The following is a 45386-nucleotide window of genomic DNA, read 5'->3' as shown; positions in this document are numbered from 1 at the left end:
GCTCCTCCCCCACCACGCCCAGCGCCCCGTAACTGGCGTCCACCAGATCGGTCGCCGTCTCCACGATCCGGCGCAGCATCGTCTCCAGATCCAGGCCACTGCCCACCGACACCACCGCGTCCAGCAACGCGTGCACCCGGTCACGGGTGGCCAGCACGGCGTTCAACCGGACCTGGAGCTCCTCCAGCAGCTCGTCGAGCCGCATGTGTGGCAGCAGCGGGTTGGACACACCTGGAAGTTTTCCACCGGGACGGCAAACCGCCCACCACGGATGGGTGGGCGTTTCTTGGACTATTTGAGGTACGGCCTGGTGACGAGCCTGCCGAGACCGAGCGTGTCCCCCGCCCTGACCACGGCGAGCAGGGCCAGCCCGACGGCGTAGACGATGTACTCGTGGGCGAACGGCCGGCCGGACAGCGGCAGCGCGGCCGTCCACATGAGGGCCAGCGTGATCCCGCCCGCCGTGGCCACCGCCCGGGTGGCGACGCCGAGCACGAGACAGAGACCGAATCCGAGCAGCCCGAACATGAACAGCCCGTCCACCCACGGCTGCCCGGCCGGCGCCGGCAGACCGCCGTGCCGGAAGGCCGAGGTCGGGCTGCCGCCGTACATCCACGCCTGATGGACGGGCGTGACCAGGCCGAACGCCCGGTCCACGTAGGCCCACAGGAACAGCGAGCCGGCGGCGATGCGGGCCACGCCCCAGACGTAGTCGAGCGGCCTGACCGGATCCTCTGCCGGCTCCTCCGCGGAATCGGCTTCGGTGAGAGAGCGGTGCATTGTTCCTTCCCAGTGCCGAGTGCCGACACCAGCACACCATCCGGACCCGTCCGCCGGGCAGGGCCGAAAGTCCTTTTCTGCTGCCTACCGAGGTCCCGGCGACGCGATGTCCGACGGCCGTGGCGGGCCGCCGGAGGCGTCCGTAGCGTCGGGGCGTACCGGACGACGAGGAGGAGCCCCACGATGACCAGCGATCTGGGCCGCAGGGTCCGTCACCACCGCGAACGCCTCGGCCTCACCACCGAAGAGGCGGCCGAGCGGGCGCGGCTGTCCCCCGGCTACCTGCGGCACCTGGAGGCGCAGGCGGCCACGCCCGGCATGGAGACGTTGCAGCGGCTGGCCGACGCCCTGGACACCACGACCGGGGATCTGCTCGGCGACGTCCCTGACCGGCCGCAGGGCGGCGCTCCGGCGCTGGCCGCCCCCCGGCTGGAGCCGCTCGCGGCCGAGGAGTGCCTGCGGCTGATCGCGCCTGGCGGGGTGGGCCGCGTGGCGTTCGACGGGCTGCGCGGGCCGACGGTGCTGCCCGTCAACTACCGCCTCGACGAGGGGGCGATCGTCTTCCGCACCGCGTACGGCGGGCCGATGGACGAGGACCTGCGGACGGGTCTCGAAGGGGTCGAACGGATGGTCGGCTTCGAGGTCGACAGGATCGACGACGCGATGCGGACGGGCTGGAGCGTGCTGGTCCAGGGTCCGGCGCGGCACGAGGCGACCGGGCCGGAGGTGACCCCGTGGGCGGGCGGCGACCGGACGCTCTACGTCAGGATCACGCCCACCCGGATCACCGGCCGCCGCATCGTCGCCGCGTGACCTGCCCGGCACCGCACCGGCACCGCACCTGTGCGGGGCCTGCCCAGCACCTACACCGCGTGGATCCGCCCTACGGGCACGCCGCCGCCCAGCACCGGGACCGTGGTGAAGGCGCCGGCGTCCGAGACGTCGCAGCCCATCCGGCGCAGCACCGCAAGCGCGATCGCCGTCGTGGCCCTGGGGCTGCCGTCGATGACCTTGACGGCGACGGCGTGGCCCGAGCCGAGCGCCGCGACCAGCACGCCCTCTGCGCCGCCCTTCACCACCGCGCCGGGCAGGGCGCGCATGAGCTCGGTGTTCTGGTGTCCGGTGCCGCCGACGTACTCGGGGTGTTCCCGCATGGCGTCGGCGACCTGGCGGGGCGCGCTGCCCGGCGCGGCCAGCACCAGCGCCCGCACCGCCCCGGCCAGGCCGGCCAGAGACAGCCCGAACAGGGGCGCGCCGCATCCGTCGACGGCCACCGCGGCGGCCCTCTCCCCTGACAGCTCCTCCACGGCCGTCCTCACCCGGCGCTGGAGCGGGTGGTCCTGGTCGAGGTAGGAGGCCACGTCCCAGCCGTTGGCGACGCAGGCGGCCAGCATCGCGGCGTGCTTGCCCGAGCAGTTCATCCGCTCGCGCGTCCTGCCGTGGCCGTCACGGATCAGCCGGTGGCGGGTGGCCTCGTCCTCCGGCCAGTCCTCGGGGCAGCGCAGGTGACCGAGGCCGAGGCCGTACTCCTCGAGGAGTTCGGCGACCAGCCGTACGTGGAAGTCCTCGCCGGTGTGGCTGCCGGCCGCGATCGCCAGGCGCGGGCCCGGCAGGACCGCGCCCGCGGTCAGGCAGGCCAGCGCCTGGAACGGCTTGGCCGACGAGCGAGGCAGGACAGGGGCGTCCACGCAGCCGAGGGCGACCTCGACCCGGCCGTCGGGGCCGAGGCCGACGGCGCTGCCGTAGTGGACGCTCTCGACGAAGCCCGAGCGGACCACCTCGGCGAGGACGGCGGGTTCAGGCACGGGCTTTGCTCCTTCGCTCCAGGACCCTGGCCAGCTTGGACAGCGAGGCGTTGACCACGAGGTAGATCAGCGCCAGCACCACGTAGGTCTGGATGAGCAGGCCGTTGTAGGCGGCCAGGACCTTGCCCGAGTACAGCAGTTCGCCGTAGCTGACCACGAAACCGAGCGAGGTGTCCTTGAGCAGGCCGACGGACTGGCTGACGATCGACGGCAGCACCCGGCGGGCGGCCTGCGGCAGCACGATCATCCGCATGGTCTGCAGGCGGGTCAGCCCGACGGCCAGGCCCGCCTCGGTCTGCCCGCGCTCGACCGACAGGATGCCGGCGCGGAAGATCTCGGCGAAGGCGGCCGCGTTCGAGACGGTCAGCGGCACCACGAGCTTCCAGAACAGCGGCAGGTCGAGGCCGTATCTGGGCAGCGCGAACAGCACCACGTACACCAGCAGCAGTGCCGGGATGACCCGCACCACCTCGACGTAGCCGGCCGACGGCCCGCGCACCCAGCGCCGCTCGGACAGCCTGCCGAGGGCCAGCAGCAGGCCCAGGGCCATGGACAGCGCCGCCGACACCACGGCGGCCAGCGCCGTCGACCACAGGCCGTTGAGCAGGTAGCGCCACATGGGCCAGGTGGCGTACGGCTGCCAGCGCTCGTAGGCCAGCTGCCCGTTGGCGGCGAACTGGCGGATCGCGAGCGCGGCGAGCGCGAGCGCGACCAGGACGCCCAGGACGGTGGCGACCCGGATCCTGCGCCTGGCGCGCGGCCCCGGCTCGTCGAACAGGACACTGCTCATCGGATCATCACCAGCCGTCGCTCGAGCCGTCCCGTCGTGAAGCCGATGACGGCGGCGATGAGCGCGTACATCAGGCCCGCACCGACGAAGATCGGGATGGGCTGGGCCTCCATCAGGTTCACCCTGTTGGCCGCGGCGGTCAGGTCGACCACGCTGATCGCGCCGGCCAGCGCGGTGTTCATGGTGAGCGCGATGAGGATGTTGCCGAGCGGCTGGACGACCGTGCGCAGTGCCTGGGGCAGGATGACGTACCACAGGGACTGCCGGAACGTCAGCCCGAGCGCCCTGGCCGCCTCACCCTGGCCCTGGCCGACCGCGTTGACGCCCGAACGCAGCGCCTCGGCCACGTAGGCGGCCTCGTAGACCGAGATCACCACGATCGCGGTCACCATCGGCCCCGCCTTGATCCCGATCTCTGGCAGGCCGAACCAGGCCAGCAGGAGCAGGACCAGCAGCGGCAGGTTCTGGAACGCCTCCACGTAGGCGGTGCCCATGGCGCGCAGCACGCCGACCGGGCTCACCCGCATCGCGGTGACCAGCACCCCGAGCACCGCCGCGCCGACGAAGGACGCGACGGTGAGCTGGAGCGTCACGACCAGGCCCTGCCAGAGTTCGGGCAGGTGGTCCAGGAGGACGGACATCAGGAACCCGGCACCGAGCCGATCTGCGGCGGGGCGGGCGCCTCGCCCTGGACGACGGTGCCGATGGAGTTCTTCCAGGCCTGCTGCCAGACGCCGGTGCTCTGCGTCTTCTTCAGCCAGTCGTTGACGAACGACTTGAACTGGTCGTCGCCGTGCTTGAGGCCAATGCCGTACGGATCCTGGGTGAAGGGGTTGCCGACCACCTGGATGGAGGGGTCCTTCTGCGCGTTGGCGATCAGGAGCGTCTCGTCCTGCACGTAGGCCACGCCCCGGTCCTGCTTGAGCGCCTGCATGCACTCGGGGTCGCTGCCGAAGGTGATGATCTCCGCCTGCGGCGCCAGCTTCTTGATCGCGGGGATGGCCGGGGTGTTGGCGCCCGCGATGACCTTCTTGCCGTTGAGGTCCTCGGGCTTGGCGATGCCCGTGGCGCCCTTCTTGACGGCGATCGTCAGGCCGGAGGTGTAGTACGGCCCGGCGAAGGCGACCTGCTTGGCCCGCTCGGGGGTGATCGTGTACGTCTGGAAGACGACGTCGACGGTCCCGTTGCTGAGCAGCGCCTCACGCGTCTCCGAGGCCGAGTTGACGATCTTCACCTTCGGCTCGCCGATGATGTACTTGGCCAGGGCCTTGCCCATGTCGGCGTCGAAGCCCTCGACCTCGCCGCTGACCGGGTTCTGCTGTGACAGCAGCGGGGCGTCGAGCGAGCCGCCGACGAGGAGCTCGCCGCGCTTCTTGATCTTCTCCATCGTCGAGCCGGGCAGGATCGCGGCGGCGTCGGCGACGGGGGCCTTGGCGAGCAGGTCGTTGGCGGCGGGCTTCGCCTCTCCTGGCACGGCGGGGCTGCCGGTGGACTCCGTGCTCGAGCAGGCGGCGAGGCCGAGCAGCGACACGGCGACGACAGCGACCATCTTCTTCATGGGCACCATCCCTTGCGTTCAGTGAGTGAGTACCTTGGCCAGGAAGTCCCTGGCCCGGTCCGTCTGGGGGGCGTCGAAGAAGGCCGCGGGAGCGCCCTCCTCGACGATCTGGCCGTCGGCCATGAACACCACGCGGTCGGCCGCCCTGCGCGCGAAACCCATCTCGTGGGTGACGACGACCATGGTCATGCCGTCGGCGGCCAGGCCGGTCATGACGTCCAGCACCTCGCCGACCATCTCGGGGTCGAGGGCGGAGGTCGGCTCGTCGAAGAGCATGACCTTGGGCCGCATGGCCAGGGCGCGGGCGATGGCGGCGCGCTGCTGCTGCCCGCCGGACAGCTGTCCCGGCAGCTTGCCCGCCTGCGCGCCGATGCCGACGCGGTCGAGCAGGTCGCGAGCGGTCTTCTCGGCCTCGTCACGGCCGACGCCGCGCACCTTCATCGGGGCGAGCGTGATGTTCTCCAGCACGGTCTTGTGCTGGAAGAGGTTGAACGACTGGAAGACCATGCCGACGTCGGCGCGCAGCCTGGCCAGCTCGCGGCCCTCCAGCGGGGCGGGCGCGCCGTCGATGGCGATCTCGCCCTTCTGGGCCGTCTCCAGCCGGTTGAGGCAGCGGCACAGCGTGGACTTGCCCGAACCCGACGGGCCGATCACCACCACGACCTCGCCGCGCGCGACGTCGAGGTCGATGTCGCGCAGCACGTGGTGCCGGCCGAACCACTTGTTCAGCCCTCGTACCCGAATCATCCAGTCCTCCCACGGTCACGGAACCCTCTTTGCCAGGTATCCCGCGACACTTCCTTCGATATCGAAGATATGGCGGACCGTAATGGATGATTTCGCGCTAAGTCAACACATTGTCGTACGAAGGTAAAGCGTGGTATTCATCTGCTCATGTCTGGCAAAGAGCGGCTGCCCGTGACGGGGGCGCAGGGGGAACTGCTGCGGCTCGTCGCCACCGGCCAGGCCGAGTCACGCGCCGATCTGGCGCGGCTTTCCGGCCTGGCCGCCTCCAGCGTGTCGCTGCGGGTCGAAGAGCTGCTCGAAGCCGGGCTGCTGGTCGAGGAGGGCTCAGGCACCTCGCGCGGCGGACGCAGGCCCCGCCGGCTGCGGCTGGCCCCCAGCGCGGGCCTGCTGGCGGTCGCCGACCTCGGCTCCCATCACGTACGGCTCGGCCTGCTCGATCTGAGCGGGACACCGCTCGCCGTACAGGAACGGGCCTGTGACATCGCGGCCGGCCCCGAGGCGGTGCTCGACTGGATGGCCGACGCCTTCGACGACCTGCTGCGCACGCGCGCCCCCTCCGGGATGCCGCTGCGCGGCGTCGGCACCGGGATCCCAGGGCCGGTCGACCCGGCCTCCGGGCGTGTCGTCGGCCCCTCCCGCATGCCGGGGTGGAACAACTACCCGGTGGCCGAGCACCTGGGCGCCCGCTACGACCTGCCGGTGCTCGTCGAGAACGACGCCAACCTCATGGCCGTCGGCGAGGCCCGCTCGTGGCCCGGCTCGGACAACCTCATGGTGCTCAAGACCGGCACCGGCATAGGGTGCGGCGTGATCGTCAACGGCCACCTGCACAGAGGCAGGGGCGCGGCGGGCGACATCAGCCACGTCAGGGTCCGCACCGACCCCTCGGTGATGTGCTCGTGCGGCCACCCCGACTGCCTGGAGGCCTACGCCAGCGGCGCCGCGCTGATGGCCGCGCTGGCCGAGGCTGGCATCGTGGTCGACCGGCCCGCCGACATCATCGGCCTGGTCAGCGACGCGGTGCCCGAGGCGACCAGCCTGGTGCGCGGCGCCGGACGGCTGATCGGCGAGGTCCTCACCGTGCTCGTCAACTTCTTCAACCCCGACGTGATCGCCGTCGGCGGCAGCCTGTCGGCGGCCGAGCCGCTGATCGCGGCGATCAGGGCGGCGGTGTACGAGCGCTGCCTGCCGCTGGCCACCCGCGACCTGGAGATCGCGCCGGCGCGGGCGGGCAAGGACGTCGCGCTGCTCGGCGCGGGCGCTCTCCTCCTCGACGCCGTCCTCTGACACCCGGGCCGGACGCGGCCCGGCGGTACGGGAAACGGTTCCTAGAGTCGTTCGACGCGCTCGCCCTCGGTGAGCACCCCTCTGGTGTCGAGGACGAGCCTGCCCTGATCTTCGATGATCTCCAGGTCGAAGGTGGCGTGCTGCTGCAGGAGCACCGTCAGGTCCGCTCCGGCGACCGCCGTCGCGAGGTCTTCCGCGCGTGGCACCGCGCTGCCGTTCACCTGCCACTCCTTGACGTACGGGTCGATGTAGACCAGATCGGCGCCGAACTCCAGCAGCGCCCGCGCGACGGGCAGGGCCGGGCTCTCGCGTTCGTCGGCGATGTCGGCTTTGTAGGTGACGCCGAGCAACAGCACCGTGGAACCGTTGAGGGCTTTGCGACACCGGTTGAGCAGCCGCTGCGCGCGGGCCACCACGTAGGACGGCATGCGCTCGTTGATCTCCTGAGCCAGTTCCACGAACCGGAACGGGTAGCCCAGCTTTCGTACGGCGTACGACAGGTACGACGGGTCGACGGGAATGCAGTGCCCGCCGACGCCGGGCCCGGGAAGGAACTTCTGGAAGCCGAACGGCTTGGTGCCCGCGGCCTCGATGGCCTCCCACAGGTCGATGCCGAGTTCGTCGCAGAAGATCGCCATCTCGTTGACGAGCGCGATGTTGACGTGCCGGTAGGTGTTCTCCAGGAGCTTGGCCATCTCCGCCTCGCGGGTGCCGCTGACCGGCACGATCTGCTGGACGAACCGCGCGTAGAACGCCGAGGCCACCTCCAGGCAGGTGTCGGTGTGGCCGCCGACGACCTTGGGGGTGTTGCGCAGGCCGTACTTGGGATTGCCCGGGTCGATGCGCTCAGGAGAGAAGGCGAGGTGGAAATCCGTCCCCGCCAGGAGGCCGGAGGTCTCCAGGATCGGGCGGGCGACCTTGTCGGTCGTGCCGGGCCAGGTGGTGGACTCCAGGACGACCAGCGTGCCGGCGCTCAGGTTCCTGGCGATGGTCACAGCGGCGCTTTCCACCGCGGAGAGGTCGGGGCGATGGTCGTCGTCGAGCGGGGTGGGCACGCAGATGACGATCGTCCGGCTGCGGGCCAGCACGCTCTCGTCGGTTGTCGCGCGGAAGCCGCCGGCCTGCCCCATGTGCTCGAGGTCGGCGTCGGTCACGTCGTCGACGTACGACCGGCCGGCGTTGAGGGCGTCCACCTTTCGCGGGTCGGCTTCGAAGCCGACGACGCGGAGCCCCGCTGCCACGGCCTCCTTCGCCAGAGGCATTCCGACGTAGCCCAGTCCGACCACCGCGAGGTCGTAGCCGGTGCCGGAGGGGTCGCGTGCCATCAACGATCCGTGGAGTCGAGGCGCCGCAGGGCGGTGGCCAGCCGGCCGGCGCTGAGTCCTGTGGTTATCGGCGGCACCCGGTCGCCGAACCGGAGCCGGAAGCGCGCGGTCAGGTCGGCAGGTCCGAAGAACTGCCCCGTCCAGGCGGGAACGGTGGTCCTCAGGTCGCTGTCCTCGCCCAGCGACGTGGTGAAGAGCTCGACGACCGCGCGCTGCACGGCGGTCGCCGGGCTGCCCGTGGCCTTCCCGCTCGTGTGAGCGGCCGCACGGGGCGGCGGGAGCGCGGCCCGGTCAAGCTTGCCGTTGCCGGTCCGCGGCATCCGGTCGAGCACCGTCCAGGTCGCGGGCACCATGGAGGCAGGCAGGAACCGGCCGGTGTGCGCGCTGAGTTCCGGCCGGCTGAGCGCGGCCGCGCCGGTGGCGACGACGTAGGCGTCGAGCCGATGGTGATCACCGGCGCGCGCCGCGACGACGGCCACCTCTCGCACCTGAGGGTGCCTCGAGATGACCTGCTCGATCTCCGCGGGCTCCACACGGAGGCCGCGCATGTTGATCTGTTCGTCGATGCGGCCGAGAAACTCCAGATCGCCGTCCGGTCGCCAGCGGACCAGGTCCCCGGTCCGGTAGACGACGCCGGCGGCGAAGGGGTTGGCGACGAAGCGCGAAGCGGTGAGATCAGGCCGCCCCACGTAGCCGCGGGCGACTCCCGCGCCGCCGATGCACAGTTCACCGGGGACTCCGATCGGAACCGGCGCCAGCCGTTCGTCGAGGACGTAGGCGAGGGCACCCGGCATCGGCCGCCCGATCGGCACCGACCTCGCGGGCGGCTTCCCGCGGTCGCAGGTGTACGAGGTGGCCCAGACGGTCGTCTCCGTCGGGCCGTATTCGTTGATGAGAACGGCTTCACGCGTCACCTCGTTGTGGCGCGTCACGAGAGCGGGAGGGCACACCTCACCGCCGACCACCGCACAGCGCAGCCCGGCGACGGAGTCAGGAGCGGCGTCCAGCAGCGCGGCGTACTGTCCTGGAACCCCGTCGACGTGTGTCACACGCTCGCGCGTGATGAGCTCGCCCAGCAGCCAGGGGTCGCCGACCTCGTCGTCCGTGGGCAGGACCAGCGTGCCTGCCCTTGTCAGGGTCAGGTAGACGCCGGCGCCGAGGGCGTCGAAAGCCGGCCCGGCCAAGGCCAGGTAGGAGTCGATCGGACCGGGGAAGACGGGGTAACGGGCGAGGGTGGACGCGACGATCTGCCGGTGCTCGACCTGAACCCCCTTGGGGCGACCGCTGGATCCGGAGGTATAGATCACGTAGGCGAGCCGGTCGGGCCCCGCCTCCGCCTGCCGCCTCCCATGAGGAGCGGCCGGCACGCCGCCGGATCGAAGGGCGTCCAGCATCTCGCCGTCGATCACGATCTCGGCGCGCGCGTCGGCCGTCATGAAGGCCAGGCGATCGGCGGGATGGCCCGGATCGAGCGGGAGGTAGGCGGCACCGGCCTTGAGCACTCCCAGGAAGGCGACGATGAGGTCGACCGAGCGCGGCAACCGTACCCCGACGACGTCCTCGCCGCGCACGCCGAGATCGCGCAGTCGCCGGGCGAGCAGAGCGGACCGGCGATCGAGCTGTCCGTAGGTGATCCGCTCGGTTCCGCACACCACGGCCACGGCGTCGTCGGGCCCGGCTATGAGCTCGTGAAGCACGTGGCGGCTCGCGGCCGGCTCCGCCGTACGGCTGAAGCGTCCGACCACCGTCGTCCGCTCGGCCTCCCCCATGAGCGAGATCGCGGAGAGGGTGTCACGGGGGTCGGCCGCCAGCAACCGCTCCACCTGGTGGAGCAGCCGCTCGGCGGTCGCCTCGTCGATGTCCCTGGCGTCGAAGCACGTGTCGTCCATGCCGATGGTGAGGCTCGATCCGACCGCCCCGTGCGGCGGCACCCTGGGGATCAGCGTCAGCGGCCCGGCGTCGACGAACCTCGGCGGAGCAGCTGCGTCAGCGAAGTGAACCGCGGGCAGGTGCCGGATCCCGGCATCCTCCATGACCTGATACGCGCCGTCCCGGAAGGCGCCCGCGTGACGGAGTCCTCTCCCCCGGCGTTCCCTCACCTGGTCCGCCAGGTCGCTGAGGGATGCCGTGTCGTCGATGTCGATCCGGACGAAACCTTCGGGAACGCCGATCAGCAGATCTCGTGATCGAGTCCAGCGTCCCAGTACCGCCGCCAGCGCGGCGAGCACGGATTCCGGTGCCGCGTCCTCGAACCCGTGCCTGATCACGCCGGGACCCGCGCCCGGGCTGCCTTCCACCGGTATCCGCGACACGGGAGGATCGGTGATCACGTCCCGCCAGTGGGCGCGGGCCCGCGCGGTCGGCTCGTCGCCGCCGGCCGCCGCCCGGCCCGCGTAGGCGTCCGCGACCGCCTGGACGAACTCCCCGGGAGTCGCGGTCTGCGCGGGAAGCGTCACCACCACACGGCGGTCGCGCACCAGAAAGCTCGGCGTCAGCCGTACGGGAACCGGAACCTCGAGGCAGGGGAACGCGGCGAGCGCCCCTTCGAGCCGGGTCCGATCGACGGCTCCCACGAGGTCGATCGTGAACGTGACGGTGTGCCAGGGGCCGTCGGGATCGAGAACCCACTGCTCCCAGAGCCGCCGTCGTCGTGCGGTCATCGTGGCTCCTCGACTGCTCGGACGATCGCGTCGCACAGGGCCGCGGCGACATCCGCCGGTACGGCCTCGCACCGATGACTGACCCGCAGCACCGATCCGGGCAGGAACTCGATGACGAGGTCGACGTCGAGCCGGGTGGTGTCGGCCCAGACGAAGCGCGTCGCCGCCGGCAGGTCGAGCCGCGGCTCGGGAGCGTCCTGCACGGCCAGGACGGTGGTGTAGAGCGGACGCCGGCGGGCCAGTCTGGCCACCTCGTAGGCGGGCACGTCCTGGTGGCTCAGGGCGTCCACCAACCCTGCCTTCGCGGCCGCGACCCCGGCTCCGCGCAGCCGTACGCACACCATGTCGATCAGGCAGGTCACCGACCTGGCGAGGACGTCGTCGTTGCGCCGGGCCACGGGCACGCCCACGGCGAGGTCGGACCCGCCCGTCAGGGCTTCCACGGCTCGCGCGTACGCGGCCAGCAGGACGACCGTGCTGGTGGTGCGATGCCGCAGGGCGCTCTCGTCGAGCCGCGTGACGGCCAGCGGCCGGCTCACCGAGGCGAGTCTGCCCGGCTCGACGCCGTCACGCCGGCCGGGGTCCGGCAGGCCGGTGAGGGCGTGCCTCCAGTAGGCCCGCTGGGCGTCGAGGTCCGTCACGTCGGCCTGGCGATGGTAGGCGCGGGCGACCTCGCCGAGACCGGGAGCCGGACCGCCGAAGCGAGGGGCGCGACCGTCGAGCCGGGCCCGGTACGCCACTGACAGGTCGTGGGCGAGCAGGCCGGCGGCCCAGCCGTCGATGGCGATGTGGTGCACCACGATGCCGAACCGGCCGGGGGCCAGGGCGGAGCGCCACACCTGTCCGGATTCCAGGTCGAGCGGCCGGATCAGCGCCGCCGGCAGATCGTGGGGATCTTCCACCAGCCGGAGTTCGACAGGGTACGGTTCGGCCGCGATCTTCGCCACCGGCCCGTCCTGCAGGAAATAGCGACTGCGCAGAGCCTCGTGCCGGATCGCCACGTCGGTGAGCGCGGCCTGCAGTGCCGCCCGTTCCAGCGTCCCCTCGTACTCCCAGACCAGCGGGCACATGCCGGAGACGTCCTCGGGTCGCATCTGGGCCGCGAGGAAGAATCCGAGCTGGGAGGGCAGGAGGGGGACGGCCGTGGCCGCCGTCGGCGTGCCGGGCTCTCCACGATCCTCGCCGGCCCCCCGCGTGCGCAGCCACGCGGCCAGCCGCGCGGCGGTCGGATGGCGCATCACGGCCGAGACGGGAACCGTGACACCGAGGCGGGCCCCCAGCCTGACGCACAGCCTGCCCGCGGCCAACGATGTGCCGCCGAGCGCGAAGAAGTTCTCGGTGACCTGTACTTCCGGCAGTCCGACCACGTGAGCGAACGCCTCGGCCACGACCTTGGTCACGGGATCGGCAGTCACGGGATCGGCAGTCACGGGATCGGCGAGCAGGGGATCGGGATCGACGGAGGTCTCGCCGGTGGCGGCGGGCCTCGCGGGACCGGCGAGCAGGGTGGCGGTGAGCGCCTCGTGGTCGGTCTTGCCGTTGGCGGTCAGCGGAAAGCCGTCCACCCGCGTGATCCGCGCCGGCACGAGATAGCCCGGTAGCCGGGCCCGCAGCTCGCCCTCCACTCCAGGGGCCGGGCGTTCTCCCTGGTAGAAGAGCGCCAGACCGGTCGTCGTGCCGTCCGAGCCGGTGAGCGGCACCGCCGCGCTCCGCACCACCCCGTCGAGGGCGTCCGCGGCCGTCTCGATCTCCGCTGGTTCGACCCGGTGGCCGCGGATCTTGACCTGCCGGTCGAGTCGGCCGCGGTAGCGCAGCAGGCCGTCCTGCCCGCGTTCGCCACGGTCGCCGGTGCGGTACGTACGGGTCCGGTCCCCGTCGACGACGATCTCGACGAACCTCTCAGCGGTACCCGCGGCGTCGCCGAGGTACCCGCGGGCGAGGCCGTCGCCGCCGGTGAACATCTCCCCGTCGATGAGGTGTATCCGTGTGTCCGGCGCGGGCAACCCGATCGGGACGTCGCGCCGCGCGCAGTCCTCGGCGGTGACACGGTGAGTGGTGACCAGGATGCCGCATTCGGCGGGCCCGTAGCAGTTCACCAGGGCGATGTCGGGATGCCGGTTCACGAACCTGCCCGCATGGAATGCGGAGATCCGCTCGCCGCCCGTCATGACCTGGCGCAGACCGGTGAACGCGTCGAGGTCCTCGTCGACGTACAGGTTGAGGAGCGAGGCCGGGAGGAAGAGCGTGTCCAGCCCGCCGCGGCCGACCAGCTCACGGACCCTCTGCGGGAGCGGGTACGGCTCGGTGACGACGACGGCGGTGCCGCCCGAGCACAGCGCGCCCCACAGTTCGAGGGCGAAGCCGTCCCAGGACACCGCCGTGGACAGCGAGACGATCGGACGGCCGGTGAGGTCGGCGGCACCGCAGCGCGGGAACAGCCGGGCGATCGCCCGGTGGGGGGAGAGCACGCCCTTGGGGCGGCCCGAGGTGCCCGAGGTGAAGACCACGGTGGCGATGTCGTCGCCATCGACGTCCTCGTCGACGCGCGCGCCCCTGGCGGACGCCACGGCGGGGTAGGCGCCGGCGTCGATCACGGCGGCCGGTTCGAGCCGGCGGCTCAGCTCCTCGACGCGTACGGCGGGCCAGCCGGGATCCAGAGCCGAGTACGAGGCTCCGCACTTGAGCGTCCCGAGGATCGCCGTGACGAGGCCGATGGATCGGGGCAGCAGCAGCGCCACCCGCTCGCCGGGGCCGACCCCTCTGGCGCGCAGCCCGGCGGCCATCCGGTCGGAGGCGGCGTCCAGTTCGGCGTACGTCAGCACGCGCGTGCCCTCGACCAGGGCAGGGTGGTCTCCTTGGCGCTGCGCGTGGCCGCGGAAGACCTGGTGGAGCACCCTGGTCACGGTCAGCTCACCGCCGCGACCAGATCGCGCAGGACGGGATTGTCCACGAGGTCCTTCACCGCGATGTGGAGCCCGGCCCTGCGCGCCCTGCTGACCATGGTGACCGCGAGCAGGCTGTCTCCGCCCAGCTCGAAGAAGTGGTCGTCCTGGGTGATGCCCTCGATGTCGAGAACCTCCTCCCAGATGCCGGAGAGGGTGATGGCGACCTCGGATGGTGACATATCAGGACTCCTTTGCGGAATGTGGCAGGCAGCGCCCAGCCAGATGGGCGACGTTGAGCACCCTGTTGGTGAGCCGAACCGACGGTGTCGCTCCGGGGACGGACTGTGTCGCACGATGCAGGGCCGCGGGCACGGAGAGAGGTTTGTCGTGATGGCGCCCGGCGCCGAACGCGGTGCGGACCGCCTGGGAGAACCCTTTGCCGTTGCGGTGCACGACCACCAGTGAGGGCACGAAATGAACGGAGAGCCCGAGCCGTTCGAGCTCCGCGACCAGTTTGTTGTCGCCGCCGGGCCCCGCGGATGTCATGCCGCCGGCCTGGAGGAAGGCCTCGCGCCAGACCGCGCTGTTCCCGCCGGCGAAGAAATCGACCGATTCGCCATGCGACAGGCCTCGGTAGCGTTCCATGTACCTGGCCTGGCGTGCCTTGGAGACCAGGCCGGCGTCGAAGGGCAGGACACGGCCGGTGATCCCGCCACGGCCCGGTGTGAGCTCCTCGGCGATCCGGTTCAGCCAGTCCGCGCGCGGCAACGCGTCGTCGTCGAGGAAGGCGAGCATCGGTGAGCTCGCCCGCCCGGCGCCGAGGGAGCGAGCGCGCATCGCCCCCTGCGGGCGGGCGTTGCGGATCACCCGCACCGGCAGGCCGGGCACCGACGCGTCGCCGATGCGCGGCTGCGAGCCGTCGTCGATCACGAGCACTTCGTGCAGCAACGTGGTGTCGCAGTCGACGAGCGCCAGCAGGCAGCGGCGCAGGTCGCGATACCTGTCCCTGCTGGGCACGATCACAGTGACGGGCGCGTCCATTGGTCTCTCCATTCACGGCACAGGGCCGGCCATAGCCGGTGGTGTCCCACTGGCAGGTAGGTACGGCGGATCGCGTGCGGCGCCGCGAGCCAGGGCAGCGGAGCGGCTTTGACCGTGCCGAAAGCGAGGGTTCGGGACGGCACGACCGGCACGCTGGGCACGAGCCCGTAGGGATAGGCCAGCGGGGGCGAGGCCACGGCGAGCCGGTCGCGGATCACCGCGAGCGATTCGGTGATCTCGTGGCGCTGTTCGTCGGCGCCCAGCTCGGGCAACCTGCGGTGGGTCACGGTGTGCGCGCCGATCAGATGCCCGGCCGTGCGCAGTCCGCCCAGTTCCGCCCAGCTCAGCAAGCCGTGGTGGTAGTACGGCTCCGCGCCGGCCGGACCGGTGATGACGAAGAACACCGCCTTGACGCCGAACCGGTCGAGGATCGGCAGCGCGTACTCCAGCGTGTCCCGGTGACCGTCGTCGAAAGTGATCAGGAAGCGCGGTTCCGCGGGCAACGCCCGCAGGTCGCTCAGCGCGCCGGGATCCAGTGGCCTGCCGTACTCGTCCAGCAGCGTCTCCAGGGCATGGGCGAACGCCTGCGGGGTGACCGACGTGTAGTGCTCAAGAGCGGGATGCACGTGGTGGAAGTACAGGACGAGTGGCCAGCCGGGCGCTGAGCCGGCCATGGCGAGCTCCACCTCCGCGGGCAGCGGGCCACGGATCATCGGTCACCTCCACCCGAGGGCGTCGGCCACGGCGCGCGGCACGCGCAGCCCTTCGGCGCGGCTGTGCGAGGTATGGGCGGCCTCGAGCTGGTCGGGGAAATGCGGCTCGGGGGCGCCCCCGGCGTAACCCGCTGTCACGGCAGCACGCAAGGCTTCGATCAACGTGTCGATCTCGTCGAGCCCGAAGGCGGCGGGCGAGAGTCCGATGAACAGCTGGCTGCAGTTCATCGGCCGGCCGGGGCGCTTGCGCTGCTTGCCGACGAGCGGACTGATGGTGTGGCCGCCGAGCATGCCGGCCAGCACCTCGGCGATGACGGTCACGCAGAGCCCCTTGTAGCCGCCGAACAGCGGCACTGATCCGCCCTGCTCCAGGTCCGCCGGATCGGTGGTCGTCCGTCCTTCGCCGTCCAGCAGCCATCCCGGAGGGACGGGCGCGCCACGATGCCCGGCGTCGCGGATCTTCCCGATCGCCACGACCCCGGTGGCGAAGTCGACGACGAAGGGTTCGTCGCGGCCGGTGGGGGTGACGAGGCAGACGGCGTTGCTGCCGAGCGTCGGCCGGACCGCTCCCGGAGCCGCCAGGCTGGGGCCGGAGACGTTGTACAGCAGCCCGACGGTCCTGTGCCGCTGGAACGGCCACCGGTAGGCGGCCATCATACCGACGTGGTTGTTGTGGTGGACGGCGACCGCGGAGACGCCGGTTCTGACCGCGGTCAGCGCGCACCATTCAGCGGCTCGTGCGGCGGCGACCTGGCCGAATCCGGCGCGGGCGTCGACGCGGGCGGTCGCGCCCCGTGCCGAGAGGACGGGCCTGGCCGTGGGATCGATGCCACCCGCGCTGACCCGCTCCAGGTAGGTGGGCAGGAGCCCCACTCCGTGGGAGGGGTGCCCCCTCACATCGGCCTCGACGAGGACGTCGGCGACGATGCCGGCGGTCTTCTCCGTGGCGCCCACCCCGCGCAGGGCCGCCACGGTGAGGTCGCGCACCTTCCCGGCGGGCAGGCGGAGGTCAGGGCCAGGATCCGGCGCGCAGCTCTCCGGGATGAGAGTCCCCTTGGCGAGAGTGAACACGCGGTCGGGCATCACCCGCTCGCCCTGGACGGCGTCGGTGGCCAGCAGGACGGTGGTCTTTCCGCTCGCCTTCCGCTCTCGGACCAGTGCGGCGAGGTGGTCGACGGGCAGCCGGTCGGCGTCGTCGACGACCAGGACCTGTCCGCTGATCTGTCCGAATCGTGGGCGCAGCTCGCCCTTGAGCACCGCGCCGAGCACGCTCTTGCCTGAGCCCCGCGCGCCGCGGACCAGGACCGTCTGGCCGGCGGAGATGTCGAGGTCGAGTCCGCGCAGGAGGACCGCCTCCTCGCCGGGCGCGCCGACGACGACGACAAGATCGCGCACGGTCAGCATGTGAGCTCCTCCGCCGCCGCGCGCACCCTGACGACCGCCTCTTCGAGCAGCTCACGAACGGTGCCGGGATGGTAGTGCCCGGTGCTGTACTTGATGTGCAGCTCCAGCCGCCTGTCGACGACGTCGCCTTCGAGCATGAGCGTGTAACGCTCGGTCTGGGCCTGCGAGCGCAGTGGCCCGAGGGGCTCGTCGGCGGATCGGAGCAGCGCACCGGCGCGCTCGTCGAGCCGTCCCAGCTGGCCGCGGAAGTTGTAGCGCAGCGTGGTCTTGGGGAGGTCGGCGAGCTCGTCGGTGAAGTGGCGCAGGGCGTCGAAGCCGAACAGGCGCTCGGGGACGGCCCGCAGGTCCGCCGGGTCGAAACCGTCCCGGGCCGTGAACACGATCGGGAACGTGTTCTGCAGATAGCCGACGGTGTCGACCACGTCGATGTTCAGTGGCGTCAGGTGCCGGCCGACGTGATAGGTGTCGACCCCGACTGCCGGAAGGCCCCAGCGCGCCATGATCGCCTGAGCGGCCGCGTCCAGCACGACATCGCTCACGCGTAGTCCCCGAGCCCTGGACGCCCTGGCGAGCACCGCGGTTTCCGCGGCGGACAGCCGGATGCCGGCCAGTCGCATCGTGGACAGCGACGCCGGCTCGTCGCGGTCGGTGGGAGGCATCCGTACCGCGTCGAAGGGCCGTGCCCGCCAGCGTCGCGCGTCGGCCGCCGCCTCCTCCGTACGCACCCACTGCTCGACGGCGGCGACGTAGTCGGCCGGCGTGGCGGGACGACGCGGTCCTTCGAGTTCGCCGCGCAGCGCGCTTTCGAGCTCGTCGGCGACGATGCCCATGGAGAATCCGTCGAGCGTCAGATGATGGATGATCACCAGTAGCCGCCCCGGCTCGTCGCCGAAGGGGAAGTGCACCACGTGAAGGACCTGGCCGTCCGCCGGTCGCATCCTGGTCTGCGCCCTGGCGATCTCCTCGGCCAGGGCCGCTGCCTCGCCACGGTAGTCAGCCAGTTCGGCCCGGCCCATGACCGTGCCGGCCTGCGGGCTCAGCACCTGTGACCGCCATCCGTGCGGAGTCACGCGGTAAGCGGTGCGCAATGCCGGGTTGCGCTCGAGGAGGCGTTCCACGGCCCGGACGAGGATCTCGCCGGTCAGCTCGGCAGGTACGGTGAACAGCCAGCCGAGGTTGAAGTGGTGCCAGTCGGCGTCCGGCCGGTTGCCGACCCACCGCCGCTGGGCGGGAAGCAGGCACGTCATGCGGTCACCTCCGCGGACCGCTCGGCGCGTTGCCGGCGGGTGCGGGGATGCCGGACCGCCACTTCGGCGCTGATCAGGCAGGCGCCGCTGACCAGAGCGAGCAGCACGACCCAGCCGAGCGATGTCAGGCCGCTGATGAGCAGGGCGACGACCACGGGCCCGATCGCCTTCTGCGCCGAGTCGCCGAGCGCGAAAACCGCGAGGTAGCGGCCCCGCAGGCGTTCCTTGGCGAGCCCGATGGAGACCGTCCACTCGGCGGCGGAGGCCGACAGCTCGCCGATCGAGTGCATCACGACCGCGACGGCCATGACGGCGATGGTGAGCGTCACCCCGGTGTACTGGGCCGTCACGTAGCCGGCCGCCGCGAACGCGAAGGCGATCGCGGCCCGCGCGTACGCGGGACGGACGTCCGCCGGTCCGCTGAGATTCCTGGTCGCCCGTACCTGGAAAAGCACGATCATGATCGTGTTCGCGGTGAACAGCACGCCGACGAGCGCCTGCGGGGCGTTGGTGTGCTGGACCACCCAGAGCGGAACGCCGACGATGAAGGCGTTCGCCTCCAGGAGCACCAGGACGTTCAGCGCGGCGAGCGTCACGTAGCGCCAGTCCGCCAGCACCGCGCGATAGCCGCCGGGGGCTGGGGCCCGCTCTGCTTCGGCGACCGCTCGGAAGGCCCGCTCGGGCGGCCTGATGGACACGACGAGAACGGCCGCGACGACGAACGACAGGACATCGAGGCCGATGGCCAGGAGGTATCCCTCGCGGGTTCCGACGGCCAGCACGATCGCGGCAAGCAGTCCGCCGATTCCGTATCCGGCGTTGCGGATCGAGCGGTTGAAGGCCAGCAGCCGGTTCCTGGTCTCGCCTTCGGCGATCTCGGCGATGAAGGCGTGCTTGGCCGGCCGGCCGGAGGCGTCGGCCGTCTGCGCGAGAAGCACCGCGACCACCAGCGGAGCGAAGGCGTCGGCGAGCAGGTAGGCGGCGGTCCCGAGTGCGGCCAGGCCGAATGCCGCGATCACCACCGGTTTGGGGCCGTAACGGTCGACGAGGGCGCCCCCGACGGGCACCAGCGCGATGCCGGCGATGCCCGCGATGCTCATGGCCAGGCCGACCGTCACCGGCTCGAGGCCGATCTGCCGGGTGAAGTAGATGATGACCAGCGGCATCAGCAGACCGCTGCCCAGAGCGTCCACGATCGCCACCCAGGACCAGCGGCGTACCGCGGGAATGTCAGGCAGGCCGACCAGCCTGCCCACGAGGCCGGTCATGTCATCGCTCCGGAGGCTGGTCAGGAAGCCGCTGGAGGAACTCCAGACGGTTGCCCAGATTGTCATGGACGTAGAAGCGCCGGTGGCAGGGGAGGTCGCCGTCCCACGTGACCTCGACGCCGCGATCGGCGAGACGGCGGGCCAGGTTGTCGAGATCGGCCGACCTGATGCCGGGATGGGCCTTACGGGCCGGGCGGAAGTCCTCTTCCACGCCGAGATGGATCTCCAGTGCGTCGGCCCGCACCCACAGACCTCCGCGGGCGGCGAGCGCCGGCGGCTTCGGGATCTCGACCATGCCCAGGACACCCACGTAGAAGGAGCGGCACTCGTCCTCGCTGCCGGGAGCGATGGCCAGTTGGACGTGATGCAGGCCGAAGCCGAACGGCGACCGATGGTCATGGTCATGTCGCCCGGCGTGGGGCGGGTTGTCACTCACAGCTGTTCTCCCTTTCACGAAGACGCCCCCACACGGCGGTGACGTGGGCATCCAGGTCTGCCGGCAGATCGGGTTCGGGGCAGGTGCTGCGCCTGGCGCGCAGCCCGCCGAGATAGGGGGCGAGATCCAGACCGACGAAGGTGCTGAGCCGCCGCGTGGCCCTGCCGTCGCACAGCGCGCGATATCCGACCACCATCTGGCGCGCCGGGTCGAGCGCCGGCGCGAGTGCGAGCCAGCCGCGGTGCCAGGCCGCCCACTTGGCGCACGCGCCGACATCGGTAGCCGGTTTCCACGGCCGCTCTCCCGCCCATTCGTGCGTGGAGGCGGCGACCTCGTACGGGTGCCGCACGAGAAGCAGCAGGCGAGCCGACGGCACCGCCTCCAGCACGGTGGGCAGGTCGAGCAGGTACTCGTTGTACTTGTCCCCCCAGAAGGGCCAGGCCGCGTAGGACTCGGCGAGGATCTCCCGGACCAGCGCCGAGGGGTCGTCACGCCGGCCCTCCGCCACCTTGGAGGCGGCGGCGCGCAGGGCGGTGCCGACGCGGACGCGCCAGTGCGCGACTCCCTGTCCTGCCGCCGGCTTGCGGCCGAGAGCATGCCAGATCTCGTCGGCCCGGAAATGCCGGCCCGCGAGATCGCTCCGCGTGCACCAGCGGGGCAGGAGGTAGGGCAGCTTGCCGTTGACGGTGAACAAGCCTCCGCTGTCGGCGTAGGCACGGCTGAGCGCGTGCGCGAAGGCAGTCGTTCCCGACCGCTGAGCGCCGAGGAGCAGGAGCGGGCCGTTCACGTGGTCACCAGCCTCTTCAGCCACCGCATGCATTCGACGCTCGCCGCGTGGCCTCCTTCGGTGAAGGCCTCGCCCCATGGCCGGTCGCGTTCCTCCCGCGTCAGGACGCGCCCGTGCCGCCAGTGCGTCTCCAGCGACAGCCAGCCCTCGTAGCCGTCGGCGGCCAGGGCGGCGACGATCTCCGCCCAGGGCAGATCGCCCTCGCCGAGGCGGACATAGCCGGTCGTGCCCGCCGGGTCCTTGACGTGCACGTGGCGGATGAGTGCTGACCCGATCCGGTACTCCTCGGGAAAGGGAGCCCGATGCCGGCCGCTGAAGACGCTGTTGCCGGGGTCCCAGAGAATCCCGACGTCGCTGTGACCCAGCACGTCCAGGAAGGTCATGATCAGGGCGATCGTCGGGGTGTTGGTCCGCGTGCCGGTCTCCACCAGAAGCTGGACGCCGGACATGGAGACCCCGTGCAGCACCTCCCTGGCGACCTGGGCGGCGCTGACCGGATCCGGTGCGCCGTCCCGGTAGAAGGTGAAGGCGCGCACGTGGGGGGCGCCGAGGAGACGAGCCTGCTCGACGGCGCGGATCAGCAGGGCCCGGACCCGGCCGACGTCCTCGTCCGTGCGCGGCAGGTCGCACTTCATGGCCGGCGGGCAGAACCCCGCCACCTCCAACCCGTGCTCGGACACCGTCCTGCGCGCCTGCGCCAGCTGCTCGTCACCGAGCCGATGGGGCGGCGTGTTCGCGAGGGACCGTATCTCGATGCCCGAGAACCCGCAGGAGCGCGCGGTCCTCGCGACGACGCGCAGATCCTGGTGGACTTCGTCGTTGATCACGGCGAGTCGCATGCGACCCCCTTCCACGCATGGCGGAGGACGCTCAGGTCCTGCTCGGGCACGCCCGCGTGCGACTCCACCGTCAGGTCGGTGACGTCGTCGCCGGCCAGGCGGAGCCAGCGGAGGTCATCGCCGGTCAGCGGGCGGTGCCGGTGCCGGTCGCCGCAGCCGAAGCCCTTGACCTGAACGGCACGAGCCAGCGGGGCCAGCCGGGTCAGATCCGCCTCGAAGTCTCGCGAGATCCCGTGCAGGCCAAGGTTGTCGATCAGCAGGCGGCAGCCGTACCGGTCGCACAGGCGCATCAGCTCATCGGGGCCCGCATGCCCTCGATGGGTCTCGATGAGGACGTCTCGCGGCGGACGATGGCGGGTGAGTCGGTCGATCTGCTCCGACGTGCACGGGGCCTCGAGCGCGCCCACCGCCGCGAAGATCTTGACGGGGTGATCGGGGAAGTGCTCCGCCGGCATCACGTCGCGGTCGTCCCGGCCGAGCACGACCGACAGGCCGACGAACGCCACGGGGAGTCCAGCCAGCCCGGCGATGCCGTCCCGCTCCCACCGGTGGCCCCTGCCGGCGCGCAGGTCGACCACCGTACCCCCGGCACGACGGGTGAGCGCGGCCAGATCGGAAGCGCTCAGCTCCGGCGCCGACGCCGACGAGAGGCCGCACCGTGCGATCATCGGCCGCCGGCCTTCCGCACCTCGTCGAGCACGGTCACGACGGCCCTGGCCCGGGCCAGCCGGCAGCGATCGGGGCCGGCGGCGAACTCCTGGTAGACCCGTGTCCGGAGGGCCGGGGTGGGCTCGGGTGGGATCTCGGTCACCTGGTCGCCGACCGCGATCCGGACCATGCCATCGGTGATCTCGAATCGCCTGGCGTCGCCGCCCACGATGACGAGGTGTTCCGCGCGCGTGCCGCCATCGGCCGACACGGTGAAGGCCAGCGTCGCCCCCGAGGCGAAGAAGATCGTCCCGGCGCTCCTGATGTCGATTCCGGGCGCACATTCGCGATAGTCGCTGACCCGTACCCGTTCGATGTCGCCCAAGAGCTGGCAGGCGATGTCCAGGTAGTGAATTCCGAGGTGAGACGTGACCCCGCCGGATGAGTGCAAAGGATTCGCGCGCCATCCGGTGAAATGTTCGGGCGCCCGTGGCCGGCTCACGAGCAGCGTTCCGATCGCGTCGCCGCCCCAGGCGGTGCAGGCGGTTTCCGGGATGCGCAGGCGATGCTGCAGCATCACGGCCACGTCGTCGGACTTCGCGGCGAGCCGGTCCAGTTCCTCGACCGACATGGCCGGAGGCTTCTCCAGGAGAAGCGATTTCCCGGCGTCGAGAACAGCGTGCGCCATGTCGGACCGCTGACCGGGAGGGGTGCACAGCGCGACCGCGTCCAGGTCCGGGTCCGCCAGGACGTCCGGCCACGAGCCGATCCGCCGGTGCGGGAGGACGTCGACGGTTTCGTCGGCGTCGAAAACGGAATGCAACACCATGGCGCCGGCTTGTCGAATCGCCGTGGCGTGCTGCCGGCCGGCTTTGCCGTAACCGACGATCGCGATACGCATGTCGCCCCGGTGACCACGCTTCGACCTCGCGGCGCGCGAAAGCATGTCGCTTCCGGGAGTTTCCTTCATCGAGTCACACTTCTCTCCCGCGCCAGGGCCGGCGTCGGAGTCGCTCGCATCGCAGAAAGGGATGAATCTGACACTCGCCCCTCATATGCCGAGGGCGACCGCGCCGATGGCAGCGCCATCACATGGGCACGATCGATGAGTATCGAGCAGTTTCGTGCAGATTTATACGGTTTATGGCCGTATGCGCTGTTTCTAGCTGAATCGCCTTGCATGAGCCTTTCATCGGACTTTCATGAGACTTACCGAGGCCATGCCAGCGCCGGGCCCGCCGGCCATGCCCGCCGCCATGCCGGCGCCGGGCCGCGAGGACCGGCCACCCGCCGCCCCGCCCTCCCGCGACCCGCGCAGGCGTCGGCGCGAATCCCGACAGGCTCGGCGACCATCCAGAATGATGGGCGGGACAACCCTGATCGAGAGGCGTCGATGACTGGAGAGCGCGGAGGTGTGCGTCTCGGTCGCGGCCGTGCCGCCGCTGCCGAAGTCGCAGGACGAGGCGCTCGACGCACTCGAGGCCGACCAGGTCGTCGCGGCCTGTTCGCGCCCGACCTCATCGACACGTACCTGTCGGTCAAGCAGACGGAATCGCGCGCGCTCGACGGTCTGGACGACGTGGAAAGCTGCCGGAGGATCGCTGATGTCTTCTGAGTCCCTCGATCAGTCGATCGAGGCCATCGCGCTGGTGGACCACCATGTCCACGGCGCCGCGGGCAACGACCTGTCCAGGGCGGAGTTCGAGGAGCTCATCACCGAGTCGGACCGGCCGGTACCCGGCTGGATGAGCCAGTTCGACTCCCAGATCGGCTTCGCGATCCTGCGGCACTGCGCGCCCGTGCTGGGTCTCGACCCGCACGCCTCGCCCGAGGCGTACATGGCGCGGCGTGCCGAGCTCGGCGCCGCGGAGGTGAACAGGAGGTTGCTGACCGCGAGCGGGATCGGCCACTTCCTGGTGGAGACCGGTTGTCGCGGCGACGAGATCCTCGGGGTCGCGGGCATGACCGAGGTCACCGGACGGCCCGCCGAGGAGGTCGTCCGCTTGGAGGCGGTGGCCGAACAGGTGGTCGCCGAGGGCGTCAGCGCGGCCGGGTTCGCCGCGCGCTTCGCCGAACTGCTGTGGAAGCTCAGCCGTACGGCCCGCGGCCTCAAGACGATCGCCGCCTACCGGCACGGGCTCGACCTCGACCCGAGCCCGCCCACCCCCGCCGAGGTCACGGCGGCGGCGGGGCGGTGGCTGCGGGCGGTCGAGGAGACCGCGACGGTCCGGGTCGACGATCCGGTGCTGCTACGCCACCTGATCTGGACCGGGATCGAGCGCGGGCTGCCCCTGCAGTTCCACACCGGCTACGGCGATCCTGACATCGACCTGCGCCGCTCCGACCCGCTGCTGCTGCGGGGGCTCATCGAGCGGGCCGAGCCCAGCGGGGTGCCGCTGCTCCTGCTGCACTGCTATCCGTTCCACCGCAACGCGGGCTACCTCGCCCAGGTCTACCCCAACGTCTACTTCGACGTGGGCCTTGGAGTGAACTACACCGGAGCGCGCAGCGTGGCCGTCGTGGCGGAGAGCCTGGAGCTGGCGCCGTTCGCCAAGACTCTCTTCTCCTCCGACGCCTGGGGCCCGGCCGAGCTGCACCACCTGGGCGCCGTGCTGTGGCGCCGGGCCATGTCCCGCGTCCTCGGCGGTTTCGTGGCCGACGGGGAGTGGTCGCCGGCCCAGGCGGTCCGGGTGGCCACCATGATCGGCAAGGACAACGCGCGTCGCGTCTACCGCCTGGGAGACGACGCGTGACGGATCAGACCGAGCGCTACCCCGGACAAGACACGCGAACGCACCCTGGACGAGACATACGGACACATCCCGGACGAGAACGCGCGAACGCCTGCTCGCCGCGCTGCACGCCGGGCTTCCGAGCTCCTGCTCTGGCGGGCCTGGCCGGAGGCGCGAGCCCTGATGGAGGAGCAACTCGGCTGACCCGCGCGCGTTCCAGCGCGTGAGGCCGCGATACCGGCGCAGGCGTCGCAGTCGGAGGGCGCGCGCAGCGTGCCGCCCGAGCGGGACCGACGACCTCCCTCCAGCCGGCCCCCCTTCGCTGAGACCCGTCAGCGGCTCGACCCAGGCCGGGTGGGTGGCGGCGGGGTCTGGTGGCCACGCCGGTCGGGGCGGTGCTCCGGCTCACGGCGGAGCCTTGGCGGGAGTGGCCGCATCGAAGGTCGGCGGCTTGCGATGATGCCAGGTTGACGCCATAGTGGCGTCATGGATCTCGCGCCATACGTCGACTATCTGCGCCAGGAGCTGGCCGCCGCTGCCGAGGTCGGTGGCGACGACGCCCGTGCGCTCGCCGAGCGGCTCACCGGGCCGCTGGAGTCCGCGACCAGGCTCGCCCTGCTGGAGGCGCTGTCGAAGGCGGCCGACGAGATCACGCGCGACCTCGCACCCGGGTCGGTCGACGTCCGCCTGCGCGGTCGCGACCCGGATTTCGTCGTCAGGGTCCCCGTCGACGAGTCCGCCGACCAGACCGTCGAGCCCGTGCCCGCCGTCGCAGCCAGGCCGCCGGCTCCCCCGCTGCCGCCGGAGGGCGACGAGGGCGGTACGGCGCGCATCAACTTCCGGCTTCCCGAGCACCTCAAGGTCAGGGTGGAGGAGGCGGCCGGCAGGGAGAGCCTGTCGGTGAACGCCTGGCTGGTCAGGGCGGTCGCCGCCACCCTCGAACCCGCCGAGGGCCGCGGCGGCGGGCGCTCCTCGGGCACGTCGGCGGGACGCCGCTACACCGGCTGGGTCCGCTGACAACCCCAGCCTGACCGTCCGCCGGCCTCCCCATTCACCGGCCTCCCGTCCGCCGGCCTCCCCATCCACCGGCCCTCGTCCGCCCGCCTCCCCGTTCGTCGGCCTGCCGGTTCGCCGGCCTGCTGACCGTCCCCCTGTCCACCCGCCCGCCTCCACGTCCGCCGACTCCCCGTCCGTCCGGCCGTCCATCTGCCCACAGCACCGGTGAGGCTCATGGACGCCGCCCGCCGCCCCGCAAAGTGCCGCGTTCCATCCGGCCCGCATGCGGACCTGATCATGCCGCGGGGTCGGCCGGGCCTAACCGACAGGGGTGAGCCAGTCGCGGTAGCGGTCGTCACGACCGTGCACGGCCGCGTCGTAGGCGTTTCTGAGCTTGGCGGTCACCGGGCCTTCCGGACCGCTCTCGCGGTGGTCGACGGAGGCGACCGGCACGATCCCGACGGCCGTGCCGCACAGGAACAGCTCGTCGGCCGTGTAGAGCTCGGCGCGCAGGATGTCGCGCCGCCGTACGGGCAGGCCGAGGTCGGCGGCGAGCCGCTCGACGGTGTCCTGGGTGATGCCCTCCAGGGCCCCGGCGGTGGCGGGCGGGGTGGCCAGCGCACCGTCGCTGACGAGGAACAGGTTGGCGGCCGTGCACTCGCTCACGTGGCCGGCGGCGTTGAGCAGCACGGCCTCGTCGAAGCCCGCGTCCAGCGCCTCGGCCTTGGCCAGCACCGAGTTCAGGTAGGGGCCGGTCGCCTTGGCGACCGTGGGGACGACGGCGGGGTCGTTGCGGCGCCAGGAGCTGGTCATCAGCCGCACCCCGTCGCCCAGGTACGTGCCCCACTCCCAGGTGGCGATCGACACCGTGACCGGGCAGTTCCGCGCCGAGATGCCCATCTCGCCGTAGCCGCGGTGGACGAGGTGGCGGATGTAGCAGGTCGAGTGGCCGTTGTCCCTGACCGTTCGCAGGGTGGCGGCGTGCAGCTCGCCCGGGGTGTACGGCACGGCAAGGCCGATGATCTTCGCGCTCCGGTAGAGCCTGGCCAGATGGGCGTCGAGCCGGAAGACCGCCGGGCCCTGCGGGGTGTCGTGGACGTTGGTGCCCTCCAGCACGGCCGTGCCGTAGTGCAGGGCGTGGGACAGCACGTGGACGCGGGCCTCCGGCCACGGAACCAGCGCGCCGTCCATCCAGATCGTCCCGGTTTCGGGCAGCTTCATCATGTCCCCTCAAGTGGCTCAATCAAGTGGCCACTTCTGAGCCACTTCTCCGATGAGTGGCGAATCTAGCGGCGGTCGACCAGGCCACACAAGAGCGGGCACAATAGCCCGGTGGGAACCGAGGATCTGAACAGGTTCGCCGTGCTCGTCCGCGACCGGCTGCGGCTGCGCGAGGGCAGGCAGCCGCCCAGTCGCAGGCTCGCCGGGGCGCTGAGCGATCTCGCCGAGATCGGCGCGCTGGCCCCCGGCGGCAGGCTGCCGTCCGAACGCGACCTCGCCCTGATCGTCGGGCTCAGCCGCGGCACGGTCGCCGCCGCGCTCAACGCCCTGTGCGAGGAGGGGCTGTTCGAGCGCCGCCACGGCAGCGGCACCTACCTGCGCGAGACCGTCGCCACGGGCACGCCGTCCTTCTCGGGGCTGCTGCGCGCGGGCGCCGTCCTCGCCGACCTGTCGACCTCGGTCGTGCCCGACCCCTCACACCTCGTCGTGCCCCCGCTCGACGCCGCGGAACTCCTGCGCACACCCACCGGCCACGGGTACGACGCCAAGGGCGACCCCCGCCTGCGCGCGCTCCTGGGCGGGGACGTCCTGATCACCGGTGGCGCCCAGCAGGGCATCGACCTGGCGGCCAGGGTCCTGCTGCGCCCGGGGGACAGGGTGCTGGTCGAGGATCCGACGTACGGCGGCGCGCTCGCGGCCTTCCAGCGGGCCGGAGCGCTGGCCGTACCCGTCGAGCTGGCCGACCCGCGAGCGGCCCGCGCGGCGATCGGCCTGCACCGGCCCGCGCTGATCTACGCCGTCAGCGTCAACAACCCGACGGGCGCGGTCCCCGACCTGCGGCACGTGGCCGACCTGGCCCGCGCCGACGACATCCTGATCGTCGAGGACCGGACCCTCGCGGAGCTGGTGTTCGAAGGCGCCTGCCCGGCGCCGCTCGCGGACGGTCACCCGCACGGCACGGTCACCGTGGGCTCGCTGTCCAAGGTGCTGTGGGGCGGGCTGCGGGTGGGCTGGCTGCGCGCCGCCGAGCCGCTGCTGGCCCGGCTGGCCGAGGCCAAGCAGGACGCCGACCTCGCCACCAGCGCCGTCTCCCAGCGGATGGCGGCCGAACTCCTGGAAGGCAACCCCGCCGGCTCCTGGCGCGCCGAGCTGGCCGCCCGCCGCGACCACCTGTCCACCGCGCTCGCCGCCGCGCTGCCGGCGTGGACATGGGAGCCGCCGCGCGGCGGCCTGTCCCTGTGGGTCCGCCTGCCCGGCACCGACACCGACCGCTTCTCGGCGCTCACCCGCCGGTACGGCGTCGCCGTCGCCCCCGGCTCGCTCTTCTCCGCCGACGGCCGCCACCGCGACCGCCTGCGCCTCAGCTTCGCCCTGCGGCCCGAGCTGCTCGACCAGGCCGTCGCCGGCCTCACCGAAGCCTGGCGGGCCCGTGACCAACGGACCAGCACGCCCGCGCAGAGCGGCTGATCCCCGTCTCGATCGGCTCGGGCCCTCGCCCTTCGCCCACGAGCACGGTCGAGGTCGCGGCGGGCGCTCACCGGTCGTCAGGGTCGCCCCGGACCGCGGTCACCAGGTCCGCGCCGGACCGGAGGAATCAGGTTTCGCGCCGGACCGGAGGAGTCAGGTCCGCGCCGGACCGCGGTCGAGCTCGTCGCGAAGGCGGCCGACGGCCTCCCTGCCGTCGGCACGGCGCCAGGCCAGGGCGACGCGGTGGCGGGGAGCGTCCCGCAGCGGGCGCCAGACCAGCTCGGGATGGCCGGCCTTGGCGGCGGGCACCAGCGTGACCAGGTCCGGCTCGGCGGTGAGCAGCAGGACGACGGCGCTGAGCCGCCGGCTGTCGCACACCTGGATCTCGGGCCGCCATCCGGCGGCGGCGCAGGCGTCCAGCACATGGTCGTGGTAGCCGGGGGCCTCCTCCCGGTCGAACCAGAGCAGGCGCGTGCCGGTGAGATCGTCCGCCGTGAGCCGGTCCGGCAGCCGGTGCCGCTTGCCGGCGATCACGCCGAGGGGTTCGTCGACCAGGCGCAGCAGCCTCAGGTCCGTGTCGTCGGTCGCGGGCTCGAGCACGAGGCCGAGGTCGAGTTCACCCCTGCGCAGCAGGTCCGGCTGTTCGGCGGAGGCGGCGTCGCGGAAGGCGATGTCCACGCCCACGGCTGCGGCGGCCAGCCGTACCCGGCCGAGCAGGTCGGGACCGATCCCCGTGGACAGCCCGAGCCTGAGCGCGGGCGCGGAGCCGGCGGCCAGGTCCCTGATGTCGCGCAGGGTGCGGTCAGAGCGGGCGAGCAGGTCGCGGGCCGCCTCCAGCGCCGCCGCCCCCGCGGGGGTCAACCGCACCCCGCGCGGCGTGCGCTCCAGGAGGGTGGCGCCGACCGCCCGCTCCAGGGCCTTGATCTGCTGGCTCAGCGACGGCTGGGCGATGTGCAGCCGGCGGGCCGCCCGGCCGAAGTGCAGTTCTTCGGCCACTGCCTGGAAATACCGCAGCCGCCGCAGATCCCATCCCATTCCGGCCATGATAGGCCGCGCCTGTCGGGCAGGTGGAAACCGGTCTTGGACAGTCCCATCGGGGACGGTGTGCACTGAACGGCATGACCATCGTGTTCTGGGTGTTTCAGGGGTTGCTGGCGGTGTTGTTCCTCCTCGCCGGTGGCCTCAAGATCTTCGCGCCGCTCGAGGCCATCAGCGGGATCATGCCGTGGGTCGAGGACTTCTCCCGGCCCCAGGTGGCGGGCATCGGGATCCTGGAGGTGTGCGGCGCGGCGGGCCTCGTCCTTCCCGGCGTGACGCGGATCGCGCCCGTGCTGACGCCGGTCGCGGCGATCGGTCTGGTGATCCTCATGGCCGGCGCCACGATCACGCATCTGGGTCGCGGGGAGGCGCACCTGGTCGGCGGGAACATCGCCGTCATGGTCGTCGCCGCGATCGTCGCATGGGGGCGTCTCACCTCGTGGCCGCTCTGAGCCCGCCCGCCGGGGCCCCGATGTCACCCCAGCCGGGCGCCGGCGGGCTGCAGGAAACCGGCGGCCGCCACCGCGCAGACGGCCGCGGCCAGCAGGAGCGGCAGGGCCGGGCCGGTGGTCACCAGCGCGCCCATGGCCGCCACCCCGAGCGTCGCGCCGACCTGCCTGACGCTGTTGAGCAGCCCGCCGGCCGCGCCTGCCGTACCCTCAGGAGCGGCCGCGACGACGGCCGCGGCCAGCGCGGGCAGCACGAAGGAGACGCCGAGGCCGGCCAGCAGCAGCCCGGCAGGCAGCCATCCGGCGGCCAGCGCGAGGCTGCCGGCCACCAGCAGCGCCAGCCCGGCCAGGATGGGCGGGCGGGGGCCGAAGCGGGCCACCAGCCGGCCGGTCAGCGGCGGGTTGAGCACGAAGGGCAGGGTCATCGGCAGGAACGCCAGGCCGGTGTCGGTCGCGCCGAGGTGCTGGTCCCGCAGCAGGAGCGGCAGCACGAACAGGATGCCGTTGAGCGTGAAGGTGACCGCGGCGCCGGCCGCCAGCCCGGCGCGCACGCCGCGGCCGGCCAGCAGCCCGCGGTGGAGCACCGGCGCCGGGCTGTGCCGTTCGAGCGCCGCGAAGAGGCCGGCCGCCGCCAGGGTGGCCGCTCCTGAGGCGGCCGCATGCGCCCAGGCGCGGGAGCCGGCGGCCACCACGGTGTCGGTGAGCAGCGCCAGCACCGCCACGGCGGCCAGCTGCGCGCGCCAGTCGATCCGCCGCTCCCCCGCGGGGCAGGTGATCGCCGCGCCCTTGACCAGGGACAGCACGAGGAGGGTGATGGGCACGTTGACGAGGAAGATCGCCCGCCAGCCGGCCAGGTCCACCAGCGCTCCCCCGGCGATCGGGCCGGCGGCCACCGCCGCGCCGCTGACGGCCGCCCAGGTGGCCACGGCGCGTGCGCGGCGCGGCGGGTCAGGGTAGAGCCGCGCGATGATCGCCATCGAGCTCGGCAGGCAGGCCGCCGCCGCTGCCCCGAGCACGGCGCGCAGGCCGACCAGGGCCGGCAGCGTCGGCGCCAGCGCCGACAGGAGCGAGAGCGCGCCGAACGCGCTCACCCCGGCGCGGAAGACGCGGTGCGCGCCGTACCGGTCGGAGACGGCGCCGGCCGACAGCAGCGACGCCCCGAACACCACGGTGTAGGCGGTGGTCGCCCACTGCAGGCCGGCCACGGAGGTCTCCAGCGAGGCGGCCAGGTCCGGCTCGGCGACCGCCAGCACCGTCATGTCCAGCAGCACCATGAAGTAGCCGAGCGAGACGCCCACGAGATATCTGATCACGGCGCCCACCCTCGCCCGGCACCGACCGCCGCCTCCACCGGCTGACCCGAAGGCAGCGTTCGGAATTTCCGAACGCCCGGCGCGGGTTGGCAGCGGCATGGAACTGCGCCAGCTGCGCACCTTCGAGACCCTGCTACGGCACGGCACCGTCACCGACGCCGCCGTCGCCCTGGACCTGGCGCCCTCCAGCGTCTCCGAGCAGATCCGCGCGCTGGAGCGCTCGCTCGGGGTGTCGCTGTTCGAGCGCACGCCGCGCGGCATGCGTCCCACCGCTGCCGCCGAGCGGCTGACCGGCTGGGCGCGCCGCCTGCTGGAGCTGGCCGAGCAGGCCCGGCTGGAAGTGACCGGGCAGCCGTACCGGCTGCGCCTCGGGGCGCTGGAGACCATCGCCGCCACCCACGCGCCGCGCGTGCTGGCCCACCTGGCCGAACACCATCCCGGCTTGGAGGTGCGGGTGCGTCCCAGCTCCAGCAGGGACGAGCTGATGGCCGAGGTCGCGGCCGGGCGGCTGGAGGCGGCGCTGCTGCTGGACGCGGGTCAGGCGCTGGGCGGGCTGGGGTTCGCGCCGCCTGAGCCGCTGACCTTCCTCGACGTTGACGAGGTCCCGCTGGTGCTGGTGGCGGCACCGGGACACCCCCTGGCCGGGCGCGGCCTGGTCGGCCCCGGTGACCTGGCGGGCGAGCGGCTGCTGGTCAACGTGCCGGGCTGCTCCTTCCGCCTGGCCGCCGACAGCGTGCTCGGGCCGGGGCCCGAACGGGTCGGCGCGGGCGGGGTGGCGGTGATGCGCGCCTGGGCCGAGCAGGGGCTGGGCATCGCGTTGTTGCCGGAGTTCGCGGTGGCCGGGGCGCTGGAGTCGGGTGCGCTGGTACGGCTGGCGCTGCCGGCTCCGCGGCTGAGCCTGCGCCTGGTGTGGCGGGAGGACCGGGAGGAACTGCCGGGGTTGCGGCAGCTGCTGTACGCCGCCGCCGGCCGGCCACGCCACTCGTAGCCGCAGGGTTCGGCGGCTCCGCCCGCACGCCACAGCCCCGATAATTGCCAGATGTGACAGATCTGGACGGCCTCGTGAGGGAGTCAGCTGACCGGCTGGCCGCGAATCACGTCGGCGTGGTGGTCGCCGCGCTGACCCCCGGCTCGGTGGAGATCCGGGGTGCCGGTCGCGCCGGCGGTGACAACGACGGCACGCCCGGCGCCGGGACGGTGTTCGAGGTCGGCTCGGTGACCAAGGTGTTCACGGCTCTGGCCCTGGCGCGGCTGGGTGTCGCCGGCACGGTCGACCTCGACGAGCCCGTGGCCGCGCTGCTGCCCGAGGGAACACGCGTGCCGTCACGGGATGGCCAGGAGATCACCCTTCGGCATCTGGCGACCCACACCTCAGGGCTGCCCCGACTGCCCAAGGGCATGATGCTGGAGGCGCTGCTCCGCCCGTGGAAGCCGGATCCGTACGCCGGATGCACGATCGATCTCCTGCTCCGGGGGCTGGCTCGGACCCGGTTGGGCGCCACACCCGGACGCCGGTTCCGCTACTCCAACCTCGGCGCCGGCCTGCTGGGAGCGGCGCTCGCCCACCGGGTGGGCACCGACTACGAGACGCTGATCTCCCGGGAGATCAGCTCCCCGCTGGACCTGACCGGCACCGGCATCACCGTCGACGGCACCTTCGACGGTGATGGCGGTGCCGGCACCGTCGGCAGCACCGTCGGCGGCACTGCCGGCGGCGGCCGGTCGGCGCGCCTGGCGCAGGGCCACACCCGGCGGGGCAGGCCCGCCGCGGCCTGGCACCTGGCGGACATGGCCGGTGCCGGAGGGCTGCGATCCACGCCGGCCGACCTGGTCGCCTTCCTCCGCGCCCACGTGGACGACGGCGCCGGCGCGCTGGCCGAGGCGATCCGGCTCAGCCGCCGGACCGAGCACCGGATCAGCCCCTTCTCCTGGGTTCACCTGGGCTGGATGGGGCAACGGCTGCATGCTCGGCAGGGCGCCCACCTGCAGATCTGGCACAGCGGGATGACCGGCGGGTTCTCCTCGTTCGTGGGCTTCGACCCCGAGAAGGGGGTGGGCGTCGCCGTCCTCAGCAACACGCGTCGTTCCGTGGACCGTCCCGCCTTCGAACTGCTCCGCACCTTGCAGACGGCGCATTCCTGAGCTGTCGAGCCGGTCGGGCAGCCGCGGCGGGGGGTGGGCGCCCACCCCCCCGCCAACTGATCGCCGACATCGTCCAGCCCGCGCAGACAGGCTTCACCCAGTTGTACTCATCCGCGGCTGCCGATCAAACCGGCAGGAAATCAGGGGCGCAGCAGGGGACGTCCTTCAAGCGCGGCTTCCCAGAGCTTTTCCGCGGCATCTTCGGTGTCGCCGTCCAGGAACTCGGGCAACAGGATGTCAGCCGCATCATCCGCGTCGGCGTCTTCAAGGTAATCGCCCTCGGACACGCGCAGCCGACGGGCCTTCAGATCATCGACAAAGGTGACGTCGCCCCTGTCCCATGTTTCGAGCCACGCGCCCGCAGATGCAGCACCGTGTACGACGAGCATTCCCGAGTCGGAGAGTTCCGTCATCAGCAGGCCCCCGACGGCGAGCGAGCCGCCGATGAACAGATTGCTGTCCACGAGGCACATCAGGTGCTGTGCGGTGACCGAGCCGGTGACATAAAGCGGCGTGTAGACGTCTGCGTTCAGAAAGCGCATCGGCCCGTTGACCGTCAGGTAGGTACCCGGAGGGCAGGCCGCGACGGGGCGGGGTCCTGCCCCGTCGTCCGTCGCTCACAGCGAGACGGTGCTGCGCAGGTTCCACGACCTGCACCGCGAGACCGGATCCGGGCCACTGCTCGACCCGTTCCCGCTGGACCTGGCGCGTCGCTCCGGCCGCGCGCACGCGCACCACAACCCGATGGAAGCTGGGCGCCAGGGCGGACAGGCCGCTACCGGCCCACGGTTCACCAAGATCGAGAAAGTCGAAGAACCGTGCGTCAAACGCCCTTCAGAACACGATCAAGTGCCGCCCGGCCTGCGGGTCCCCAGTTCGGCTTGCCGCCGGGAAGGCCTCGATCTCCGTTCTGCCCCATGAGCATCAGGAAGAGGCTCTTCATAGCGGCCAGCCCGCGGGCGCGCCGGATCGCCGCCTCGTCTGCGTGCGCGTACATCTCGAAGAACCGTGCGGCCGTGCCCGCGGGGAGCAGCACCCATGCGGCGGCGAGGTCCCACGCCGGATCGCCGGCGAACATGCCACCGAAGTCGACGATGCCCGAGAGCGTTCCGTCCGAGACGACGACGTTCGCGGGATGGAGGTCGCCGTGCACCCACACCGGCGGGCCCTCCCACTCGGGGGTCGCGACGGCGTCGGCCCAGACGGCCCGGACGGCGCGGACATCGCCGACGGCGTCGCGGTCAATGGCCTGCAAGAACTGCTCGAAGCCGCCCGTGCACCTCTTGGGGTGAGCGCCGAAGTCCGAACTGGCCGGGGCCTCGGCGGGCGCCTCCACATGGAGCGCCTGGAGGAAGCCCGCCAGCGTGTCGGCCGCGTGGGTGCCGCGGCTGATCGAGCCGTGGTCCAGCGGCTCGCCGGGAACCCACGTCATGACGGTCCAGTGCTTGGGGAAGCGCTCGGACGGTTCGCCGAACCGCACCGGGGTCGGCACCGGGAGCGGCAGGCGCGGGGCCAGCACGGGTAGCCACCGCCGCTCCTTGAGCTGGAGCTCCGGGGTGGGGTCCATGCGCTGCATGCGCACGGCCAACTCGTCCCCGAGGCGCCACATCTGGTTGCCCCAGCCGCCCGCCACCTCGCGGATGGCCAGCCCTGCAAGGTCCGGATGTTGCTCCTGCAGCAGGTCGCGGACCAGGTCTGCGGTGATCTCAATCTCGGTGTCCGTCATGCGAGATCACAGTACTGAGGCGGCAGGCGGAGCGGCTCTCGCTCTCCGGAGCATCTCGCTGTGATTCCTCTGGCATCACCGATTCGGTTTCAGAGAGCTGCAGATCAGAGGCTTTGGGACGGACCGGCCCCAAAGTTCAGAGAATCTCAGAGAAACTCGTGAACCACTCTTAAGATCACCAAAGGCCTGGCCATCGACAGGAAGAGCTCACTCATGCGCACCATTTACGTCGTCACCCATCCGGAGGCGACGCATCACATCGAGGGGCTCGTTGGCGGTTGGCATGATTCGCAGCTGACGCCGACCGGCCTCAGCGCGGCGGCCTCCATTGCCCAGGCGCTGCGGGCTCAGATCCCGAACGGCGGCGCGGTGGAGCTGTTCTCCTCGGATCTGCAGCGCACCCGGCAAACGGCCGAGAAGGTTGCCGAGCTGTTCGGCGTGAAGCCAATCTTGGACCGCAGACTGCGGGAGAAATCCTATGGAGAGGCGGAGGGAAGGCCACAGGAGTGGCTGGATCAGCGATTCGTGCCGCCGCCGGCTGTCGGGGAGCGACTGGAACATGACGAGGGCGTGGAGGGTGCCGAGACCAAGGCGGCGCTGGCGCAGCGCATCTACGCGGCCATGGACGAGATCGTGCAGCGGCCCTGCGAGCACCAGATCATCGTGACGCACGGTGGCTCCCTGACCTTCGTCGTGGCGGCCTGGATCAAGATGCCGATCACGGCTGTCGGCCATGCCTTTTTCCGAGTTCGGTCGGGCAGCATCACCACACTGCACGAAGACGATTTCCGCCACAGCCGCCAGGTCGTCAACCTCGGTGACACCCGCCATCTCGACTCCGCCAAAGCTGGGCTGACCTCTACCTGACCCGCTTCGACAGCGAACGAGGTGAGGCGCTACCGCTGAGCATCAAGTTCCTTAGTTCAGAGAAGCCTGCTGAGATGTCCCATGCTGCAGCCAAATCCACAAGCGATGCGGTTCGCCAAGATCAGCACGAACCTGCATGACCGGATACGCGAAGCCACCGAACGCGGCTGGCTCGGCGAGGTCGAAGGGCTCCAGGTGAGTCTCGCTGGCGCCCGTCAGAAGCTTCAGCAGATGCGGAAGCTTCGCGCGCAAGCCCGAGCCGTGGATCTGCCAACACCGGCACCAGCGCCACCTGCCCCGGCTCGGGCCAGCCGCGACGTTCGACGCGACGCTGACCGGCTTCCTGATACGCGCCCAACGCAGACCTGACCGTACGGCAGGCTGGGCGCCCTGATGGAGATCGACTTCCTGACCGAATCCGACCGCGCCTGCCGGGAATTGCCGGCCCGTGGTGAAGACACCCTGACCCAGTCCGCCCTCCGACAGAGCGAGGCGAGACGCTTCCACTCGAACGCGAGCCGCCACAGGTGACGTGGGATTCCGCGAGCGCTGTCAGGCCGTCCGGTTCGGCTTGCACGGGCAGGAGCTGGGCGGCGTCGTCGTGGCCGAGGCCGTCCGGGCGGTTCCGCGGTCTGCGCGGAGTGTCGCTGACGATCGGGTGGCGGCGTGTCAGCTCCCGACGTACCGGCCGCAACCGGGGAAACTGCTCGGCCGGCGCTGGGAGGGCCGCGGCGTCCTCGCCGGTGTGATGACGCTCCAGAGGAGGTGGTGGGGTTCCCATGGGTATCCCATGTTCCGGCGCCTGCGTGTCCTCGGCGGCCTGCTTGCCGGGTACACCGCGACGCTGACGACGGATCCCATCACTCTTGCGATCATCGGTCAAGTCAGCCGTGCGAGCGAGGAAGAGCCGTGTCGGCGACGTTTGACAGCCCTGCGGCGGCGGGCTCTAATGATCTGCGTGTCGCGTGACGTCGTCGAGGAGAACGCCGACGGCATGGAGGCACCGTATCAAGGGGTTGGTCTCGTGACGTCTCAGTTCACCGGTCGCATCTGACCGTGACCACGCCCGCGCCGCGCGCCCTGCGCGGACGGTGCTGACCACCACCACCGCAGGTGAGCACGGCGCATTCTCGCGTGCCGAACAGCTGACCGCCGATCCGCGCTCCCGTTGACGTCGGGTCGTCGCATGCCTGCACCGCATTCCCGTCTTTGCCAGGTACGGCACCAGGCGCCTCCTGGTGACCGCTGCCATCGGCGCATCGTGCCTCCCTCCGACGATCCACCACTCCGGGACAGAGGGGAGGCCGTCCCGCCCACTGCTCCGTATGAAGGATCTGTTCGTGAACCTCACCCACATCCCCGCTGCACCCGACGCCGGCGCCATGGTCTTGGCCGAGCTCGGCGCCATGCAGTCTCGACCTCCCGTCCTACCGGCTGACGCCGACCTCACCGCCCTGCTGCCGCACACCGGCGGCGTTCCCGGCACCTGGGTCACCGCTCCGCAGAAGCCTCCGCAGATGCCTCTGCAGAAGCCGCCAGCCGATGCGGTGTCCGCGAGAGGGGTCACCGTCTACGTCCACGGAGGCGGCTTCGAGTACGCCAATCCCCATCTGGAACAGATCATGGCCTACCGCCTTTCCGAGGCGACCGGCCGTCCTGTCCTGGCCGTGGACTATCGCCTTGCCCCGGCTCACCGATATCCGGCCGCCCTTGAGGACGTGGTGACCGCCTACCGGAGCCTGCTCGCTCAGGACGTACCCGCCTCCAAGATCATCCTGGCCGGTGAGTCCGCCGGCGCCACGCTGGTGCTGTCGGCGCTGCTCGTACTCAACCAGGCCGGCGACGCTCTGCCCGCGGGAGCGCTGACCATCTCTCCGCAGACCGACCTCACGCTGTCAAGCCCGTCGATCGACGCCAACGACGGCCAGGACGTCGTCGACCGGACCGTGCTCGACCACGTCCGAACGCAGTACCTGGCCGGTGCCCGGCCGGATCAGGGACCCCAGTCCCCTCTGCACGGCGACCTTCGCGGGCTGCCGCCGCTGCTGGTCGTGGCCGGCTCGAAAGAGGTTCTCCTCGATGATGCGAAGCGGTTCGCCGAGGCGGTGTCCGACGCCTCGGGAACGGTCAGCCTCGACATCTACGGCGGCATGCCGCACGCCTTCCACGCGAGCGTTCTTTGCGCCGATCCGCTTCCTACCGCCGTGACCTTGCTTGCCCGCGTCAGGGAGTGGAGCGGTTCGCTCGTCGTCGTTCACGACCGCACGGCCTGATCCTGTACGGCAGGTCGCCGGCGTGGTCATGGCCACACCCGCCCGCCCGCGATCCGACTCCGCGATGCCCTCCCGCAACCGCGGATCCTCACCGAGCCATACGGTCAACCCGCCGACATTCTCGGCAGGCGCCTGGAACGCTGATGACCAGTGACTCTTCCGGCATGCGCCCAAGCACGCGATCGCCACGGCCTGTCGTAGTGGTCAGACGTCGTGAGCGGCCATTCACGTAGGCCGGAGGCGAGAAAGCAGGGACCGGGCGGTCGCGTGCTGGTGGCTGGCGCAGGGCCCGCGCCGCGGCTGGGACCGGAGCGCCGGCGTGGCGCCCGCCGAGCGAGCCTGACCAGCTACGGGCCGGGCTCGCTCGGGCAACAGCCCACAGGGGCATCGCTCGGCGGAAGAAGCCAGCGGAGAAGAACGAAGGGACCGTGAACTATTGACGGGGCATGGCGAATATGTGATCACACTCAGGGCGCTCCAGAAGCGCCACCACGTAGGTCGTCGTAGCGACTACCACGTCCCAGATCGGGCCATCCGCCCTCTCGAACTCTTCCATCGATTTCCGAACAGCTCTGCGGGCCCTGGAGATCTCCTGGTCCGCCCCGATGCTCAGCGCTTCATGGAGGGCTTCGCCGAAGCCGATGATCCTTCGGCAGGTGGCGATGTCCCGCTGCCTTCCGCGTGGGAGGACTCCCCGTTCTATCTGTGCGGCATGCGCTGCATCGCCGGCCTCTTCGGCGTCGCTGAACCCGAGGACACGGGCCGCCCTGGTCGCGAGGTCGGTATCCAGTTTCTCCCAAGCCTGAGGATCCAGCCGGGACAGCATGTAGATCGTCCGGCCGACGAGGAGCTCATAGGCCGATGACCGCTTCTTCGAGGTTTCCTTCGTTGCATACCAGTCGAAGCCGATGCTGATCACGAGGGTCGCCGCGGAGAATCCCACAACGCCGGACAGCAGGTTGACCATGATCGGATGCCGGTCGAGGTAGTCCAGATGGTTTTCCTCCAGGTACACGCTCAGGCTGAATGACAGAAGCGCCACGAGAGCCAGGAGAAGTTGCAGCCTTAGCGGAAGTGACTTCATGGGTACTCCGGTGAGGCGTCGAGGGCGATCGCCCGAAGCTGACGGCTGTCGATCCAACGGTCAGTGGTTCAGCACGGTTCCCTGCCGTGTCCCGCCTGTGAGGGGCGCACGCGCAGGATGCGGACCTTCCTCCAGACCCGGCCTGCCGACCTCCTTGAAGTCGATCAGGTGGTAGGTGCCGGCGTCCGGTCGCGTGGTGCAGGAGACCGGTGTCGGGAGCGGCTCGGCGGCGCCGCCGAGCATCTTCACCTCCTGCGCGAGGGTCCCGGCAGCGGCCCGCGGGGCACCGCTCCGCTCCCGCGCACGACCGGCGGGGTGGGGCCGGTACGCCATGCGGCGTACGGCAGAGCCCTGGTGTGCTGCTGGTCGAGCGTTGACGAGCGGCACTCCCCCAGAGCCGAGCGTGAATCAACAGAAGCGAACCCGCCGCTTCACGCGCATGTATCGCCGCCGCTGTCCGTCTTTCCGACTGCTTCCCAGCCCGCCCGAGTGCAGATGTGTTGAGATCTAGTCGTTATAAAGTGCGGTATTGCATGATTCTGATGATTCATGGTGAATTGCAAAGGCAAGGCTGTTCGTATTCGTCCCGGCCGCCCCATCCCCCGGCCCGCGACGGGCCACCGTCCCAGCCCTTCCCACCCGTTTCACCGTGCCGCCTCACGGCTCTCCCCAGCACCCCCGCGAGGGCAGGCTCCGGCATGCCCCGGCCGGGCCGTACCAGTGGAGCCTGCCCGCCATCCACCCCCCCATGGAGGCAGTTCGTGCGTGCGCTTCGACAACTTCTCTCCGGCTTCGCCGTGACGACCCTGCTGAGTACGGCCCTGGCGAGCGCCGGGCTGGCCGCGACCGCGGCAACGGCCGCTCCCGCAGCCGCGGCGGCGGTCGACGACGGTCTCGCGCTCACCCCGCCCATGGGTTTCAACAACTGGAACAGCACCCACTGCCGTGCCGAGTTCAACGAGGAGATGGTCAAGGGAATCGCGGACCTGTTCGTCTCGAAGGGACTGAAGGACGCGGGATACCAGTACGTCAACCTCGACGACTGCTGGGCGCTGCCGCAGCGCGACCAGAACGGCAACCTGGTGCCCGATCCGGTGCGGTTCCCCCACGGCATCAAGGCGGTGGCCGACTACGTCCACTCCAAGGGCCTGAAGTTCGGCATCTACACCAGCGCCGGCACCAGGACGTGCGACGCCAAGGGCTTCCCCGGCGGGATCGGCCACGAACGGCAGGACGCGAACCTGTTCGCCTCCTGGGGTGTGGACTACCTCAAGTACGACAACTGCGGCGACCATCTCGGGCAGAGCGCGCTTGAGCGGTACACCACGATGCGCGACGCGCTCAGGGCCAGCGGCCGGCCGATCGTCTTCAGCATCTGCGAGTGGGGCTCCAACCAGCCGTGGCTCTGGGCGCAGGACGTCGGCCACCTGTGGCGCACCACGGGCGACATCAGCGACAGCTGGTCCTCGATGCTCGACATCATGAAGCGCAACCTGGCGCTGGCGCAGTACGCCAAGCCGGGGGCCTGGAACGACCCCGACATGCTCGAAGTGGGCAACGGCGGCATGACGGACACCGAGTACCGCACCCACTTCAGCATGTGGTCGATCATGGCCGCTCCGCTGCTCATCGGCTCCGACCTGCGCAGGGCCTCAGGCGAGACGTTCGACATCCTGCTCAACAAGGAGGTTATCGCCGTCGACCAGGACCCGCTCGGGATCCAGGGAAGCGTGCTGAAGTCCGAGGGCGGCCGGTGGGTCGTCGTCAAGCCGCTGGCCAACGGGGACAAGGCGGTCGCCCTGTTCAACGAGAGCGACCGGGCGCAGCGCGTCGCCACCTCGGTGACCGAGATCGGGCTGGCCGACGGCAGTCCGGCCTACCGGGTGCGCGACCTGTGGACCCGCACGGACACCCACACCGAGGACGTGCTCGCGGCGACGGTCCCCGCGCACGGCACGGTCATGCTGCGCGTCTCCAAGGACGCCGGGTGGGCCCGGTACGCCCCCGCGGTCGAGCTGAGCCCGCAGGGCGAGGCCGCCTATCCGGACGGCCCGGTGCTCGCCCACCCCGGCAAGCCTCTCACCCTCACCACGACCGCGGTCAACCACGGGCACGTCCCAGCCCAGCGGCTCTCGGTGCGGGTGAACGCGCCCGAAGGGTGGAAGGTGGAGGCGACCTCCCCCACGACGAAGGGAATCCTCGCTCCCGGCAGGACCTTCCGTACCACCTGGAAGGTCACCGCGCCGGCCGACGCCCCCTCCGGTCACCACGAGGTGACGGCCACGCTGGACCACACCGGCCCCGGTGGCCGGCCGCCGGCCCGGACCACGGGCACGGCGGGACTGCTGGTACCGCCCGCTGCCCCCACCGGCAGCTCCTACCTCAGTGACGTCGCCTGGCTGAGCTCGACGAACGGCTGGGGCCCCGTGGAGCGGGACCGCAGCGTCGGCGAGGACGGCTCGGGGGACGGCGGGCCGCTCACCGTCGGCGGAGCGGTGTACGCCAAGGGCCTCGGCGTGCACGCCCCGAGCACGGTCGAGTACTACATCGGCGGCGCCTGCACCCAGGTGACGGCCGTGGCCGGCCTGGACGACGAGGCGGGGACCCGCGGCACGGCCGCGTTCGAGATCTGGGCGGACGGGCGGAAGGTCGCGAGCACCGAGGTCATGACCAACGCGATGCCCGGGCAGCGGCTCACGGCCGACATCTCGGGAGCCGCCCTGCTGCGCCTGGTGGTCACCGACGGCGGGGACGGCATCAACTACGACCACGCCGACTGGGCGGACGCCAAGCTCACCTGCGCCGGCCCCACCCACAACCACTACGAGGCCGAGGCGCCGGCCAGCGCCGTCGAGGGCGCTGCCCTGCGGGCCGCGTGCGGCGGGTGCTCCGGCGGCGCGAAGGTCGGCTACATCGGCAACGGCGCCGCCAACGCCGTCACCCTCACCGGCGTCACCGCGCCGAGCGAGGGCGACTACCAGCTGGAGATCCACGGTCTGGTCGACGGCTCCCGGTCCTTCTCCGTCAGCGTCAACGGCGGCCCCGCGACGCAGGTGGCACTGACCGGCACCAGCTGGTCCGTCCCGGCCGTCGTGACCGTCACCGTACGGCTCGCCGCCGGCGCCAACACGCTCCGCTTCGGCAACGACACCGCCTATGCCCCCGACCTCGACAAGGTCGTCGTCCACGGCTGACCACGGATGACCACGGCTCCGGCCCCGGGCGGACCGCCGCCCGGGACCACGGATCCGGCCCCGGGTGAAGGGCCGCCCGGGGCCGTCCGGCCGCCCACCGGTCACCCGGCGCACGACCGCCGATCTCAGTCCTTGACGACCTCCACCCAGTAGCGGCCGTCACCGTCACGGTGGGCGCCGTGGATGTCGGTGGCCAGGTCGGGGAAGGCCCGATCGAAGTCCTCCAGAGCCCGTAGATAGGTCATCAGCGGGCCGTCGGCCGGGCCGGTCGCCTCGCCGGGCATCAGCATGGGGATCCCGGGCGGGGTGACCACCACCGTGGCCGCGGCTACCCGCCCCGGCAGGCCGTCCAGTGAGACGCGCTCGGTGCGGGCCCGGATCATGGCCTGGTAGCAGTCGGCGGGAGTCGACACCGCCTCGGGCAGGGTGGTGAAGACCTGGTCGAGCAGCTTCCCGACACCGGAGTCGCGCAGCTTCTCGTGGACCAGGGTGCAGAACTTCTGCAGCGAGACCGCGGACGGCCCGAAGCCCGGCAGCACCTCCGCCAGGTCCAGATCGTTGTCGTAGGCGTTCTTGAAGTCGGTGAGCGCGTCGATCAGCGTGCCCCACTTGCCCTTGGTGATCCCCATGGAGAACAGCACCAGCAACGTGTGGTCGCCGGTCTTCTCCACCACGATGCCGCGCCGCTCCAGGTAGGCGGCCACGACGCGGGCCGGGATGCCCCAGTCGAGCGTGCCCGTGGCGGCGTCGGCACCCGGGCAGGTGATCGTCACCTTGACCGGGTCGAGCAGGCAGTAGCCCTCGGACATCCCGTCGAACCCGTGCCACGCGGCCCCCTCGTCCAGCGTCCAGCACCGGGGCTCGGCGCACAGCAGCGCCGGGTCGGCGTCGGCGAACGAGACGTCCTGGCCGGTGCGCGGGTCGGTGACCGTGGGGGGCTGCCAGACGCCGAAGAACCAGTCGGGCCGCAGGCCGTCCTCGCGGATGCGGGCGGCCAGCCGTACCATCGCCTGCCGGAAGCGGACCGCCTCGACGATCGCCTCCCCGGTCAGGAACGGCCCGGACGGGCCGTCCATCATCGCCGCCGCGACGTCCAGCGAGGCGATCATCGGGTAGAGCGGCGAGGTGGAGGCGTGCATGAGGTAGGTCTCGTTGAACGCGTCGTAGTCGACCGGCGCCCGCTCCGCCGGGCGGACGTGCAGCATCGCCGCCTGCGACAACGCGGCCAGCAGCTTGTGGGTCGACTGGGTGGCGAAAACGGTGGGACGCCCCGCGCCCGGCAGCGTGCGCTCGTCGATCGCCATGCCGTAGCGGCCGGCGTAGAGCTGGTTGAACCGGGCGTAGGCGAACCACGCCTCGTCGAAGTGCAGCCGCGGCACGCTGGCGCCCAGCAGCTCGCCGACCCGCACCGCGTCGTAGCACACCCCGTCGTAGGTGGAGTTCGTGATCACCGCGTACGTCGGATCCCCGGCGGCGAGGGGGTGGGCGGCCACCCGGTCACGGACCGCGTCCGCCTGCAGTACGGCGGGCGGGATCGGGCCCGCCAGCCCCAGCCCGTTGCGCTCGGGTACGAGGTAGACCGGGCGGGCGCCGCTGATGGCCAGCGCGTGCTGGACCGACTTGTGGCAGTTGCGGTCCACCAGGACCGTGTCGTCACGGGCGATCGCGTGGTGACCGACGATGCGGTTGGCGGTGGAGTTGCCGTTGACCACGAAGAACGTGCGGTCGGCGGCGAAGACGCGGGCGGCGTTGCGCTCGGCCTCGCCGATCGGGCCGGTGTGGTCGAGCGGCGATCCCAGCTCGGTGACGGAGATGGACAGGTCGGTGCGCAGCAGCCGCTCGCCGTAGAAGTCGAAGAACGCCCGCCCCACCGGCGACTTGAGGAACGCCACCCCGCCCGCGTGCGCCGGTGTGTGCCAGGAGTAGCGATGGTGGTCCTGAAGGCGCCGCAGCGCGCTGAAGAACGGCGGAAGGATCTTCTCGGCGTACTGCTCGGCCGCGTGGGCGATGCGCCCGGCGATGAACTGCGGGGTGTCCTCCAGCGGGAAGACGTAGCCCTGGATGACCTCGTACACCCACAGCGGAAGCTCCTGCTCCTGCGTCATCAGGAAGACGGGCAGGCCGCGGAACCGTTTGGCCACCGCGCCGAGCAGTTCCTCGGCCCCCGGCGCGTCCCATGCCGCCAGCACAGCCGTCAGCGACGCGTCCGACCCGACCACCGCCAGGGCGTCCTCGGCCCGGTGGGTCCAGCGCACCTGGAGCCCGTGCTCGTCCATCGCCGCGCACACGCGGCGGAGCTGATCGGCGAGTGCCGAATCGGCGTCGGGACGTTCGGTGACGGCGGCCAGAACCGTTCGCTCCATGCGGCACTCCGTGATCGGGGGGAAGGGATCGGGGAAAGGGGTGGAAGACCTCCACGCAATAGTAACGGTGTGTCGTCGATTGGCAACTCTGTGCAATGAGATGAAAGTGGCGAACGAGGGGGCGGGCCTGACCGGCCGCGCGCAGGTGGTGGTGCCGTCCTGCGCATGCGGCGCGGCCAGGCCCGCTTACCGGCCTGATCCGCCGCCTAGATGATTGATTCCAAGGGCTGAGGATTCCGAGTCTGGCTGCGAACATGCAGCGAGGGTGTCCAAGATCCGTGTGTGACGACAGAACTGAACA

At 71.4% G+C, this 45386-nt stretch carries 40 protein-coding genes and 1 pseudogene; 12 read left to right on the top strand and 29 right to left on the bottom strand.

Annotated features, from left to right (window positions below):
• Together ACWENQ_RS44305 and ACWENQ_RS44300 are read right to left on the bottom strand one after the other, a co-directional pair.
• A pseudogene (locus ACWENQ_RS44305) lies at positions 1-205 on the bottom strand (histidine kinase); the annotation flags it as partial.
• Between the two features lie 86 nt (positions 206-291).
• Complete coding sequence (locus ACWENQ_RS44300; RefSeq protein ID WP_452419567.1) at positions 292-780, bottom strand: hypothetical protein; 489 nt, start codon at positions 778-780, stop codon at positions 292-294.
• Between the two features lie 183 nt (positions 781-963).
• Between ACWENQ_RS44300 and ACWENQ_RS44295 the strand changes: the two genes are divergently transcribed.
• A complete protein-coding gene (locus ACWENQ_RS44295; protein ID WP_452419566.1) occupies positions 964-1593 on the top strand; it encodes a helix-turn-helix domain-containing protein in 630 nt (209 codons plus the stop codon).
• A 50-nt stretch (positions 1594-1643) separates the two neighbouring features.
• Here ACWENQ_RS44295 and ACWENQ_RS44290 read toward each other — a convergent pair whose 3' ends face one another.
• Genes ACWENQ_RS44290 through ACWENQ_RS44270 form a run of 5 tightly spaced genes read right to left on the bottom strand, consistent with a single transcriptional unit; the run spans position 1644 to position 5680 of the window.
• Positions 1644-2585: an asparaginase gene (locus ACWENQ_RS44290; protein ID WP_449928894.1), complete on the bottom strand. Its 942-nt coding sequence runs from the start codon at positions 2583-2585 to the stop codon at positions 1644-1646.
• Positions 2578-3375 carry an amino acid ABC transporter permease gene (locus ACWENQ_RS44285; RefSeq protein WP_449928896.1) on the bottom strand — a complete coding sequence of 266 codons (798 nt, stop codon included), beginning with the start codon at positions 3373-3375 and terminating at the stop codon, positions 2578-2580. The genes ACWENQ_RS44290 and ACWENQ_RS44285 overlap by 8 nt, the downstream gene beginning before the upstream one ends.
• Entirely contained in the window at positions 3372-4016 is a 645-nt protein-coding gene (locus tag ACWENQ_RS44280) for an amino acid ABC transporter permease (protein WP_449928898.1), read from the bottom strand. Before ACWENQ_RS44280 ends, ACWENQ_RS44285 begins: the two co-directional genes overlap by 4 nt.
• Positions 4016-4933 carry a glutamate ABC transporter substrate-binding protein gene (locus ACWENQ_RS44275; RefSeq protein ID WP_452419565.1) on the bottom strand — a complete coding sequence of 306 codons (918 nt, stop codon included), beginning with the start codon at positions 4931-4933 and terminating at the stop codon, positions 4016-4018. Before ACWENQ_RS44275 ends, ACWENQ_RS44280 begins: the two co-directional genes overlap by 1 nt.
• Positions 4934-4951: 18 nt before the next feature.
• The gene (locus ACWENQ_RS44270; protein ID WP_449928902.1) at positions 4952-5680 is read right to left on the bottom strand and encodes an amino acid ABC transporter ATP-binding protein; all 729 of its coding nucleotides are present in this window, start codon (positions 5678-5680) and stop codon (positions 4952-4954) included.
• Between the two features lie 147 nt (positions 5681-5827).
• Here ACWENQ_RS44270 and ACWENQ_RS44265 point away from each other — a divergent pair, with 147 nt between their 5' ends.
• Positions 5828-6967 carry an ROK family transcriptional regulator gene (locus tag ACWENQ_RS44265; RefSeq protein WP_354915971.1) on the top strand — a complete coding sequence of 380 codons (1140 nt, stop codon included), beginning with the start codon at positions 5828-5830 and terminating at the stop codon, positions 6965-6967.
• A 41-nt stretch (positions 6968-7008) separates the two neighbouring features.
• On the opposite strand, the gene ACWENQ_RS44260 is transcribed toward ACWENQ_RS44265, so the two are convergent.
• Genes ACWENQ_RS44260 through ACWENQ_RS44195 form a run of 14 tightly spaced genes read right to left on the bottom strand, consistent with a single transcriptional unit; the run spans position 7009 to position 23121 of the window.
• Positions 7009-8292 carry a nucleotide sugar dehydrogenase gene (locus ACWENQ_RS44260; RefSeq protein WP_452419564.1) on the bottom strand — a complete coding sequence of 428 codons (1284 nt, stop codon included), beginning with the start codon at positions 8290-8292 and terminating at the stop codon, positions 7009-7011.
• The gene (locus ACWENQ_RS44255; protein WP_452419563.1) at positions 8292-10952 is read right to left on the bottom strand and encodes a non-ribosomal peptide synthetase; all 2661 of its coding nucleotides are present in this window, start codon (positions 10950-10952) and stop codon (positions 8292-8294) included. The genes ACWENQ_RS44260 and ACWENQ_RS44255 overlap by 1 nt, the downstream gene beginning before the upstream one ends.
• The gene (locus tag ACWENQ_RS44250; RefSeq protein WP_452419562.1) at positions 10949-13855 is read right to left on the bottom strand and encodes an AMP-binding protein; all 2907 of its coding nucleotides are present in this window, start codon (positions 13853-13855) and stop codon (positions 10949-10951) included. The genes ACWENQ_RS44255 and ACWENQ_RS44250 overlap by 4 nt, the downstream gene beginning before the upstream one ends.
• Before the next feature lie 2 nt (positions 13856-13857).
• Positions 13858-14076: a phosphopantetheine-binding protein gene (locus tag ACWENQ_RS44245; protein ID WP_449928910.1), complete on the bottom strand. Its 219-nt coding sequence runs from the start codon at positions 14074-14076 to the stop codon at positions 13858-13860.
• Position 14077: 1 nt separating this feature from the next.
• A complete protein-coding gene (locus ACWENQ_RS44240; RefSeq protein WP_452419561.1) occupies positions 14078-14878 on the bottom strand; it encodes a glycosyltransferase family 2 protein in 801 nt (266 codons plus the stop codon).
• Positions 14857-15591, bottom strand: coding sequence for a polysaccharide deacetylase family protein (locus ACWENQ_RS44235; RefSeq protein WP_452419560.1), 735 nt, complete (start codon positions 15589-15591; stop codon positions 14857-14859). Before ACWENQ_RS44235 ends, ACWENQ_RS44240 begins: the two co-directional genes overlap by 22 nt.
• Positions 15592-15594: 3 nt before the next feature.
• On the bottom strand, positions 15595-16995 hold the full coding sequence (locus tag ACWENQ_RS44230) for an Ldh family oxidoreductase (RefSeq protein ID WP_452419559.1): 1401 nt from the start codon (positions 16993-16995) through the stop codon (positions 15595-15597).
• The gene (locus tag ACWENQ_RS44225; RefSeq protein ID WP_452419558.1) at positions 16989-18242 is read right to left on the bottom strand and encodes a condensation domain-containing protein; all 1254 of its coding nucleotides are present in this window, start codon (positions 18240-18242) and stop codon (positions 16989-16991) included. Before ACWENQ_RS44225 ends, ACWENQ_RS44230 begins: the two co-directional genes overlap by 7 nt.
• Positions 18239-19510: an MFS transporter gene (locus tag ACWENQ_RS44220; RefSeq protein ID WP_449928920.1), complete on the bottom strand. Its 1272-nt coding sequence runs from the start codon at positions 19508-19510 to the stop codon at positions 18239-18241. Before ACWENQ_RS44220 ends, ACWENQ_RS44225 begins: the two co-directional genes overlap by 4 nt.
• 1 nt (position 19511) lies before the next feature.
• The gene (locus tag ACWENQ_RS44215) at positions 19512-19946 is read right to left on the bottom strand and encodes a glyoxalase (RefSeq protein ID WP_449928922.1); all 435 of its coding nucleotides are present in this window, start codon (positions 19944-19946) and stop codon (positions 19512-19514) included.
• The gene (locus ACWENQ_RS44210; RefSeq protein WP_452419557.1) at positions 19939-20733 is read right to left on the bottom strand and encodes a sulfotransferase; all 795 of its coding nucleotides are present in this window, start codon (positions 20731-20733) and stop codon (positions 19939-19941) included. The genes ACWENQ_RS44215 and ACWENQ_RS44210 overlap by 8 nt, the downstream gene beginning before the upstream one ends.
• A complete protein-coding gene (locus tag ACWENQ_RS44205) occupies positions 20730-21572 on the bottom strand; it encodes a sugar phosphate isomerase/epimerase family protein (protein ID WP_452419556.1) in 843 nt (280 codons plus the stop codon). Before ACWENQ_RS44205 ends, ACWENQ_RS44210 begins: the two co-directional genes overlap by 4 nt.
• Complete coding sequence (locus tag ACWENQ_RS44200) at positions 21557-22240, bottom strand: hypothetical protein (RefSeq protein ID WP_452419555.1); 684 nt, start codon at positions 22238-22240, stop codon at positions 21557-21559. Before ACWENQ_RS44200 ends, ACWENQ_RS44205 begins: the two co-directional genes overlap by 16 nt.
• On the bottom strand, positions 22237-23121 hold the full coding sequence (locus tag ACWENQ_RS44195; RefSeq protein WP_452419554.1) for a Gfo/Idh/MocA family oxidoreductase: 885 nt from the start codon (positions 23119-23121) through the stop codon (positions 22237-22239). The genes ACWENQ_RS44200 and ACWENQ_RS44195 overlap by 4 nt, the downstream gene beginning before the upstream one ends.
• Before the next feature lie 703 nt (positions 23122-23824).
• On the opposite strand from ACWENQ_RS44195, the gene ACWENQ_RS44190 reads away from it, so the two are divergent.
• Positions 23825-24973 carry an amidohydrolase family protein gene (locus ACWENQ_RS44190; RefSeq protein ID WP_452419553.1) on the top strand — a complete coding sequence of 383 codons (1149 nt, stop codon included), beginning with the start codon at positions 23825-23827 and terminating at the stop codon, positions 24971-24973.
• Positions 24974-25438: 465 nt separating this feature from the next.
• The gene (locus tag ACWENQ_RS44185) at positions 25439-25969 is read left to right on the top strand and encodes a hypothetical protein (protein ID WP_449928936.1); all 531 of its coding nucleotides are present in this window, start codon (positions 25439-25441) and stop codon (positions 25967-25969) included.
• A gap of 297 nt (positions 25970-26266) precedes the next feature.
• On the opposite strand, the gene ACWENQ_RS44180 is transcribed toward ACWENQ_RS44185, so the two are convergent.
• Positions 26267-27169 (bottom strand): branched-chain amino acid transaminase, encoded by a 903-nt coding sequence (locus tag ACWENQ_RS44180; protein ID WP_452419552.1) that lies wholly within the window; start codon positions 27167-27169, stop codon positions 26267-26269.
• Positions 27170-27280: 111 nt separating this feature from the next.
• Between ACWENQ_RS44180 and ACWENQ_RS44175 the strand changes: the two genes are divergently transcribed.
• Entirely contained in the window at positions 27281-28636 is a 1356-nt protein-coding gene (locus tag ACWENQ_RS44175; RefSeq protein WP_452419551.1) for an aminotransferase-like domain-containing protein, read from the top strand.
• Between the two features lie 153 nt (positions 28637-28789).
• Here ACWENQ_RS44175 and ACWENQ_RS44170 read toward each other — a convergent pair whose 3' ends face one another.
• Positions 28790-29671, bottom strand: a complete 882-nt coding sequence (locus ACWENQ_RS44170; protein WP_449928942.1) for a LysR family transcriptional regulator — start codon at positions 29669-29671, stop codon at positions 28790-28792.
• A gap of 83 nt (positions 29672-29754) precedes the next feature.
• Between ACWENQ_RS44170 and ACWENQ_RS44165 the strand changes: the two genes are divergently transcribed.
• On the top strand, positions 29755-30126 hold the full coding sequence (locus tag ACWENQ_RS44165) for a DoxX family protein (protein ID WP_449928944.1): 372 nt from the start codon (positions 29755-29757) through the stop codon (positions 30124-30126).
• A gap of 23 nt (positions 30127-30149) precedes the next feature.
• On the opposite strand, the gene ACWENQ_RS44160 is transcribed toward ACWENQ_RS44165, so the two are convergent.
• The gene (locus ACWENQ_RS44160) at positions 30150-31436 is read right to left on the bottom strand and encodes an MFS transporter (protein WP_452419550.1); all 1287 of its coding nucleotides are present in this window, start codon (positions 31434-31436) and stop codon (positions 30150-30152) included.
• A gap of 97 nt (positions 31437-31533) precedes the next feature.
• On the opposite strand from ACWENQ_RS44160, the gene ACWENQ_RS44155 reads away from it, so the two are divergent.
• The gene (locus ACWENQ_RS44155) at positions 31534-32424 is read left to right on the top strand and encodes a LysR family transcriptional regulator (RefSeq protein ID WP_452419549.1); all 891 of its coding nucleotides are present in this window, start codon (positions 31534-31536) and stop codon (positions 32422-32424) included.
• Positions 32425-32498: 74 nt separating this feature from the next.
• Positions 32499-33578, top strand: coding sequence for a serine hydrolase domain-containing protein (locus tag ACWENQ_RS44150; protein WP_452419548.1), 1080 nt, complete (start codon positions 32499-32501; stop codon positions 33576-33578).
• 140 nt (positions 33579-33718) lie between these two features.
• On the opposite strand, the gene ACWENQ_RS44145 is transcribed toward ACWENQ_RS44150, so the two are convergent.
• Together ACWENQ_RS44145 and ACWENQ_RS44140 are read right to left on the bottom strand one after the other, a co-directional pair.
• On the bottom strand, positions 33719-34120 hold the full coding sequence (locus tag ACWENQ_RS44145) for a hypothetical protein (RefSeq protein WP_452419547.1): 402 nt from the start codon (positions 34118-34120) through the stop codon (positions 33719-33721).
• 281 nt (positions 34121-34401) lie between these two features.
• Positions 34402-35304 (bottom strand): aminoglycoside phosphotransferase family protein, encoded by a 903-nt coding sequence (locus tag ACWENQ_RS44140; RefSeq protein WP_452419546.1) that lies wholly within the window; start codon positions 35302-35304, stop codon positions 34402-34404.
• A 213-nt stretch (positions 35305-35517) separates the two neighbouring features.
• Here ACWENQ_RS44140 and ACWENQ_RS44135 point away from each other — a divergent pair, with 213 nt between their 5' ends.
• The 3 genes from ACWENQ_RS44135 to ACWENQ_RS44125 all read left to right on the top strand — a co-directional run bounded on the left by ACWENQ_RS44135 (position 35518) and on the right by ACWENQ_RS44125 (position 38444).
• Positions 35518-36171, top strand: a complete 654-nt coding sequence (locus ACWENQ_RS44135; RefSeq protein WP_452419545.1) for a histidine phosphatase family protein — start codon at positions 35518-35520, stop codon at positions 36169-36171.
• 532 nt (positions 36172-36703) lie between these two features.
• Positions 36704-37225, top strand: a complete 522-nt coding sequence (locus tag ACWENQ_RS44130; RefSeq protein WP_452419544.1) for a hypothetical protein — start codon at positions 36704-36706, stop codon at positions 37223-37225.
• 271 nt (positions 37226-37496) lie between these two features.
• On the top strand, positions 37497-38444 hold the full coding sequence (locus tag ACWENQ_RS44125; protein WP_452419543.1) for an alpha/beta hydrolase: 948 nt from the start codon (positions 37497-37499) through the stop codon (positions 38442-38444).
• A gap of 433 nt (positions 38445-38877) precedes the next feature.
• Here ACWENQ_RS44125 and ACWENQ_RS44120 read toward each other — a convergent pair whose 3' ends face one another.
• Positions 38878-39528 carry a hypothetical protein gene (locus ACWENQ_RS44120; RefSeq protein WP_452419542.1) on the bottom strand — a complete coding sequence of 217 codons (651 nt, stop codon included), beginning with the start codon at positions 39526-39528 and terminating at the stop codon, positions 38878-38880.
• A gap of 60 nt (positions 39529-39588) precedes the next feature.
• On the bottom strand, positions 39589-39861 hold the full coding sequence (locus tag ACWENQ_RS44115; protein WP_452419541.1) for a hypothetical protein: 273 nt from the start codon (positions 39859-39861) through the stop codon (positions 39589-39591).
• Between the two features lie 428 nt (positions 39862-40289).
• Here ACWENQ_RS44115 and ACWENQ_RS44110 point away from each other — a divergent pair, with 428 nt between their 5' ends.
• Positions 40290-42722 carry an NPCBM/NEW2 domain-containing protein gene (locus ACWENQ_RS44110; RefSeq protein WP_452419540.1) on the top strand — a complete coding sequence of 811 codons (2433 nt, stop codon included), beginning with the start codon at positions 40290-40292 and terminating at the stop codon, positions 42720-42722.
• Between the two features lie 125 nt (positions 42723-42847).
• Here ACWENQ_RS44110 and ACWENQ_RS44105 read toward each other — a convergent pair whose 3' ends face one another.
• Positions 42848-45085: an Orn/Lys/Arg family decarboxylase gene (locus ACWENQ_RS44105; protein WP_452419539.1), complete on the bottom strand. Its 2238-nt coding sequence runs from the start codon at positions 45083-45085 to the stop codon at positions 42848-42850.
• Positions 45086-45386 lie beyond the last annotated feature (301 nt).

This window comes from Nonomuraea sp. NPDC004354 (genome assembly GCF_053602555.1).
The sequence above is the reverse complement of the archived record's forward strand: the minus strand, read 5'-3'. Positions and strand labels throughout refer to the sequence as shown.

Excerpts from the sequence above, each read along its gene's own strand:
- ACWENQ_RS44140 (WP_452419546.1), bottom strand. The coding sequence starts at position 35,304 with ATGACGGACACCGAGATTGAGATCACCGCAGACCTGGTCCGCGACCTG.
- ACWENQ_RS44185 (WP_449928936.1), top strand. The coding sequence starts at position 25,439 with ATGGATCTCGCGCCATACGTCGACTATCTGCGCCAGGAGCTGGCCGCC.
- ACWENQ_RS44165 (WP_449928944.1), top strand. The coding sequence starts at position 29,755 with ATGACCATCGTGTTCTGGGTGTTTCAGGGGTTGCTGGCGGTGTTGTTC.
- ACWENQ_RS44230 (WP_452419559.1), bottom strand. The coding sequence starts at position 16,995 with ATGCTGACCGTGCGCGATCTTGTCGTCGTCGTCGGCGCGCCCGGCGAG.
- ACWENQ_RS44115 (WP_452419541.1), bottom strand. The coding sequence starts at position 39,861 with ATGGCGTACCGGCCCCACCCCGCCGGTCGTGCGCGGGAGCGGAGCGGT.
- ACWENQ_RS44170 (WP_449928942.1), bottom strand. The coding sequence starts at position 29,671 with ATGGGATGGGATCTGCGGCGGCTGCGGTATTTCCAGGCAGTGGCCGAA.
- ACWENQ_RS44235 (WP_452419560.1), bottom strand. The coding sequence starts at position 15,591 with ATGATCCGTGGCCCGCTGCCCGCGGAGGTGGAGCTCGCCATGGCCGGC.
- ACWENQ_RS44195 (WP_452419554.1), bottom strand. The coding sequence starts at position 23,121 with ATGCGTATCGCGATCGTCGGTTACGGCAAAGCCGGCCGGCAGCACGCC.
- ACWENQ_RS44105 (WP_452419539.1), bottom strand. The coding sequence starts at position 45,085 with ATGGAGCGAACGGTTCTGGCCGCCGTCACCGAACGTCCCGACGCCGAT.
- ACWENQ_RS44280 (WP_449928898.1), bottom strand. The coding sequence starts at position 4,016 with ATGTCCGTCCTCCTGGACCACCTGCCCGAACTCTGGCAGGGCCTGGTC.
- ACWENQ_RS44155 (WP_452419549.1), top strand. The coding sequence starts at position 31,534 with ATGGAACTGCGCCAGCTGCGCACCTTCGAGACCCTGCTACGGCACGGC.
- ACWENQ_RS44205 (WP_452419556.1), bottom strand. The coding sequence starts at position 21,572 with ATGCGACTCGCCGTGATCAACGACGAAGTCCACCAGGATCTGCGCGTC.
- ACWENQ_RS44135 (WP_452419545.1), top strand. The coding sequence starts at position 35,518 with ATGCGCACCATTTACGTCGTCACCCATCCGGAGGCGACGCATCACATC.
- ACWENQ_RS44285 (WP_449928896.1), bottom strand. The coding sequence starts at position 3,375 with ATGAGCAGTGTCCTGTTCGACGAGCCGGGGCCGCGCGCCAGGCGCAGG.
- ACWENQ_RS44265 (WP_354915971.1), top strand. The coding sequence starts at position 5,828 with ATGTCTGGCAAAGAGCGGCTGCCCGTGACGGGGGCGCAGGGGGAACTG.
- ACWENQ_RS44295 (WP_452419566.1), top strand. The coding sequence starts at position 964 with ATGACCAGCGATCTGGGCCGCAGGGTCCGTCACCACCGCGAACGCCTC.
- ACWENQ_RS44270 (WP_449928902.1), bottom strand. The coding sequence starts at position 5,680 with ATGATTCGGGTACGAGGGCTGAACAAGTGGTTCGGCCGGCACCACGTG.
- ACWENQ_RS44255 (WP_452419563.1), bottom strand. The coding sequence starts at position 10,952 with ATGACCGCACGACGACGGCGGCTCTGGGAGCAGTGGGTTCTCGATCCC.
- ACWENQ_RS44200 (WP_452419555.1), bottom strand. The coding sequence starts at position 22,240 with ATGATCGCACGGTGCGGCCTCTCGTCGGCGTCGGCGCCGGAGCTGAGC.
- ACWENQ_RS44300 (WP_452419567.1), bottom strand. The coding sequence starts at position 780 with ATGCACCGCTCTCTCACCGAAGCCGATTCCGCGGAGGAGCCGGCAGAG.
- ACWENQ_RS44240 (WP_452419561.1), bottom strand. The coding sequence starts at position 14,878 with ATGGACGCGCCCGTCACTGTGATCGTGCCCAGCAGGGACAGGTATCGC.
- ACWENQ_RS44225 (WP_452419558.1), bottom strand. The coding sequence starts at position 18,242 with ATGACGTGCCTGCTTCCCGCCCAGCGGCGGTGGGTCGGCAACCGGCCG.
- ACWENQ_RS44190 (WP_452419553.1), top strand. The coding sequence starts at position 23,825 with ATGTCTTCTGAGTCCCTCGATCAGTCGATCGAGGCCATCGCGCTGGTG.
- ACWENQ_RS44260 (WP_452419564.1), bottom strand. The coding sequence starts at position 8,292 with ATGGCACGCGACCCCTCCGGCACCGGCTACGACCTCGCGGTGGTCGGA.
- ACWENQ_RS44245 (WP_449928910.1), bottom strand. The coding sequence starts at position 14,076 with ATGTCACCATCCGAGGTCGCCATCACCCTCTCCGGCATCTGGGAGGAG.
- ACWENQ_RS44220 (WP_449928920.1), bottom strand. The coding sequence starts at position 19,510 with ATGACCGGCCTCGTGGGCAGGCTGGTCGGCCTGCCTGACATTCCCGCG.
- ACWENQ_RS44275 (WP_452419565.1), bottom strand. The coding sequence starts at position 4,933 with ATGAAGAAGATGGTCGCTGTCGTCGCCGTGTCGCTGCTCGGCCTCGCC.
- ACWENQ_RS44145 (WP_452419547.1), bottom strand. The coding sequence starts at position 34,120 with ATGCGCTTTCTGAACGCAGACGTCTACACGCCGCTTTATGTCACCGGC.
- ACWENQ_RS44120 (WP_452419542.1), bottom strand. The coding sequence starts at position 39,528 with ATGAAGTCACTTCCGCTAAGGCTGCAACTTCTCCTGGCTCTCGTGGCG.
- ACWENQ_RS44180 (WP_452419552.1), bottom strand. The coding sequence starts at position 27,169 with ATGAAGCTGCCCGAAACCGGGACGATCTGGATGGACGGCGCGCTGGTT.
- ACWENQ_RS44125 (WP_452419543.1), top strand. The coding sequence starts at position 37,497 with ATGAAGGATCTGTTCGTGAACCTCACCCACATCCCCGCTGCACCCGAC.